At 67.5% G+C, this 55,163-nt stretch carries 58 protein-coding genes; 41 read left to right on the top strand and 17 right to left on the bottom strand.

Going from position 1 to position 55,163, the window contains the following annotated elements; all coding sequences use genetic code 11:
* Together M529_RS38055 and M529_RS38050 are read right to left on the bottom strand one after the other, a co-directional pair.
* Nucleotides 1–895: TolC family protein (locus M529_RS38055; RefSeq protein WP_161626357.1), on the bottom strand; the 895-nt coding region annotated here is incomplete at its 3' end.
* Nucleotides 896–1,185: 290 nt separating this feature from the next.
* Complete coding sequence (locus M529_RS38050; RefSeq protein WP_021318531.1) at nucleotides 1,186–1,539, bottom strand: ArsR/SmtB family transcription factor; 354 nt, start codon at nucleotides 1,537–1,539, stop codon at nucleotides 1,186–1,188.
* A 288-nt stretch (nucleotides 1,540–1,827) separates the two neighbouring features.
* Between M529_RS38050 and M529_RS38045 the strand changes: the two genes are divergently transcribed.
* The 4 genes from M529_RS38045 (at nucleotide 1,828) to M529_RS49270 (ending at nucleotide 5,243) form a co-directional block, all read left to right on the top strand.
* Nucleotides 1,828–2,967 (top strand): site-specific DNA-methyltransferase, encoded by a 1,140-nt coding sequence (locus M529_RS38045; protein ID WP_021318530.1) that lies wholly within the window; start codon nucleotides 1,828–1,830, stop codon nucleotides 2,965–2,967.
* Nucleotides 2,968–3,169: 202 nt separating this feature from the next.
* Nucleotides 3,170–4,291, top strand: coding sequence for a dihydropteroate synthase (gene folP / locus M529_RS38040; protein WP_021318529.1), 1,122 nt, complete (start codon nucleotides 3,170–3,172; stop codon nucleotides 4,289–4,291).
* Between the two features lie 275 nt (nucleotides 4,292–4,566).
* Nucleotides 4,567–5,022, top strand: coding sequence for a hypothetical protein (locus tag M529_RS49275; protein ID WP_152522606.1), 456 nt, complete (start codon nucleotides 4,567–4,569; stop codon nucleotides 5,020–5,022).
* A complete protein-coding gene (locus tag M529_RS49270; RefSeq protein WP_161626356.1) occupies nucleotides 5,004–5,243 on the top strand; it encodes a hypothetical protein in 240 nt (79 codons plus the stop codon). Before M529_RS49275 ends, M529_RS49270 begins: the two co-directional genes overlap by 19 nt.
* 729 nt (nucleotides 5,244–5,972) lie before the next feature.
* On the opposite strand, the gene M529_RS38025 is transcribed toward M529_RS49270, so the two are convergent.
* Nucleotides 5,973–6,602 carry a hypothetical protein gene (locus M529_RS38025; protein ID WP_021318526.1) on the bottom strand — a complete coding sequence of 210 codons (630 nt, stop codon included), beginning with the start codon at nucleotides 6,600–6,602 and terminating at the stop codon, nucleotides 5,973–5,975.
* 66 nt (nucleotides 6,603–6,668) lie between these two features.
* Complete coding sequence (locus M529_RS38020; RefSeq protein ID WP_021318525.1) at nucleotides 6,669–8,111, bottom strand: sigma-54-dependent transcriptional regulator; 1,443 nt, start codon at nucleotides 8,109–8,111, stop codon at nucleotides 6,669–6,671.
* A gap of 150 nt (nucleotides 8,112–8,261) precedes the next feature.
* Here M529_RS38020 and M529_RS38015 point away from each other — a divergent pair, with 150 nt between their 5' ends.
* From M529_RS38015 to M529_RS38000, 4 genes are all read left to right on the top strand, one after another.
* Nucleotides 8,262–8,387, top strand: a complete 126-nt coding sequence (locus tag M529_RS38015) for an aa3-type cytochrome c oxidase subunit IV (protein ID WP_021318524.1) — start codon at nucleotides 8,262–8,264, stop codon at nucleotides 8,385–8,387.
* Nucleotides 8,327–8,647: a hypothetical protein gene (locus M529_RS49755; RefSeq protein ID WP_021318523.1), complete on the top strand. Its 321-nt coding sequence runs from the start codon at nucleotides 8,327–8,329 to the stop codon at nucleotides 8,645–8,647. Before M529_RS38015 ends, M529_RS49755 begins: the two co-directional genes overlap by 61 nt.
* A complete protein-coding gene (locus M529_RS38005; protein WP_021318522.1) occupies nucleotides 8,644–9,249 on the top strand; it encodes a hypothetical protein in 606 nt (201 codons plus the stop codon). Before M529_RS49755 ends, M529_RS38005 begins: the two co-directional genes overlap by 4 nt.
* A gap of 71 nt (nucleotides 9,250–9,320) precedes the next feature.
* Nucleotides 9,321–10,010: an aspartate/glutamate racemase family protein gene (locus M529_RS38000; RefSeq protein ID WP_021318521.1), complete on the top strand. Its 690-nt coding sequence runs from the start codon at nucleotides 9,321–9,323 to the stop codon at nucleotides 10,008–10,010.
* Nucleotides 10,011–10,023: 13 nt separating this feature from the next.
* Here the strand turns inward: M529_RS38000 and M529_RS37995 are convergent, their stop codons facing one another.
* The 8 genes from M529_RS37995 to M529_RS37960 all read right to left on the bottom strand — a co-directional run bounded on the left by M529_RS37995 (nucleotide 10,024) and on the right by M529_RS37960 (nucleotide 17,700).
* A complete protein-coding gene (locus M529_RS37995; RefSeq protein ID WP_021318520.1) occupies nucleotides 10,024–10,443 on the bottom strand; it encodes a DUF2147 domain-containing protein in 420 nt (139 codons plus the stop codon).
* A gap of 138 nt (nucleotides 10,444–10,581) precedes the next feature.
* Entirely contained in the window at nucleotides 10,582–11,574 is a 993-nt protein-coding gene (locus M529_RS37990) for a type II secretion system F family protein (RefSeq protein WP_021318519.1), read from the bottom strand.
* Nucleotides 11,575–11,592: 18 nt separating this feature from the next.
* Nucleotides 11,593–12,591: a type II secretion system F family protein gene (locus tag M529_RS37985; RefSeq protein ID WP_021318518.1), complete on the bottom strand. Its 999-nt coding sequence runs from the start codon at nucleotides 12,589–12,591 to the stop codon at nucleotides 11,593–11,595.
* Nucleotides 12,592–12,651: 60 nt separating this feature from the next.
* On the bottom strand, nucleotides 12,652–13,932 hold the full coding sequence (locus M529_RS37980) for a nucleotide-binding protein (RefSeq protein WP_021318517.1): 1,281 nt from the start codon (nucleotides 13,930–13,932) through the stop codon (nucleotides 12,652–12,654).
* 1 nt (nucleotide 13,933) lies between these two features.
* Nucleotides 13,934–14,596 carry a CpaD family pilus assembly protein gene (locus M529_RS37975; RefSeq protein WP_021318516.1) on the bottom strand — a complete coding sequence of 221 codons (663 nt, stop codon included), beginning with the start codon at nucleotides 14,594–14,596 and terminating at the stop codon, nucleotides 13,934–13,936.
* A 16-nt stretch (nucleotides 14,597–14,612) separates the two neighbouring features.
* Nucleotides 14,613–16,163, bottom strand: a complete 1,551-nt coding sequence (locus M529_RS37970; RefSeq protein ID WP_021318515.1) for a type II and III secretion system protein family protein — start codon at nucleotides 16,161–16,163, stop codon at nucleotides 14,613–14,615.
* A 1-nt stretch (nucleotide 16,164) separates the two neighbouring features.
* A complete protein-coding gene (gene cpaB, locus M529_RS37965) occupies nucleotides 16,165–17,175 on the bottom strand; it encodes a Flp pilus assembly protein CpaB (RefSeq protein WP_021318514.1) in 1,011 nt (336 codons plus the stop codon).
* A gap of 51 nt (nucleotides 17,176–17,226) precedes the next feature.
* A complete protein-coding gene (locus M529_RS37960; RefSeq protein ID WP_021318513.1) occupies nucleotides 17,227–17,700 on the bottom strand; it encodes an A24 family peptidase in 474 nt (157 codons plus the stop codon).
* A 48-nt stretch (nucleotides 17,701–17,748) separates the two neighbouring features.
* On the opposite strand from M529_RS37960, the gene M529_RS37955 reads away from it, so the two are divergent.
* The 4 genes from M529_RS37955 to M529_RS37945 are packed head-to-tail and all read left to right on the top strand — an operon-like array spanning nucleotide 17,749 to nucleotide 21,068.
* A complete protein-coding gene (locus tag M529_RS37955) occupies nucleotides 17,749–18,705 on the top strand; it encodes an alpha/beta fold hydrolase (protein WP_021318512.1) in 957 nt (318 codons plus the stop codon).
* A complete protein-coding gene (locus M529_RS37950; protein ID WP_021318511.1) occupies nucleotides 18,702–19,805 on the top strand; it encodes an NAD(P)/FAD-dependent oxidoreductase in 1,104 nt (367 codons plus the stop codon). The genes M529_RS37955 and M529_RS37950 overlap by 4 nt, the downstream gene beginning before the upstream one ends.
* Nucleotides 19,806–19,826: 21 nt before the next feature.
* Nucleotides 19,827–20,003 (top strand): YegP family protein, encoded by a 177-nt coding sequence (locus tag M529_RS48440; protein ID WP_021318510.1) that lies wholly within the window; start codon nucleotides 19,827–19,829, stop codon nucleotides 20,001–20,003.
* Between the two features lie 60 nt (nucleotides 20,004–20,063).
* On the top strand, nucleotides 20,064–21,068 hold the full coding sequence (locus tag M529_RS37945) for an alpha/beta hydrolase (RefSeq protein WP_021318509.1): 1,005 nt from the start codon (nucleotides 20,064–20,066) through the stop codon (nucleotides 21,066–21,068).
* Nucleotide 21,069: 1 nt separating this feature from the next.
* Here the strand turns inward: M529_RS37945 and rnhA are convergent, their stop codons facing one another.
* From rnhA to ispH, 3 genes are read right to left on the bottom strand one after another with little or no spacing between them, the layout of a single operon-like run.
* Nucleotides 21,070–21,516 carry a ribonuclease HI gene (gene rnhA / locus M529_RS37940; protein ID WP_021318508.1) on the bottom strand — a complete coding sequence of 149 codons (447 nt, stop codon included), beginning with the start codon at nucleotides 21,514–21,516 and terminating at the stop codon, nucleotides 21,070–21,072.
* Nucleotides 21,513–22,490, bottom strand: coding sequence for a homoserine kinase (gene thrB / locus M529_RS37935; RefSeq protein ID WP_021318507.1), 978 nt, complete (start codon nucleotides 22,488–22,490; stop codon nucleotides 21,513–21,515). The genes rnhA and thrB overlap by 4 nt, the downstream gene beginning before the upstream one ends.
* A gap of 3 nt (nucleotides 22,491–22,493) precedes the next feature.
* A complete protein-coding gene (gene ispH, locus M529_RS37930) occupies nucleotides 22,494–23,456 on the bottom strand; it encodes a 4-hydroxy-3-methylbut-2-enyl diphosphate reductase (RefSeq protein WP_021318506.1) in 963 nt (320 codons plus the stop codon).
* A gap of 188 nt (nucleotides 23,457–23,644) precedes the next feature.
* On the opposite strand from ispH, the gene M529_RS37925 reads away from it, so the two are divergent.
* From M529_RS37925 to tatC, 9 genes are all read left to right on the top strand, one after another.
* Nucleotides 23,645–24,253 carry a hypothetical protein gene (locus tag M529_RS37925; protein ID WP_031295073.1) on the top strand — a complete coding sequence of 203 codons (609 nt, stop codon included), beginning with the start codon at nucleotides 23,645–23,647 and terminating at the stop codon, nucleotides 24,251–24,253.
* Nucleotides 24,254–24,415: 162 nt separating this feature from the next.
* Nucleotides 24,416–26,143: an arginine--tRNA ligase gene (argS, locus tag M529_RS37920; protein ID WP_021318504.1), complete on the top strand. Its 1,728-nt coding sequence runs from the start codon at nucleotides 24,416–24,418 to the stop codon at nucleotides 26,141–26,143.
* 21 nt (nucleotides 26,144–26,164) lie between these two features.
* Nucleotides 26,165–26,893 carry an SPOR domain-containing protein gene (locus M529_RS37915; protein WP_031295072.1) on the top strand — a complete coding sequence of 243 codons (729 nt, stop codon included), beginning with the start codon at nucleotides 26,165–26,167 and terminating at the stop codon, nucleotides 26,891–26,893.
* 41 nt (nucleotides 26,894–26,934) lie between these two features.
* On the top strand, nucleotides 26,935–27,948 hold the full coding sequence (gene nagZ / locus M529_RS37910) for a beta-N-acetylhexosaminidase (protein WP_021318502.1): 1,014 nt from the start codon (nucleotides 26,935–26,937) through the stop codon (nucleotides 27,946–27,948).
* 14 nt (nucleotides 27,949–27,962) lie between these two features.
* Nucleotides 27,963–28,745 (top strand): segregation and condensation protein A, encoded by a 783-nt coding sequence (locus tag M529_RS37905; protein ID WP_021318501.1) that lies wholly within the window; start codon nucleotides 27,963–27,965, stop codon nucleotides 28,743–28,745.
* Nucleotides 28,742–29,335 (top strand): SMC-Scp complex subunit ScpB, encoded by a 594-nt coding sequence (gene scpB, locus M529_RS37900; protein ID WP_021318500.1) that lies wholly within the window; start codon nucleotides 28,742–28,744, stop codon nucleotides 29,333–29,335. Before M529_RS37905 ends, scpB begins: the two co-directional genes overlap by 4 nt.
* 28 nt (nucleotides 29,336–29,363) lie before the next feature.
* The gene (locus tag M529_RS37895; protein ID WP_021318499.1) at nucleotides 29,364–29,597 is read left to right on the top strand and encodes a twin-arginine translocase TatA/TatE family subunit; all 234 of its coding nucleotides are present in this window, start codon (nucleotides 29,364–29,366) and stop codon (nucleotides 29,595–29,597) included.
* A gap of 37 nt (nucleotides 29,598–29,634) precedes the next feature.
* Nucleotides 29,635–30,093 (top strand): Sec-independent protein translocase protein TatB, encoded by a 459-nt coding sequence (gene tatB / locus M529_RS37890; RefSeq protein ID WP_021318498.1) that lies wholly within the window; start codon nucleotides 29,635–29,637, stop codon nucleotides 30,091–30,093.
* On the top strand, nucleotides 30,090–30,860 hold the full coding sequence (gene tatC / locus M529_RS37885) for a twin-arginine translocase subunit TatC (RefSeq protein ID WP_021318497.1): 771 nt from the start codon (nucleotides 30,090–30,092) through the stop codon (nucleotides 30,858–30,860). The genes tatB and tatC overlap by 4 nt, the downstream gene beginning before the upstream one ends.
* Before the next feature lie 44 nt (nucleotides 30,861–30,904).
* Here the strand turns inward: tatC and M529_RS37880 are convergent, their stop codons facing one another.
* Both M529_RS37880 and M529_RS37875 read right to left on the bottom strand, forming a co-directional pair.
* The gene (locus M529_RS37880; protein WP_021318496.1) at nucleotides 30,905–31,033 is read right to left on the bottom strand and encodes an entericidin A/B family lipoprotein; all 129 of its coding nucleotides are present in this window, start codon (nucleotides 31,031–31,033) and stop codon (nucleotides 30,905–30,907) included.
* Between the two features lie 355 nt (nucleotides 31,034–31,388).
* Complete coding sequence (locus M529_RS37875) at nucleotides 31,389–32,324, bottom strand: cell wall hydrolase (protein ID WP_021318495.1); 936 nt, start codon at nucleotides 32,322–32,324, stop codon at nucleotides 31,389–31,391.
* Nucleotides 32,325–32,513: 189 nt separating this feature from the next.
* Here M529_RS37875 and M529_RS37870 point away from each other — a divergent pair, with 189 nt between their 5' ends.
* The 20 genes from M529_RS37870 to M529_RS37775 all read left to right on the top strand — a co-directional run.
* Nucleotides 32,514–33,509 (top strand): cysteine synthase A, encoded by a 996-nt coding sequence (locus M529_RS37870; RefSeq protein WP_021318494.1) that lies wholly within the window; start codon nucleotides 32,514–32,516, stop codon nucleotides 33,507–33,509.
* A 44-nt stretch (nucleotides 33,510–33,553) separates the two neighbouring features.
* Entirely contained in the window at nucleotides 33,554–33,856 is a 303-nt protein-coding gene (locus tag M529_RS37865; protein WP_031295071.1) for a hypothetical protein, read from the top strand.
* A 31-nt stretch (nucleotides 33,857–33,887) separates the two neighbouring features.
* On the top strand, nucleotides 33,888–35,138 hold the full coding sequence (locus M529_RS37860; protein WP_021318492.1) for a Gldg family protein: 1,251 nt from the start codon (nucleotides 33,888–33,890) through the stop codon (nucleotides 35,136–35,138).
* Between the two features lie 183 nt (nucleotides 35,139–35,321).
* Nucleotides 35,322–35,819, top strand: a complete 498-nt coding sequence (locus M529_RS37855; RefSeq protein WP_021318491.1) for a division/cell wall cluster transcriptional repressor MraZ — start codon at nucleotides 35,322–35,324, stop codon at nucleotides 35,817–35,819.
* Nucleotides 35,816–36,769 (top strand): 16S rRNA (cytosine(1402)-N(4))-methyltransferase RsmH, encoded by a 954-nt coding sequence (gene rsmH, locus M529_RS37850; protein ID WP_021318490.1) that lies wholly within the window; start codon nucleotides 35,816–35,818, stop codon nucleotides 36,767–36,769. Before M529_RS37855 ends, rsmH begins: the two co-directional genes overlap by 4 nt.
* A complete protein-coding gene (locus tag M529_RS37845) occupies nucleotides 36,766–37,416 on the top strand; it encodes a hypothetical protein (protein WP_021318489.1) in 651 nt (216 codons plus the stop codon). The genes rsmH and M529_RS37845 overlap by 4 nt, the downstream gene beginning before the upstream one ends.
* Nucleotides 37,416–39,119, top strand: a complete 1,704-nt coding sequence (locus M529_RS37840; RefSeq protein ID WP_021318488.1) for a peptidoglycan D,D-transpeptidase FtsI family protein — start codon at nucleotides 37,416–37,418, stop codon at nucleotides 39,117–39,119. Before M529_RS37845 ends, M529_RS37840 begins: the two co-directional genes overlap by 1 nt.
* On the top strand, nucleotides 39,119–40,573 hold the full coding sequence (locus tag M529_RS37835; protein WP_021318487.1) for a UDP-N-acetylmuramoyl-L-alanyl-D-glutamate--2,6-diaminopimelate ligase: 1,455 nt from the start codon (nucleotides 39,119–39,121) through the stop codon (nucleotides 40,571–40,573). The genes M529_RS37840 and M529_RS37835 overlap by 1 nt, the downstream gene beginning before the upstream one ends.
* 160 nt (nucleotides 40,574–40,733) lie before the next feature.
* On the top strand, nucleotides 40,734–42,125 hold the full coding sequence (locus M529_RS37830; RefSeq protein WP_021318485.1) for a UDP-N-acetylmuramoyl-tripeptide--D-alanyl-D-alanine ligase: 1,392 nt from the start codon (nucleotides 40,734–40,736) through the stop codon (nucleotides 42,123–42,125).
* Nucleotides 42,125–43,198, top strand: a complete 1,074-nt coding sequence (gene mraY / locus M529_RS37825; protein WP_021318484.1) for a phospho-N-acetylmuramoyl-pentapeptide-transferase — start codon at nucleotides 42,125–42,127, stop codon at nucleotides 43,196–43,198. Before M529_RS37830 ends, mraY begins: the two co-directional genes overlap by 1 nt.
* A gap of 4 nt (nucleotides 43,199–43,202) precedes the next feature.
* On the top strand, nucleotides 43,203–44,603 hold the full coding sequence (gene murD, locus M529_RS37820) for a UDP-N-acetylmuramoyl-L-alanine--D-glutamate ligase (RefSeq protein WP_021318483.1): 1,401 nt from the start codon (nucleotides 43,203–43,205) through the stop codon (nucleotides 44,601–44,603).
* A complete protein-coding gene (gene ftsW, locus M529_RS37815; protein ID WP_021318482.1) occupies nucleotides 44,600–45,808 on the top strand; it encodes a putative lipid II flippase FtsW in 1,209 nt (402 codons plus the stop codon). The genes murD and ftsW overlap by 4 nt, the downstream gene beginning before the upstream one ends.
* Nucleotides 45,805–46,971 (top strand): undecaprenyldiphospho-muramoylpentapeptide beta-N-acetylglucosaminyltransferase, encoded by a 1,167-nt coding sequence (murG, locus tag M529_RS37810; RefSeq protein ID WP_021318481.1) that lies wholly within the window; start codon nucleotides 45,805–45,807, stop codon nucleotides 46,969–46,971. The genes ftsW and murG overlap by 4 nt, the downstream gene beginning before the upstream one ends.
* Nucleotides 46,972–47,119: 148 nt before the next feature.
* Nucleotides 47,120–48,547, top strand: coding sequence for a UDP-N-acetylmuramate--L-alanine ligase (murC, locus tag M529_RS37805; protein WP_021318480.1), 1,428 nt, complete (start codon nucleotides 47,120–47,122; stop codon nucleotides 48,545–48,547).
* Nucleotides 48,548–48,579: 32 nt separating this feature from the next.
* The gene (gene murB, locus M529_RS37800; RefSeq protein WP_031295069.1) at nucleotides 48,580–49,461 is read left to right on the top strand and encodes a UDP-N-acetylmuramate dehydrogenase; all 882 of its coding nucleotides are present in this window, start codon (nucleotides 48,580–48,582) and stop codon (nucleotides 49,459–49,461) included.
* 70 nt (nucleotides 49,462–49,531) lie between these two features.
* Nucleotides 49,532–50,476: a D-alanine--D-alanine ligase gene (locus M529_RS37795; RefSeq protein WP_021318478.1), complete on the top strand. Its 945-nt coding sequence runs from the start codon at nucleotides 49,532–49,534 to the stop codon at nucleotides 50,474–50,476.
* Nucleotides 50,469–51,413, top strand: a complete 945-nt coding sequence (locus M529_RS37790; RefSeq protein ID WP_021318477.1) for a cell division protein FtsQ/DivIB — start codon at nucleotides 50,469–50,471, stop codon at nucleotides 51,411–51,413. Before M529_RS37795 ends, M529_RS37790 begins: the two co-directional genes overlap by 8 nt.
* Nucleotides 51,414–51,416: 3 nt before the next feature.
* Complete coding sequence (gene ftsA, locus M529_RS37785; protein WP_021318476.1) at nucleotides 51,417–52,703, top strand: cell division protein FtsA; 1,287 nt, start codon at nucleotides 51,417–51,419, stop codon at nucleotides 52,701–52,703.
* A 105-nt stretch (nucleotides 52,704–52,808) separates the two neighbouring features.
* Nucleotides 52,809–54,251: a cell division protein FtsZ gene (gene ftsZ, locus M529_RS37780; RefSeq protein ID WP_021318475.1), complete on the top strand. Its 1,443-nt coding sequence runs from the start codon at nucleotides 52,809–52,811 to the stop codon at nucleotides 54,249–54,251.
* Nucleotides 54,252–54,358: 107 nt separating this feature from the next.
* Nucleotides 54,359–55,163: tetratricopeptide repeat protein (locus M529_RS37775; RefSeq protein ID WP_021318474.1), on the top strand; the 805-nt coding region annotated here is incomplete at its 3' end.

Here is a 55,163-nt window from a genome sequence, read left to right as displayed (position 1 = left end):
CCCCCGCGGCGATGGTCGGCAGCCGCTCCGACCGGGCGGCGCGGGAATCCTGCCGGGCGGCGCGGGCTTCGGCGTCGGCGCGCAGCACGGGCGGCGATCGCAGCACCAGCAGCTCCAGCGCCTCCTCGCTGTCCACCTCGGCGGCGGGCAGCGGCACGCGGCCCAGCGAGGCGGGCGCGTCATGCCCGGTCAGCGCGCGATATTGCGCCTCGGCCCCGGCCCGGTCGCGGCGGAAGCCGGCGAGGCGGGTCTGGACCGTGGCGATCGAACTCTCGATCCGAGGCAGATCGCCGCGCGCGGAAAAGCCCTGCTCGATCCGCCGTTCCAGCCCGGCGCGCAGCCGGCTCTGCCGTTCGATATATTCGACTGCCGCCTGCTCCATCAGCCGCTGGGCCAGGATCGAATACCAGGCGGTGATGGTTCTCAGCGCGATATCCTGCCCATAGCCCATGGTGGTGGACCGGGCGGCATCGACCCGCGCATTGCCCGCGCCGATGCGGCTCGACGCCGCGCCGAAGTCCAGCAGCCGCTGCCGCACCGAAGCGGTCGCGTCGGTGCGCCCTTCGGGCCGCGAGCGCTCGATGATGTTGCCGGGATCGTTGGAAAAGTTGCGGGCCAGCGATCGATTGGCATCGACCGTCAGGTCGACGGTAGGGAACAGCGCTGATCGCGCCTGGGTTCGCGCCGCCAGCGCCTCGCGCTCGCTGGCGCGGGCCTCGTCGATCAGGGCGTTGTTCTGGACCGCCGCTTCGATTTCCGCCCGGAACAGGTCATGCGAACCGACCGGCCCGGCGAGCGCCAGCAGCGGGTCGTCCGTCGCGGGCGCGGTGAAGGGATGCGGGTTGGGCGGTACGACCAGGCCGGTCTGCGCGTCCGCGCTCCACGGGCACGCCATGGCCAGCGCCATGGCAATGGCGCGAAGGCAGCAACCGTTCCTGCGTGTCCTGGCAATCGATAAAAGCACAGTGCCCCAAACCGCGCAGAGTTCCCCCGACTCGCCCTAATGCTGCCCGCGAGCAGGATTATGCCAAGTCATTGGCTCGACATGCCTTATAATCGACTACAGCGCAACTTGCGCTGCGGTAAGCGGAAAGATGACGGAAATGATCCGGCGGCGTTCTACATGGGCCATTTCTGGGCGACACTTTCCGCCCCGGCGGCAACAGTTCGCGCAATCAGGCCCGATCAGCGGGCGGAAGCATCGTCTCCCAGTCCCTCCAGCGCCGTGAATCGCTGCGACCACAGCGCGCCATAGACCGCCATCCACTGCACGACCGGCGCCAGTCCCTTGGCGCGCGCCGCATAATAGGTCTCGCGCCCCGCGCGGCGCGCCGTCACCAGCCGGGCGCGGCGCAACTTGCCCAGGTGGCGCGACACCATCGGTTGCGACACGCCCGACACCGCCGTCAGCGCGTGGACGCTCTGCTCTCCCTCGCGCACCAGATATTCCAGCAGCGCGCGGCGCGTCCCATCCGACAGCGCCTTGAAAAGTGGGTCGCACTGCTCGGCCGTGCTGGCGGACTTTAACCGTTTTGACATGCGATTGTCATAATCGGCCGGTTATCGACGGGTCAAGCGCCGGGCCGTTTCGGCGTCCGGAAAGCGCGTTAACCAAAAAAAGCCGCATCCCGCCTCGGCTGAGTCTTTTCCGCCACACCACCTGATATGGAGTCCGGCGCCCCGCGGGGGACTCAATATGTCGTGCCTTCCCGATTCGTTCCGGTCCGCGTTAACCATTTTCCGAGCAATATCTGCTAAGCCGCTGATCTTGACGGGGGACTCCCGAGGACTCATCGCTGGGCCTCAGAACCGAAGGGGGTTGAATCAATGGGTGTCATGGAACGCGTCGCGTCGCGGCGGAAGAAGGCGGTTGCGCCGGTCGAAACCGGGGCGGCCACCATTCCCGTCGACAGCCTGCTGCGCGGCGACTGCATCGCGCAGATGGCGGCGCTGCCGGACGCGTGCATCGACATGATCTTCGCCGACCCGCCCTATAATCTCCAGCTCGGCGGCGACCTGTTCCGGCCGGAGGGCGGCCGGGTCGATGCGGTCGACAATGACTGGGACAAGTTCGACACGCTCGGCGCCTATGACCGCTTCACCAAGGCCTGGCTGACGCAGGCGCGCCGCATTCTGAAGCCCAACGGCACCATCTGGGTGATCGGCAGCTATCATAATATCTTCCGCGTCGGCGCCGCGCTGCAGGACGAAGGCTTCTGGATCCTCAACGACATCATCTGGCGCAAGGCGAACCCGATGCCCAATTTCAAGGGCACGCGCTTCACCAACGCGCATGAGACGCTGATCTGGGCCAGCCAGGGCGAGGACGCCCGCTACACCTTCAACTACAAGGCGATGAAGACGCTGAACGACGAGCTGCAGATGCGCTCGGACTGGGTGCTCCCCATCTGCGGCGGGCAGGAGCGGCTGAAGCGCAACGGCACGAAGGCGCATCCGACGCAGAAGCCCGAGGCGCTGCTCTACCGCGTGCTGCTGGCCTGCACGAAGCCCGGCGACGTGGTGCTCGATCCCTTCTTCGGCACCGGCACCACCGGCGCCGTCGCCAAGCGCCTCGGCCGCCGCTGGATCGGCATCGAGCGTGAGGAAAGCTATATCGAGGTCGCGCTGGAGCGGATCGCCGACGCGCTGCCGCTCGACGAATCCGCGCTCACCATCATGCAGAGCGCCAAGTCGCAGCCCAAGGTCGCCTTCGGCACGCTGGTGGAAACCGGCTATTGCCAGCCCGGCACGGTGCTGACCGACCTCAAGCGTCGCTGGCAGGCCGTGGTCCGGGCGGACGGATCGCTGGCGGTGGGCACCGACAGCGGCTCCATCCACAAGATGGGCGCCACCCTCCAGGGCGCGCCCAGCTGCAACGGCTGGACCTTCTGGCATCTCGACGCGGGCGAGGGCCTCAAACCCATCGACACCCTGCGCCAGACCTATCTGCTCGCGAACGAACCATAAGGATGCCCGGTCTTCGGACATCAACCTGCCTTCGTCATCCCAGCGAAAGCTGGGATCCCGCTTCTTCTTGCCCCGCGTGAGAAAAGGAAAAGAGAGATCCCGGCTTTCGCCGGGATGACGGATGATGGCAGCGGACAGGCATCGCGTTATCCGTCTGCACAAGACACGCTCGCCTCACCATCCGCCCTGCCAAGGATCGCCGATGCTGCCTCCCATCCCCGCCGACGCCCGGCTCTACCTCACGCCCACCTGGTTCGTGCCCTCGCCGATCGGCCTGCCGGACGGATCGGCGGCGCGGATGGGCAACGGCCTCCTCTGGTTCCAGGCCTATGGGCTGACGGCGTTGCGGGGCCGGGACCGGGTGGCGCGGGCGACGGTGCCGGTCGCCGACTTCGCCGGTGCGATCGCGACCCTGCCTGAACCCTTGGCGGAGCGGGCGCTGCGCCTCGCCGCCAACATCTCCGCCCAGCGCCCGCCGCTCGCCCTGCGCGACCGCACGATCCGCTTCGACGCGCCGCAGGTGATGGCGATCCTCAACGTCACGCCGGACAGTTTCTCCGACGGCGGCCGGCATAGCGACGATCCGCAGGCGGCCGCCGACGCGGGCTTCGCCATGGCGGCGGCGGGGGCGGCGCTGGTCGATGTCGGCGGCGAATCCACCCGGCCCAGGGCGGCGAAGGTCTGGGAAGGGGATGAGATCGCGCGGGTCGTGCCGGTGATCGAACGGCTCGCGGCGGCCGGCGTGCCGGTCTCCATCGACACCCGCAAGGCCGCGGTGATGGAGGCGGCGCTGGCCGCTGGCGCCGCCATCGTCAACGACGTCAGCGCGCTGCGGCACGATCCCCGGTCGCTGGAGGTCGTCGCGGCGGCGGGCTGCCCCGTGATCCTGATGCACGCGCCCTCGGCCGGCGACGATCCGCACGACAATTCCGCAGGCTATGGCGACGTCGTGGCCGACGTGTTCGACCATCTGGAATCGCGCATCGCCGCCTGCCTCGCGGCAGGCATCGCGCGGGATAAAATCATGGTCGATCCGGGCCTCGGCTTCGGCAAGGGGCTCGCCGACAATCTCGCGCTGGTGAACGGCCTCGCGACCTTCCAGGGGCTGGGCGTGCCGCTGCTCTTCGCGGGCAGCCGCAAGCGGCTGATCGGCGCCCTCTCGAACGAGGCGCCGGCCGCCGACCGCCTCGGCGGCTCGATCGCGCTCGCCTTCCGCGCCGCCCAGCTCGGCGCCCAGATGGTCCGCGTCCACGACGTCCGCGAAAGCCTCCAGGCCCTCCACCTCTGGCGCGGCATGGCGGATGCGGGGCTGAGCGCGGTTTAGGGGGAGGGGTTTCGACCGAAGGCAGACATGGAGGTAACCGTCACCCCGGACTTGATCCGGGGTCCCACTGCCCTTTTCCACGGCGCGGCCGAAAAGAAAGCGGGATCCCGGGTCAAGCCAGGGATGACGGAAAAGAAATGGCATCAATCGACCATTTTTCGTCGCTCCGTCAGATGATTCTGATCTCTTAAACCGGCCGCTTATGCCGATGGCAAGGTGAAGGCTGAAAGACGAAATCTGATGGAAAGCCGTCATTCGCCTGCTACCATACCCACATGGAAGAAGCAGTCGGATCATGGCAGCAAGAAGGACGCATTAGCCTTTGGCGCTACCGCAAAGCGCCGAAGATGTATCACGGTTGGCACTTCACAGCAGATCAAGAAGGCTGCGCAAGCCTAATCGAACTGTTTAACATTCTGTCGAGTGCGACCGGCCCTGCTCATCGAACTATCTCACTAACTGATCCCCAAGATGTGGAAGCAGATCGCATCTTCGGCAATCACGACTTCCGGCTCGATGTTCCCGCCAAACTCCGCCTTGCCAACGACCTTGATGAAAGCGGCTCCATTGGCCTTGCCGCTGATGCTTTTGTCATGCCGCTCAGATCAGAAGATATAACCAATTTCTTAGATGCGGTGAGAGAAATATCTGTTGATCACGCTGACTTCGGCGTGAGCTTTGGCAACAACGACACCATTATCAAGTTCTGGTGGTGGCCGAAGAAGCGCTAGGGGCCGAATGTCCGCAAAGGACGATTTTACTGCGCAAGGTCAGCTATCGCCGGTCATATGCCCAAAAGCCGCCAGTCCGCTTCCCACCCTTGATCGCCGTTCACTGGGCCGATCGACGCCAAACCTTCCCGTTAGCGGTCGGTCCGCTCCTGGGCGGGAAAGCTGACCGGCAGGACGCGACCCATTTTTTTGCCATTCTGATCCGTTTTGCCGCCGCCTGAAAGAAGACATTGATGCAGAAGGCGCAATCGCTCTAAACAAAAGCGATGTAGCAGTGAGGGCAGCCTGCCAGATGAATTTGGCTTGGATTATTTTTGGAGTCTCCATCTATCACTTTGCGGCGATCAACGGGCTGTCTCTTATATCAGGCCGATACAGCAACATCGGGCTTCTTAATGATAACTCCCTTTTGCTGGGTAGGGCGCATGTCATTGGTGTCAGCCTTGCAATCCTAGCTATAGGGGCCTTCTACTGGTCGCTGCGAACCGAGTATCTCGCTCTAGCTATAACACTTGGCACCGGACTTATGATCGCAGACCTCCTGTGCATTTTCAGAATGTTACGCCGATAGCGGCCTGTCCGCTAACCACCCTTCTTTGCCTTCCTGGCCGCTCGCTCCCGTCAGCGCAACTGCGACGTCGCACTGCGCATCCATCCTTCCAATGTAGGATTTCCCATGGTCTACCATGGCGATGGAATCGCGTCCCTCCGCCCGCCAACGCCATGCCCCGCATCCGCCGCCCGGCCGCTTTTCCGATACAAGGCTGTCGCCTGACTGTCGCGTCACTGTAGCGTCGCTGTTACCCACCTGTCGCGCCTGTGGCGCGTCGGTGTCGCCTCTCTGTCGCGTTGCTGTCGCCTCGCAGGGACTTTTGCGCCATTTTTCGCCGAAAGAACCCGACGACGGTGTGAACTTCGCTCCAGCCCGCTGCTGTCGCGTCGAAACGCTGTTACTGGCCCGCCGCCGCCGTGGCGTTCGCCGCTTCGGCCGCGCCGCCTTCGGGCGTCTGCGCCTTTGGCGCGAAGATCTTCAGGCTGTCGAGCACCTTCTCGGCGATCGCCTGATATTGCTCGCTCAGCATCTCGGGATAGACGAAGGTCGCGGTCACGATCGACCCGTCGGGCTGCTTCAGCAGGCGGATGGCCACATTATTGCCCTCGCCGTCGTTTGCGGTGCCGCGATATTCATTGTCGCCGATGAAGTCGCCGTCCACGCCCTCGGACCCGCTGCTCACCGCCTCGACGATCTGCTGCAGCGTCTGGTCATTGTCGTTCTTCTGCCAGAAGACGCGCACGTCCGCGCCGGCGCCGGGATCCTGATAGACCACGCCGTCCGCCGTGCTGGCCGCGCCGTCCTTCGTCCAGCCCTCGGGGAAGGTGACCGAAAAGCCCCGCTCGATGTTCACATAGTTGCGGCTTTCCGCTTCCTCGGCCTTCTGGCTCTCCAGCGCATTGGCGGCGGCGGCGTTGGCGGCGGCGGCCAGTTCCTCCTGGCTCGGCATGTCCCCCACCGGCTCGGCGCGGCCGCAGGCGGCCAGCAGCAGGACGGAAAGGACGGCGGCGAGGGGAGCTGTCTTCATACCCCCTCCCAAAGCATAGCCGGGCCGACATTTCAACGTCGCAGCGGCATAGCCCCGGCGGGGCGGTCAGGCAGCGCTCTCGATCCCCAGTTCGGCGAGCTTGCGGTAGAGCGTGGATCGGCCGATGCCCAGCCGCCGCGCGACCTCCGTCATGCGTCCGCGATAATGGCCGATGGCGAGGCGAATGACGTCCGCCTCGATCTCCGCGAGCTGGCGGACATGACCGTCGCCCTCGAACAGGGTGATGCCCGCGCCCTCCTGATGCGCCTGGCGGCTGCCCGGCTCGGTGCGCTGCGGCCCGCCGCCGCCCGCCATCACCTGCGCGGCGATCTGCGGAAAATCCTGCGGCGTCAGCGCGTCGCCTTCGCACAGCACGGCGGCGCGGAACAGCGCGTTCTGCAGCTGGCGGACATTGCCCGGCCAATCGTGCCGCAGCAGCAGCGCCAGCGCGTCGTCGGTCAGGCCCAGGCTGCGCAGCCCCGGCTGTCCGGCGATCCGCGCCAGCAGGTGGCGGCAGAGCGCGGGAATGTCCCCCATCCGCTCGCGCAGCGGCGGCACGGTCAGCTGCACCACGTTGAGGCGGTAGTAGAGATCCTCGCGGAAACGTCCGGCCTCCACTTCCTCGATCAGCCGCTTGTTGGTGGCGGCGATCACCCGGACGTCGACATGCACGGGCAGGCGCGCGCCGATCGGCTGCACTTCCCCGTCCTGCAGCACGCGCAGCAGCTTCACCTGCGCGTCGAAGGGCATCTCGCTCACCTCGTCGAGGAAGAGCGTGCCCATGTCGGCGCTCAGGAACTTGCCGACATGGCGCTCGAACGCGCCGGTGAAGGCGCCGCGCTCATGGCCGAACAGCTCCGATTCGACGAGGTTGGCGGGGATGGCGCCGCAATTGACCGTCACCATCGCCTGCTTGTGGCGCGGCGACGCGGCGTGGATGGCACGCGCGATCACGTCCTTGCCGACGCCGCTCTCGCCCTCGATCAGCACGGGTACCCGCGCGCGCGCCGCCTTCGCCGCGATGGCGAGTGCGGCGCGGAACTGCGGCGCGGAACCCACGACATCCTCGAAGGAAAGGGGGGCCGTGATCTTCTCGGTCAGCGGGCGCAGTTCGCCGCGCGGATCGTCGTCGGCCAGCGTCGCGTTGAGCGCGGCGAGCAGTCGCTCGGGCGCGATCGGCTTGGACAGATAGTCGGTCGCCCCGGCGCGCATCGCCTCCACCGCGACGGCGACATTGTTGTGCGCCGTCAGCACCAATATGGGCAGGGCAGGGCGCCGCGCGCGCAGTTCCCGGATCAGGCCGGACGGTTCGTAATCGGGGCTCCACTGGTCGAGCAGCACGGCGTCGAGCCGCATCCCGTCCTGCGTGCCGAGCGTCGCGATCGCGGTCTCGCCGTCAGGGGCGAACACCGTGCGCCAGCCCGCCCGGGCGGCGAGCGCCGCGACCAGCCGTCGCTGCGCCGGCTCGTCGTCGATCAGCAGCAGCATGGGAATGCCGTCGCGCGCCATGGAACCCCTTCTCTTTCTCTCGGACGGGCAGGGTAGCGGGCAGCGGTAAAGGCGCTCTTAACCGCGGTGATTTTCTTGGGCGTCTCGGGTTGAGGGGGAGCGGCCAAGGCGATAAGAGAGCGCCATCGAGCCGTAACGAGGGGACAGGACATGGCGTCCGAAGACAATATGAAGAGCGCGACCCAGACCTATGAGGGCTTCGTGGGCCTGATGAAATGGGGCACGATCGCCTCGGTCGCGGTCGCCGCGCTGGTCGTGCTTCTGATCGCGAGCTGACCTTCCCGGACTTTCCCTTCGAACTGGCGCTGCTGCTGCCGGCGCTGCTGGGCTTCGCGCTCGTCCGGCCGGGCGGCGGGCGGCTTGCTTTGCTGTCCGCTTTGGGCAGCCTGACGCTGGTCGGCGCCCTGATCGCCGCGGCCGAGGCGGGAAGCATGGCTGCCCGCTATCTCGGCCTCGCCGCCGTGCTGCTCGGATCGCTGGGCGCGGTGGTTGGCTTTGGCCTTGCCGCACGGCTTGATGACGAGCCGGAGGCATGACCCCGCTCTCTCCCGTTGCTGCGCTGGGCTGGCTGCTGGCGGGTGCGCTGGTCCTGCTGGCGCTGCGGCTGCGTGAAGGCAGGGCGGCGCTCGCCGGCCTTTTCGGGGTCGCTCTGGCGAGCGGCGCCACCCTCTATGTCCAGGACGTGGTCAGCCTGCCGGAGATCCTCGGCGCCGGCCTCATCGGCCTGTCCCTTGGCTATCTGCTGCTGCGCGAACGGCACCGGCCGGCGGCGGCGCGGCTGCTGCTGCCGCTCGTGCCCGCGCTCGCCGGGATGACGGCGCTGCTGGCGGCGACGATCGCCCTGCTCAATCCCAATGGCTTCGGCCTGCTGGACGAAGGTCTGCGGATCGGATCGGGCGCGCGTGCGATCCTGTCCGCGGCCCTGCTGTGCGGCGGCGCCGGCATCGCCACAGCCCTGTTCGCCTCCGGCCGCTGGCGGGCGCTGCTGCCCCTCCTTTCGGGCGGCGCGTCCGTGGCGCTGGGCCTGCTGTTCGCCCAGGCGCCGCTCGTCGCGCTGGGGGCTCTGGTGGCGGGGGCAGCGTTGCGACTTGGGGTCAGCCGCCCGCAGGACGCTTGTCCGCCCGCCGATCTTCCGTAAGAAGGAAGGGCAGGGGCCATTCCGGGCATCACGCCCTATCCATTCCATCGCCTCGCTGAAACGGGAGTTGCATGCGCAAGCTAGGTCTGATCGGTGGTCTCAGCTGGACGTCCACCGCCCGCTATTATGAGATCATCAATCAGGCGATCCATCGCGCGAAGGGCGGCCAGCACAGTGCCCCGCTGGTGATCGAAAGCCTCGACTTCGCCACTGTCGCGCGCTGTGCGACGCAAGACGACTGGGACTGCGCCTCCGGCCCCGTCGTCGGCGCGGCGATGCGGCTGGAGCAGGCGGGGGCGGAGGCGCTGCTGATCTGCGCCAACTCGATCCATCGCATCTACGACCGGGCGCAGGATGCCGTCGGCATCCCTATCATCCACATTGCCGAAACGGTGGGGCAGAAGATGAAGGCCGACGGCATCGAGAAAGCGGCGCTGATCGGCACGCGCAACGTCATGACCGAGAAATTCTACCGCCAGCGGCTGGTCGCCCATGGCGTGTCCCTGCTGCCGCCGGACCTGGAACTGGCCGACCGGGTCGACCGCATCGTCTATGATGAGCTGACCGTAGGCAAGGTCAGCCGTGAATCCGAGCGGTACATGAAATCGGAACTGACGGATATCGCCAAGGAAGACGTGCAGGCGGTGGTGCTCGCCACCACCGAGCTGGAACTGATCGTCGACGTGAAGGCCAATGTCCTTCCGATCTACGACTCCACCTCGATCCATGCGAAGGCGGGGGTCGACTTCATCCTGGGATGACGACGGCCCCGGTTCAGCGCACCGGGGTCCAGATCTGGGTCTTGCAGAAGATCGAGATGCAGCCCTGCACCTTCAACGTGCCGTCTTCGTTGCGGCTGACCTTGCTGGCGTAGCTCTTGCCGCTTTCGGGATCGTAGATCTTCCCCTTCCACTGCGATCCCGCGTCCTCGAAGCCCGACAGCAGCGGCAGGCCGACTAGCGGCCGGCTGCGGAGCGCCGGGTCCGGATTCTTGTAATCGTTTTGTGGGCGACCGGGCGTCGGCTTCACGATCCGTTCGATCCGGCCGCACATCGCCTTGCCGCACGGGGCGATGGCGACGATCGCCTTCCCTTCGATCGTGGCCCAGCGGCCGGCGATGGGATGTGCGGCCTGCGCAGTGGCGGGCAGGGCCAAGGCGGCGACGATGATGGGCGCGGTGCGCTTGAACGACATGGGGCGACCTCTCCTTATGGGCTTTGGATAAGGGGAAAATAGGCGGCTGAAGCGCCGCACGCCATAGCAGAATTGGCGGATTTGCCAGCAGGACGAGGGGACGCTACGGCAAGCGTACCCTCGCCCCGCAAGGTTTTTTCAGAAGGCGGTGCTGATCGAGCAGGCCGCCGGACCCAGGATGACGACGAACAGCGTCGGCAGGATGAAAAGGATCAGCGGCACGGTCATGATCGCCGGCAGGCGCGCGGCCTTCTCCTCGGCGCGCATCATGCGCTCGTGCCGGAACTCGGCGGACAGGACGCGTAGCGCGGAAGCGAGCGGGGTACCGTATTTCTCGGTCTGGATCATGGTCGTGACCACGCCCTTGACCGCATCCAGCTTCACGCGGGTCGCAAGATTCTCGAAAGCCATGCGCCGCTCGGTGAGGAAGCTCAGCTCGATCGCGGTCAGCTGGAATTCGTCGCCCAGCTCGGGATAGGCCTTGCCCAGCTCGCGCGCCACCCGGTTGAAGGCGGCATCGACCGTCAGGCCCGCCTCGGCGCAGATCACCAGCAGGTCGAGCGCGTCGGGCAGCCCCTTGCGGATCGCGGCCGAGCGCTTCTGGATCTTGTTGTCGATATAGATGTCCGGCGCCTTGTAGGCGAGCAGCAGCGTGATGGCGAAGGCGAAGAAGCGCTTCACCGGCCCCCATTCAGGCTCGATACCGACCCCGTAGAGCAGGATCGCGGCAAGACCGCCGATCACGATCGGCAGGATCATGCGGCCGAAGATCACGGCGACAGCCAGGTCCTTCGATCGGATGCCGGCCTGCGCAAGGCGGATCTGCGCATCCTTGAGCTGGTCGTCCTGCAGCACCTTCAGGCTGGACAGGAAGGACCGCATCTGGTCGGTCGTCTGGTTCTTGCGGACCAGCTTCGCCCGGCGCTTGGCGGTGGAGGCGGTGATGCCCGCCTTGAGCTGTTCGCGCCGTTCGTTCAGCGCCTTGACCCGCTTCGCCATAGGATCGCGCACGGTCATCACTGCATATAGCGCGAACAGCACGGCGAGTGTCGCCAGCGCGGCGAGCAGCGTGCCCAGGTCGGTCGCCGTCAGTCCGAAGAGCGTGCCGGCAGGAGAAGGTGTCGTTTCCATATCCTGTTTTCCTGCCGGTCAGATCTCGAAATTGACCATCTGAGCCATGATGTACGCGCCGATGCCCATCCAGCACATGCCACCCAGTCCCACGACCTGCATCGTCGACAGGCCGAACAAACCGACCGGATCGGGGGTGAAGAAGGGCTTCATATAGTTGAAGTTGATGTAGCAGATCATGCCGAAGACGAGGAAAGGCAGGACGCCGATGATATAGGCCGATGCCTTGGATTCCGACGACATGGCACGGATCTTGAGCTTCATCTGCGCGCGCTGGCGCAGCACCGTCGCCAGGTTGGACAGTGTTTCGGCCAGGTTGCCGCCGGTTTCGCGCTGGATTGACAGGGTGATGGTGAAGAACTGGAATTCCGGCGTGCCCAGGCGGTCCGCGGTCTCCTGCAGCGCCTGTTCCATGCTCTTGCCGATCTTGATGCGCTCGGTCACCAGCTTGAACTCCTCGCCCACCGGGCCGGGAATCTCGCTCGACACGACACCCAGGGTCTCGGCGATGGGCAGGCCGGAGCGCAGGCCGCGGGTCAGCAACTCCAGCGCGTCGGGGAACTTCGCGTTGAACTGGTTCACCCGCTTGTTGATGAGCTTGCCGAGCCACCAGTGCGGCAGGCCGAGGCTCGCCGCCAGGCCGACCATGATCGCCATGAGCATCGGAAAGCCGCGCAACTCCAGAAAGCCGACGATCAGCAGGAAGATCACCGCGCTCGCCGTCATATACTGGCTGAGCGTCCACTTCTTCCCTGTCATCCGCAGGCGCTTGGTCAGCAGCTCCGGATTGGGGATCAGCGAAACGAGCATCTTCATCTCGGTGCCGGTGGCCCGGTTCGAGATCGCCTTGCGCATCCGCGCTTCCATTATCGCTTCTGCGGATTCGCTGTGCCGGCCGCGAATGCTGGCGACACGGCGCTTGCGCGCCTTGTCGGCGGAGGGACCGGCAAAGGCCATGACCAGCAGACCCAGCAGGGTCGCCAGCAGCGCCGTCATCAGGATGATATTGACGTCCATATGCCTGCCTGTTCCGTTCCGGGGACGCGCATCCCCTGTCAGTCCATTTCGTGTCGTCGTTTAGAGGACCGCCGCCTTGTCCTTGCGGCGCGTGGGCAGCTTGCTCTTGAGATCGCCGATCTTGCCGAGCAGGGAATCGCCCTTGCCACGCGCCGGCCGCGGCGTTTCGTCGTCGTCCGCCGCCGCGCCCATCACGGCGTCCAGCAGCGCGATGCAGGAGGCCCCGACCTTGCTGCTCTTCGCGGTCTCGGCCAGCGTCTTGCCCAGCTTCGCCGCCTGCGCGCTGATGCGCAGGTCGAACGGAACGATGACGTCCACCTTGCGCTCGATCGACTGTTCGAAATCCTTGCGGCTGATCTCCGGCGCGCCCGGATGGACGCGGTTCGCGACCACCAGCACGCGCGACTGCGGTGCGTTGGTCTTCAGCCAGGACAGGATCCGGATCGTGTCGCGGGCCGCGGCCAGGGTCAATTCGGTCACCACGACGGCGATGTTGGCGTCCGTCATCAGGTGCGGGTGCTGGATCAGCATGTTGCGGGGCAGGTCGATGACGCTGCATTCGAAGGCGAGGCGGAACTCCTCCAGCAACTGGTAGAAGGCGCCGCCGTCGGTCATCATCGGCTGGCTGATCGGCGCTTCGGCCGACAGGATCGCCAATGTGTCGCTGGCCCGCACCATCGCGCGCTCGATGAACAGGCCGTCGATGCGGCTGGGATTTTCGATCGCGTCGGTCAGGCCACGGCCGGGCTCCAGGTCCATCGCCAGCGCGTTGGTGCCGAAATGGACGTCGAGGTCGAGCAGCGCGGTCGGCCGCTTCTTCTTCTCGCTCAGCAGCCAGGCGAGCGACGTCGCGATGCTCGACGCGCCGACACCGCCGCGCGTGCCGATCACCGCCACGGTGCAGTGCGGCCGCTCCGGCGCTGTCTCGCGCGGCGCCAGGAACACCGCTTGCGCCTGCGTCAGCGCGTCGCGCAGCTGGTCAGCGCCGAAGGGCTTCAGCAGATAGTCCTGGATGCCGCTGGCGATCAGGTCGCGGTAGAGGCGCACGTCGTTGACCTGGCCGGCGGCGATCACCACCGTGCCGGGCTCGCAGACCTCGGCAAGGCTGTTGATGTCGTTCAGCGGGTCGCCGCTTTCGGACATGTCGACGAACAGGATCTGCGGGGACGCGGTGATCGACAGGCTCTGCACCGCGTTGCGCATGCCGCCCTTGTTCACCTTCTCCGGCGGCCAGCCCATTTCGGACGCGACCGCGCGCAGCAGGTCGAAGCTGTGGTCGTCGCAGACGAAGGCGTGGAAGGTATCGCGCTGCCCGACGCCGGGTTTCCAGGGTGCGTTCATCTTACTGGGCTCCCGCAGTGATTTGCTTGAGGTCGCCAGCGCCGCTGGGCGCCCGGTCGCGATAGGTGGAGATCGCGCGGTTGGAGGTTGCCGTGCGGAGTTCGCTGTCGGTGCCCTGGCCGCGGACAAGATCCTCGGGATTGGCCACCATGGCGGCGAAATTGCTGTTCACGCCGCAACCGAAGTTGGTCGAGGTGCCGAGCTGGCCGTCGCTTTCCGCCTTGTCGCTCCAGTTCGGGCAGCCGGGCACGCTGGCGGTGGCGCGGCGCACGATCAGCCGCACCATGCCTTCCGGCGCGGTGCCGGCGATGGCGGAGCTGTCCTCGGCGACCAGCAGGCCCCGGCGGGCGGCGATGTCCGCGACGCCCTCGCGCAGTTCGGGGCTGTAATAGCCTGCGTCGGTCACGATCGCGACCTGGTCGCCATAGCTGAGGCCGATCGAGGTGAACCAATCGTCCAGCCGCCGCGCCTCGGAAGGCGACAGCCCGCCGCCCGCCTGCACGTCGAACGTGTAGGCGGCGTGGCTGACGACCGGCTGGTGGACCGATTCGACACCGCGATTGGCTGTGCCGTAACAGGCGGCGAGAGGCAGCGTCATCAACGCCAGCGCGCCGAAGCGGACGAAGGCGGCCATGGATTTGCCTGTGGTGGACTGGGCGGTCATGTCTGTCGTCCTTCCGTCAGAAGCTGAAGCCGGGGGTGGCGCCGCCGGACTTGCCCGACCGCCTGCCTTCGTCGCGCGAAGCGACCAGCGGCGTTGCGGCGGAGGCCTGCGGGCCGGGTGCCGGCACCGGGCTGCCCGGCGCGCGCGTCGGTGTGTTCGGCTGCTTGCCGCTGACGCCGTCGTGCATCTGCTGCCCGAAGAAGCCCTGCGCTTCCGTGGCGGCCCGGAAGCCGTCGGTCGGCAGGCGGACGTCGGATGCATTCATCGGCTTCACCAGATAGGGGGTGACGACGATGACCAGCTCGGTCTCGTTGCGCTGGAACTGGCGCGACTTGAACAGGCTGCCCAGGATCGGGATGTTGCCCAGGCCCGGCACCTTGTTGATGCCGTTCGACGTCTCGTTGTTCAGCAGGCCTGCGATCATGAAGGCCTGGCCCGAACCGAGCTCCACGGTCGTCTCCGCCGTCCGGCTCTTGAGCGCGGGCACGGTGGCGCTGACCGAGAAGTCGAGGCTGGAGACGGTGGGGCGGACCCGCAGCGAGATGCGGCCATCGGCCAGCACGGTGGGCGTGAAGGCCAGCTGCACGCCATATTGCTTGAATTCGATGCTGTTGCCCGAGGACGGTCCGTTGTTGACCGTATAGGGATATTCGCCGCCCGCCAGGAAGCTGGCGGTTTCACCCGAAAGGGCGGTCAGGTTCGGCTGCGCCAGCGTGGTGGCGAGGCCTGTGGATTCCGCTAGGTCCAACGCGCCCGCGATATCGATGCCCAGAATGCGAGCGACTCCTCCAAGGCTGTAGCTGCCGTCGACGGGAGAAGTGAAGCTCCATTCCGCAGGCTTAGTGATTAACCCTGTGGTCGGATTTATTTCTGGCTTGGTGTACGAGAAAAAGTTGCGATTGCCTCCACCGACGAAGCCAAGAGTGCCACCGCTTTGATCGACGCTGCCAAAATTGGTGCCGATCTTGTGGCCGATGTCGCGGGCGACTTCTGCGATCTTCACCTGCAGCATGACCTGTAGCGGCGTCGCCATGCGCAGGCGGCTGACCACGGTCACCTCCTTGCCGACGAAGGCCTGGGTCAGGCGCTCGGCCTCGGCCGCATCCTCGGGGGCCTGGATGGTGCCGGTCAGCAGCACCATGCCGTTCATCTTGTTGACCGCGATGTTCGCGCCCGGCATCGCCAGCCGCAGCATGTCGTCGATGCTGGTCAGGTTGTTACCGACGCGCACCGTGCCGGAAAACAGCACCTTGCCGTTGGTCGCGGTGACGAAGACGGTGGTTTCACCAGCCTTCTTCGCGATCAGGTAGAGCTGGTTCTGCGACCGGACATGCACGTCGACCACGTCGGGATTGGCGATCACCACGTCCGACATCTTGGACGGCAGGTTGATGACCTTGCTGCCGCCCACCGACAACAGGATCGCATTGTCCTGCATCGGGGAAGGGGCGGCGTTGAGCGCCGTGGTCGGCGCTGCGGCTGCGGCGAACGCCAGGCCGAGCGCGATGGCGGGGACCGCAAGCGGCCGCGCCGCCGGAACCCGGGCGAGCATGTGGAAAGCCTTCATCTCATTTCCCCCCGACCGGAACTTCGGTCACACTGGTGCCGCGCGCGACGCGGATGGTCGGCCCCTTGAAGGCCACCGTTCCGGCAGGCGCGCCATTCGCCGCGATGGCGGGCGGCAATCCGGCATCGGCCTTTGCCGGCACGCTGCTGCGCTGGTAACGCGACACGTCCGCGCCGGTGGAATAGGTGCTGCCGCGATCGACCGGGCGGGCGGCGAGCTTGGTGATGATCGCCTTTTCCGCCTTGGGATCGGCGCCGTCGGGCAGGTCCACATCGGTGCCCGCGATGGCGGCGTCGAGATCGGATGCGTTGTCCGCGATCGAACGCAGCGACATGGACAGCGACCCGATGGTCTGGGCGACCGCGATCTTCTCCGCGATCTTGGGCGTCACTTCCAGGGTGACGTTGGAATAGGTCTGGACCACCGGCTTGCCGTCCTCTCCCATCGCATCCATGCGCTGGTCGGTGGCGAGCACGCGCAGGTTGCGCAGGATGGTTTCGGATACCTTGAGCGGCTCGCCATCGCCGCCGCCCGTGACGCTCTGCGTCAGGACCAGGTCGATGCGGTCGCCCGGGAACACGAAGCCCGCGACAGATGTCTGGGCCGACACCGGCACGGTGACGGCGCGCATGCCCGGCCCGAGCGCGGCGGCGAGGAAGCCCCGGTCGCCGGGCTTGACGAGCGAACCCTGCGTCAGCGGCTGCCCGGCCGAAATGGCGTTGCGCACGACGCTGCCCGCCAGCTTGGCGGGGTCGGCCTGGCCCTTCAGATAATAGGCGGCTTCGATCAGATCCTTGGGCCAGGGCTGGAAGCGGAAGCTCTCCGCGTCGAGGATGGTCCCGACCGGCAGCGCCTTGGTCGCCACTAGCACATGGGGCTGGTCTGCTTCCGGCATCGCGGCGGCGTTGACCTGCGGCGCGCTCGATGTGCTAAACATGCTGCGCGCGAGCAGGGCGGTCGTGACCGCTATGATCAGCGCCCCCATCAGCAGCACGATCTTCTTTGCATCCATGACGAAATTCGCCTCCCTCAAATGGGTGCTCTGCCCCCAGGGCCCCACTCATCACGCAAATTGGTTAAGATATCGTTCGCCAAGCACCCACAGCGCGGCCAGCGAAATGGCGACGCCATAAGGGATTTCGGGCTGTCCGGTCCGGTGGCGCAGCCGGTGGTACGCGACGGTCGCCAGCGTCACCACGCCGCCCAGCACCGCCATCAGCACCAGCAGCGACAGTACGGCCTGCCAGGGGAACCAGAGCGCGAGCGCCCCCAGCAGCTTGACGTCGCCGCCGCCCATCCAGCCCAGCGCGAACAGCGCCGCGAAAAGGCCGAACACGGCAAGGCCGACGAGCAGTTGCACCGCCATGTCCGGCCAGAGCGGCAGGCCGCAGGCGAGCCACCAGAGCGGCGCCAGCGCCGCGATCGTGAGATTGAGCCGGTTGGAGATGATGCGCGCGCGCAGGTCGGTGATCGCCGCCACGATCAGCAGCGCGCTCAGGGCGCCTGTCAGCGCCAGCCTGAAATATTCCCCCGACATGGGGCAAGGCACTAGACCGCATGGCTTACCAAACCGTAACCATGCCCCATGGATTCGCCCGCTTTCGTCGCTCCGGCCTTCGATCGCCGTGCCTGGCCGGAGGGCGGGCGGCTCGATTATTGGCACGCGGGCGACGGCTGGCCGCTGCGCCGCTATCGCCTGGGGCCGGGGACGCGCGGCCGCATGCTCGTGCTTGGCGGGCGCGGCGACATGATCGAGAAATATCTGGAGGTGATCCACCACTGGGCGGGACGCGGCTGGGCGGTGACCAGCTTCGACTGGCGCGGGCAGGGGGGATCGGGCCGCCTCACCGACGATCCGCTGTGTGGGCATATTGCCGATTTCGGACAGTGGATCGCCGACCTGAAGGCGCTGGCAACGGACTGGCGGGCGGAAGGGGCTGGGCCGGCGGTGCTGCTGGGGCACAGCATGGGCGGGCACCTGCTGCTGCGGGCGCTGGCCGAAGGGCTGCCGCTGCCCGATGCCGCAGTTGCAGTCGCGCCGATGCTGGGCCTGCGCAGCTGGCCGCTGCCGCTGCGGCTGGCGGAGGGGATGGCCGGGCTGATGTGCCGCCTCGGACGCGGCACGCGGCAGGCATGGACCCAGAAGGAAACATCGGAACGGCAGCGACGCATCCGCCAGCTGCGCCTGACCCACGATCCGGAGCGCTATGCCGACGAACTGTGGTGGCGCGACCACAGCCGCGACGTCGCGATCGGCCCGCCGAGCTGGGATTGGGTGCGCGAGGCACTGGCCTCCACCCGCGCGCTGGAGGAGAAGGGCGATCTGGCGCGGATCGCCATGCCGCTGCTGATCCTGGCGACGCAGGCGGACGAACTGGTTTCCACAGCCGCCATCCGCCGCATCGCCGCGCGCCTGCCCGACGCCCGCCTGCACGTCTACGGCAAGGAAGCCGCGCACGAGATTCTGCGCGAGCTTGACCCGGTGCGGCTCGACGCGCTGGCCCGGATCGACGCCTTTCTGGACGAGGTCGCGCCGCGATGAACCGACCGGACGTCGTGATCGTCGGCGGCGGCATTGCCGGCGCCAGCCTGGGGTCGCTGCTGGCGGAGCAGGCGAGCGTCCTCATCCTGGAGATGGAGAACCGCCCCGGCTATCACGCCACCGGCCGTTCGGTCGCCTTCTGGGAAGAGACCTATGGCGGCCCGGCGATCCAGCCGCTCACCACGGCTTCCGGGCCGCTGCTCGGCGCGCCCGATCCGGATTTCCACGACGGGTCCTTCCTGTCGCCGCGGCGGACGCTGCACATCGGCCGGGCGGAGGATGAAGAGGCGCGCGACCGGCTGGTTGCCTCCTTCGCCGGCAAGGTCGACCTGCGCGCCGTGGACCCGCGCGCGATCGTTCCCGGCCTGCGGCCCGACTGGGTGCTGGGCGTGTTGGAAGCGAGTTGCCAGGACATCGACGTCGCGGCGCTGCACCAGGCGTGCCTGCGCCGCTTCCGCAGGCTGGGCGGGGAAGTGCGGACATCGACGCGCCTGCTCGCCGCGCAGCGGGCGGGGGGCGCGTGGCGGCTCGAGACGAGCGACGGGCCGGTCGAATGCGGTACGATCGTCAATGCGGCAGGGGCCTGGGCCGATCAGGTCGCACAGGCTTGCGGCGCGGCACCGGTCGCGATCACGCCGATGCGGCGTACCGTGGTGCAATTGCGCGTGCCTTCGCTGCCCTCGCCGGATCTTCCCCTGGTCATGGACCTGCGCGAGCGCTTCTATTTCAAGCCCGAGGGCGCTGGCCGTCTGTGGCTGACGCCGCATGACGAGGAACCGTCGCCTCCCTGCGATGCCGCGCCGGAGGAACTGGCGGTCGCGCAGGCCATCGCGCGCTTCGAAAGCGCGGTCGACTGGCCGATCGCGGCGGTCGAGCATCGCTGGGCGGGGCTGCGCAGCTTCGCGCCGGATCGAGTGCCCGTCTTCGGCTTCGATCCCGATGTGCCGGGCTTCTTCTGGTTCGCGGGACAGGGCGGTTTCGGCATCCAGACCGCGCCCGCCGCTGCCTTGCTGGGCCGCGCGCTTTTCGCTGGTGAGGGCCTGCCGAAGGAGATTGCGGGCCTCGATGTGCAAGCCTATGGTCCGGCACGATTTCGTTAACGCAACAAGCGGAGAGCGGAGATGGCGCACAAGTTCGTGATCGAGAAGAACAAGGCCGGCGAGTTCGTGGCCAAGTTCAAATATAACAGCGAGATCATTTTCTGGACCGAAGGCTATAAGTCCAAGGCCGGCGCGCAGAACGCCATCGATTCCATCCTGAAGAACGGTCCCGGCGCTCCCGTCGAAGAGGCGGAATAATGTCGCTGGCCCGAACGGGTTGCGCTTGCATATAGAAACGACAATGCGAAGGGGGTTAGGATGACGATGAGGCGGCGTGACGTGCTGGCGCTGGGCGGCATGGGTCTTGCGGCGCTGGCCATGCCGGCCTGGGCGCAGCAAGCCCCGGATCCCGACTGGTTCCACCTGCTCGATCCCGAACTGCGCGAAGCCGCCCGCTCGATCCTGCGCGAAGGCGCCTCCCGGCGCCAGCCGCCGCCGCCGCCGGTGCCCCAAGGGGTGACGGAGCATCATGTGCCGGGCATGGATGGCGCGCCGCCGGTGCGCGTCTTCGTCATCAACGCGGGGCGGGAAGGCGCCAAGCCGCGCGGCGGCATCCTGCATATCCACGGCGGCGGCTTCGTGGGCGGCAATGTGCTTTCGGGCCTTGCCGGCCTCAAGGCGCGCGCAGAAAAGCTCGGTTGCGTCATCGTCACGGTGGATTACCGGCTGGCCCCTGCCACCCGCTTTCCCGGCTCGCTGGAGGACAATTACGCCGCGCTCAAATGGATGCACGGCAATGCCGGGATGCTGGGTGTCGATCCCCGCCGCATTATCGTGATGGGCGAAAGCGCGGGCGGCGGCCATGCCGCGATGCTGGCGATCGCCGCGCGCGACCGGCGGGAGGTGCCGGTCGCTTTCCAGGCGCTGGTCTATCCCATGCTCGACGATCGTACCGGCAGCAGCCGCATGCCGCCGCCGCAGGTGGGCAAGCTGATCTGGACAGAGGCGCAGAACCGCAACGGCTGGAGTGCGCTGCTTGGCCAGCCGGCGGGTGAGGCGCAGGTGCCCTACGGATCGGTGCCGGCGCGCGTGCAGAATCTGCGCGGCCTCCCGCCCGCCTTCATCGTGGTGGGAACGCTCGACCTCTTCGTCGAGGAGGATGTGGACTATGCCCGCCGGCTCGTCGCAGCGGGCGTGCCGACGGAAATGCTGCTCGTGAACGGCGGCTTCCACGCGTCGGAAGCGATCGTGCCGCAGGCGGCGAGCTCGATCCGCTTCAACACCGCGCTCGAAGGAGCGCTGGTTCGCGCCCTGGCGGGATAGGTCAGGCGCGGAAGGATTCGGCTGCCGCGCAGGCCAGCCGGTCGGCCCGCTCGTTTTCGGGATGGCCGGCGTGGCCCTTCACCCATTGCCACGTCACCTGATGGCGGGCGGCGGCCTTGACCAGCGCCTGCCACAGCTCGGCATTCTTGACCGGCTTGCGGTCGGCCGTCCTCCAGCCGTTCTTCTGCCAGCCGAACACCCATTTCGTGATGCCGTCCATCACATATTTGCTGTCGGTGTAAAGGGTCACCCGGCAGGGCTTCTTGAGCGTGTCGAGCGCTTCCACCGCCGCCATCATCTCCATCCGGTTGTTGGTGGTCAGCGGCTCGCCGCCGGAGATTTCCTTCTCCTGCATGCCGAAGCGCAGCACCGCGCCCCAACCGCCGGGACCGGGATTGCCCTTGCACGCGCCGTCGGTGAAGATGTCGACCTGGGGGAGGTCGCTCATGCGCCCAGCAGCTCCGCCGGGTCGGCCTTCGCATAGAAGTCGAGCCGCCGCAGGAAGGCGAGCGGGTCCTTGCGGGTCACCAGCGCGTCGGCCGGCGTGTTGATCCAGTCATAGGCCCGCGTCAGCAGGAAGCGCAGCGCCGACCCCCGGCAGAGCACGGGGAAGGCGGCGCGCTCCTCTGGCGACAGTCCATGCGCCGCCTCATAGCCCGCACCGAGCGCCGCGGCGCGCTCGGCGAAGAAAGCGCCGCCGTCATGGCTGAAGCACCAGGCGCTGTGCGTGACCGCCAGATCATAGGCGCGGATGTCGGTGCAGCTGAAATAGAAGTCGATGAGGCCCGTCACCTCCTCGCCCAGCATCAGCACATTGTCGGGGAACAGGTCGGCGTGGATCACGCTGCGGGGCAGGTCCCCAGGCCAGTGGGTGTCGAGGAACGCCAGTTCCTCGGCGACACGGCGGCCAAGGCCCGGCGCGATCGTGTCGAAATCATCCCCGCATTTCGCCGCCAGCCCATGCCAGCCCGGCAGGTCCAGCGCGTTGCGCCGGCTGCCGGCAAAGCCCTCGGCGGCCCGGTGCAGCGCGCCCAGCGCCTCGCCCGCCGCGCGCGCCTGGCCCGGCGTCGGCTCGGTCACGGAAATGCCCGTCAGGAACTCGATCAGGCAGGCAGGCCGCCCGGCCAGCTGCTGCAGCCGCTTCCCTTCGCGGTCGGCGATGAAGCGCGGCACCTTGCACCCGCGCGCGCCCAGATGGTCGAGCAGGTCCATGAAGAAGGGCAGGTCGCCCTCGTCCACCCGCTTCTCGTACAGCGTCAGGATATAGCGGTGGCCGCTTCCATCGGGTCCGGTGGTCTCCAGCAGATAATTGCTGTTCTCCACCCCCTCGGCAATCCCCTTGGCGGACACGAGCCGCCCGGCGTCGTAACGGGTCAGGAAAGCGTCGATCTCCTCGGCGGGCACATGGGTATAGACCGCCATCGGTCAGGTGACCTCCAGCCCGCGTGGCAGCTTGAAGGCGATGGTTTCGCGCGCGGTCTCGACCTGCTCCTCGGTGACGGCGAAGCGGCCGGCCAGATGGTCGATCACCTCACGCACCAGGATTTCAGGCGCGGAGGCCCCGGCGGTGACGCCCACCGTGGAGGCGCCCTCCAGCCAGGCGAAGTCGATTTCGGCCGCCCGCTGGATCAGCCGGGCGGGCGTGCCCTCGCGCTCCGCCACCTCGACCAGCCGCAGCGAGTTGGAACTGTTGGGCGCGCCGATCACCAGCAGCAGGTCGCAACGCTGCGCGATCGCCTTGACCGCCGCCTGTCGATTGGATGTGGCGTAGCAGATGTCCTCGCCCTTGGGCGCGGCGATCCCGGGGAAGCGGCGCTGCAGCGCTCCCACGATCTCTGCGGTGTCGTCGACCGACAGCGTCGTCTGCGTCAGGAAGGCGAGGTTTTCCGGATCGGCCGGCGTGAAGCTCTCGGCATCCTCGACCGTCTCGATCAGGGTGATGCTGCCGTCGGGCACCTGGCCCAGCGTGCCGATCACCTCCGGATGCCCCTTATGGCCGATGAACAGGATGTGGCGACCGGCTTCCACCTGCCGCTCCGCCTGACGATGGACCTTGCTCACGAGCGGGCAGGTGGCGTCGAGATAATCGAGCCCGCGCTCCTCCGCCCTCGCCGGGACGAGCTTGGGCACGCCGTGGGCGGAAAAGACCACCGGCACGCCGTCCGGCACCTGGTCCAGTTCCTCGACGAAGACCGCGCCCTTGGCCTTCAGGCTGTCGACCACATATTTGTTGTGGACGATCTCGTGCCGGACATAGACCGGTGCGCCATATTTCTCGATGGCCTTCTCCACGATCACGATGGCGCGATCGACCCCGGCGCAGAAGCCGCGCGGCGCGGCGATCAGCAGGTGGAGCGGGCGGAGGGGCGATGCGGCATCGGTCGTCATGCCTGCCGCTTAGGACAATGCGGGCGTGGGGGGAAGAGGCGAGCGGGCCTGGCCGGAACGGGAGGTCGCGAACCCTCCTCTTTCGGTTGCGTGGGGGGCGGGGGATGGATAAGGAAGCCGGACGCCTGTGCCAGGGGGCCAAGCAAGGAAAGCTGTCTGTGAACTTTTCTCGTATCGCGCTGACCGGAATGATCGCTCTCGCCCTGGCCGGGTGCTCGCGTCGCGGGGAAATCGACCCCACGGGCGGCATCGTTTCGGTGCGGTCGGCCTGCCCGACTGCCGCGATCCCGGCCTTCACGGGCGACGTCACGCTGTTCAACCCGCCGCAGAGCAGGGACGCTGCCGCGATCGACGTGGTCGCCAACATGACCGACCTGCGGTCGACCTGCACCGATGGCGAGCAGTTCTATACGGAGGCGACCTTCACCGTGAACGCCCGCCGTACCGACGCGAGCGCCGCGCGACAGGTGACGCTGCCTTATTTCTCGGTCGTGGCGCGCGGCGGCACCGCCGTGGTCGCCAAGCGCGTGGGCCAGGTCGTGCTGGACTTCGCGCCGGGCCAGTACCGCGCCAGCGCGACCGCCAAGGCGGGCTCCTATGTCAGCAAGTCGGCCGCCACACTGCCGGCGGACATCCAGCAGAAGATCACCGGGCGCCGGAAGGCAGGCGACGCGGATGCCGCGATCGATCCCTTCGCCCAGCCCGACGTCCGCGCGGCGCTGCAGCGAACCAGCTTCGAGCTGCTCGTGGGTTTCAACCTGACCCAGGATCAGCTCCAGTATAACGCCACGCGCTGAGGCTCGCTCGACTTTCATTTTCCCGTTCGTGCTGAGTAGGGACTGAGCGAAGTCGAAGGCCCGTATCGAAGCATCTGTATCACTCATGTCCTTCGATACGCCATTTCGACTTCGTTCAATGGCTACTCAGGACGAACGGATATTGTGATGCAGGATCGTTGAATGTCCCTTTACACCCGTTTCACCGCTCATCTGAACGCCGTGCTCGACGCGCTGGAGGCCGAGGGCGCGCTGCCCGCCGGCCTCGCCCGCAAGTCCGTGACGGTGGAGCCGCCGCGCGATCCTTCGCATGGCGACCTCGCCACCAATGCCGCGATGGTGCTTGCCAAGCCCGCCGGCACCAATCCGCGCGCCCTTGCCGAGCAGATCGTCGGAAAGCTGCGCGCGCTTGCCGAGGTGGAGAGCGCGGACATCGCCGGTCCCGGCTTCATCAACCTGCGCCTCACCGACGCCACCTGGCGTGCGGAGCTGGATGCGATCCATGCCGGGGGCGAAGCCTATGGACGGTCGTCCAGCGGCGCGGGCGTCACCGTCAATGTCGAATATGTCTCGGCCAACCCGACCGGGCCGATGCACATGGGCCATTGCCGGGGCGCGGTGGTGGGCGATGCCCTCGCCACCTTGCTGGAGGCGATCGGGCACCGGGTCATTCGCGAATATTATATCAACGACGCCGGCGGGCAGGTCGACGTGCTCGCCCGCTCGGCGCATCTGCGCTACCGCGAGGCGCTGGGCGAGGATGTCGGCGCGATCCCCGAGGGGCTCTATCCCGGCGACTATCTGGTGCCGGTGGGGCAGGCGCTCGCCGCCGAATATGGCGACCGCTATGTCGGCGCGCCCGAACAGGAGTGGCTCGCGACCTTCCGCGCCTTCGCCGTCGCGCGGATGATGGACATGATCCGCGCCGACCTCGCGCTGCTCGGCATCCATCACGACGTCTTCTCGTCGGAGGCGGAGTTGCAGGCGGCAGGCAAGCCCGAAGCGGCCGAGGCCTGGCTGCGCGCCCACGACCTCGTCTATGACGGCGTGCTCGAGGCTCCGAAGGGCGAGACGCCGGAGGATTGGGAGCCGGTCGAGCTGCCGCTGTTCCGTTCCACCAAGTTCGGCGACGACCAGGACCGCCCGATCAGGAAGTCGAACGGGTCGTGGACCTATTTCGGCGCCGACATGGCCTATCATTTCCAGAAGGCGCAGAACGCCGACCAGCTGATCGACATCTGGGGCGCCGACCATGCCGGCACGGTCAAGCGCATCCAGGCGGCGGTCGCCGCGCTGACCGAAGGGCGCGCGCGGTTCGACGTGAAGCTGATCCAGATGGTACGCCTGCTGCGCGACGGCGAGCCGGTGAAGATGTCGAAGCGCGCGGGCAATTTCGTCACCCTGGCCGATGTCGTGCGCGAAGTGGGCAAGGATGTCGTGCGCTTCACCATGCTGACCCGCAAGGCGGACGCGCAGATGGATTTCGACTTCGCCAAGGTGGTGGAGGCGTCGAAGGACAACCCTGTCTTCTACGTCCAGTACGCCCATGCGCGCATTTCCTCGCTCGGCCGGCGCGCGGAAGAGGCCGGGATCGCGCTCCCGCAGCCTGACCTGTCCCTTCTTGGGACTCAGGAGCTGGAGCTGGTGAAGCTCGCGGCGCAGTTCCCCCGCGTGGTGGAGGGAGCGGCCCAGGCGCGGGAGCCGCACAGAATCGCCTTCTATCTCAATGATCTGGCTTCGGCCTTCCATGGTTGGTGGAATCTCGGTAACGATAATCCCCGCGCGCGCGTCATCCTGGCGGACGATCCGGCCGTGACGTCGGCCCGCCTTTCCTTGAGCCGGGGAATCGGGCAGATCATTCGCAATGGTCTCGCCCTGATGGGGGTCGCGGCCCTCACCGAGATGCAGTGATTGCCAGCGGAGATGAATGCGATGAGCGACTATGGGCGGGGGCGCCTCGGCTTCGACGATGACGAGAAGCTGCCTTGGCTCGAACCGGCTGTGGACGGCCAGGATGAGGAGCGGGTGTCGCCGCTCAAGCTGCTCGGCCTCATCCTGCTCGGCCTGATCCTGATCGGCGCGGTGGTCGCGGGCGTGTGGCTGGTGCAGAATCGCAATGCCGCCGGGCCGGATGGCGAGGGCCAACTGATCGCCGCGCCCCAGGGCGACTACAAGATCGCCGCCAGCGATGCCGACGCCAGGAAATTCGCCGGCGAAGGCGACGCCAGCTACGCCGCGAGCGAGGGCGTGCTCCGCGACGGCCGCATCGACCCCAGCCGCGTACCCGAAGCGCCGATCGCCAAGACCGCGCCCGGTCCCTCCGACGCGAACCGGCCGCCGCTCGCAGCCCGTCCCGCGCAATCGGTGACGGCCCGGGTGGAGGACGAGACGAGGGCGACGCCCGCCGCCTCCGCCGGACGGCCGCTCGGTACCGGGGCGATGATCCAGCTTGGCGCCTATGGCAGCCAATCGGGGGCGCGCGACGCCTGGGCGCGCCTGTCGAAGCGCTTCGCCTATCTCGCCCCGCTGTCCATGTCGGTGGAACCGGCCGATGTCGGTGGCAGCACCCTCTACCGCCTGCGCGCCACCGCCGGTTCCCAGGCAGGCACCCTCTGCGGCCGGCTGAAGGTTGCAGGCGAAAGCTGCATCGTGGTGAACTAGCCCATTCGACAGCGTTCCCCTCACGCGCTAGCATTCCACTCATGAAACCCGTGATCTTCGGTCTCTCCGGTCCTGCCATCACCCCGGACGAGCGGGCCTTCTTCGGCGAGGCGGAACCGGCCGGCTACATCCTCTTCGGCCGCAACGTCGTCGACAAGGCGCAGCTGCGTGCGCTGACCGATGACCTGCGCGCGCTGCATGGCCGCGACGACCTGCTGGTCATGATCGACCAGGAAGGCGGCCGCGTGGCGCGGATGAAGGCGCCGGTCTGGCCCGAATTTCCCCCTGGCGCCGTCTTCGACCGCCTTTACGACATCGCCCCGTCCAGCGCGATCGCCGCGGCGCGCGCCAATGCGCGGGCGATCGCCGCGACCCTGTCCGAAGCGGGCATCACCGTCGATGCCTTGCCGCTGCTCGACGTGCGGCAGGAGGGGGCGAGCGACATCATGGGAGACCGCACGCTGGGCGCCGAGCCGATGCGCGTCGCCGCCCTCGGTCGTGCGGTGCTGTCGGGCCTTGCCTCGGGCGGCGTGGTCGGCATCGTCAAGCATATGCCGGGGCACGGCCGCGCCTTGGTCGACAGCCATCTGGACCTGCCGGTGGTCGATGCGGACGAAACAACGCTGGAAACCGATCTCGCCCCTTTCCGTACCCTGAAGGACGCGCCGATCGGCATGACGGCGCATGTCGTCTACACGGCCTGGGACGCGCACCGCCCCGCCAGCCTGTCCCCCGTCGTCATCGGAGACATCATTCGCGACCGGATCGGCTTTGACGGTCTGCTGATGTCCGACGATCTGGACATGAAGGCGCTTAAAGGGTCGATTCCCGATCTTGCGGCGGCGACCGTCGCGGCGGGATGCGACCTGGCGCTCAACTGCTGGGGGCGGATGGACGACATGGTCGGCATCGCCGACGTCCTGCCGGACATAAGCGCGCAATCCCGCGCGCGGCTGGACCGGGCGATGGCCTCGGTCGAGCGGCCCGGCGACGGTACGCCGCTGAAAGAGCTGCTGGCGACCCGCGACGCGCTGCTGGCGCTGGTTCCGGCCTGATCGGCGGCGCGCGCATGGACGACCTGTTCATCGCGCCGACGCCGCCCCGCGCGGACGTGCTGACCGTCAGCTTCGAAAGCTGGGAAGGGCCGCTCGACCTGCTGCTGGCGCTCGCCCGCACGCAGAAGGTCGATCTGCGCGAAATCTCCATCCTGGCCCTGGTCGAGCAATATCTCGCCTATATCGAGGGCGCGCGGAAGCTTAAGCTGGAACTGGCGGCCGACTATCTGGTGATGGCGGCCTGGCTCGCCTACCTCAAATCCGCGCTGCTGCTGCCGAAGGAGGCCCAGCCCGAGCCGAGCCCAGAGGAACTCGCACTGCGCCTCCAGCTCCGGCTCCAGCGGCTCCATGCGATGCGCGAATCGGGTGCCCGGCTGATGGCGCGCGACCGGATCGGCCGCGACGTGTTCGTCCGCGAAAAGCCCGAAGGGCTGCGCCTTGTGCGCAGGGCGCGGTGGGACGCCAGCCTCTATGACCTCATCCAGGCCTATGGCCAGATCCGCGCGCGCACCCAGCCGGTGGTCCACATGGTCGCGGTGCGTCCGGTGATGACCTTGGACGAGGCGATCCAGCGGGTCGGATCGCTGGTCGGCGCGGCGCTCGACTGGACCGCGCTGGAGGCCTTCCTGCCCGAGGGGCGCGACGGGCCGATGGCGCGATCGGCGCTGGCGAGCAGCTTCGTCGCCGCGCTGGAACTGGCGAAGCAGGGCAGGGTGGAGATCCGGCAGGAGGGGATATTCGAACCCATCTTCCTGCGCGCATCGCTGCCGGAGGAACAGGCGGAGCGACTGCTGTGAACGAGGAACCGGACGATTTCCTGCGCGCTGTCGAGGCCGCCCTGTTCGTGGCCGAACAGCCGCTGACCCCCGCCGAACTGAGGCTGCACGTCGGGGAAGCCGGCGACCTCGACGCGGCGCTCGCGACGCTGGCCGACCATTATGCCGGCCGCGGCGTCAACCTGGTGGAACGTGGCGGCCGCTGGCATTTCCAGACCGCCGCCGACCTCGCCCATATCCTGCGCCGGGAAAAGGACGAGACGCGCAAGCTCTCCCGCGCGGCGATGGAGACGTTGGCGATCATCGCCTATCACGAGCCCGTCAGCCGCGCGGAGATCGAGGCGATTCGCGGCGTCCAGGTGGCGAAGGGGACGCTCGACGTGCTGATGGAGGCGGGCTGGGTCCGCCCCGCCGGGCGGAGGGAGGTTCCGGGCCGCCCGCTGATCTATGCGACGACCGTAGAGTTTCTGTCACATTTCGGCCTTAGCAGCCGCCGCGACCTGCCGGGCATCGACGACCTTCGGGCGGCGGGCCTGCTGGACCCGGTGGATTTGGCGCTGGAGGGTCTCGGGGCCCAATCCGTTGTGGAAAATGATGACGAAGAGGCCTAGATAGGTCTCCTTTCGGGAGTAAGTTGTAATGGGTTCCTTTTCGCTGATGCACTGGGTGATCGTGCTCCTGGTGGTCATGCTGCTCTTCGGGGGCGGCCGCATCTCCGGGCTGATGGGTGACGTCGCCAAGGGCATCAAGAGCTTCAAGAAGGGCATGGCCGAGGATGACGACATCGCGCCGGCCAAGCCCGCGACGCGGATCGAAGGGCATCGCGTGCCCGAGCAGGACACGGTGAAGACCGAAGAACAGACCAAGGCCTGAGGGTCGGCGCCAAGGCACTCTCTCAGGTAAGGCTGGCATGTTCGATATCGGTTCGTCCGAGCTTCTGTTGATCGTGATCGTCGCGGTGGTCGTGATCGGCCCCAAGGACCTGCCGCGCGCGCTCTACAAGGTGGGACAGATCGTGGGCAAGGCGCGCGGCATGGCGCGCCATTTCCGTTCCGGCATCGACGCCATGGTGCGGGAGGTCGAGCTTGAGGAGCTCGAGAAGAAATGGGCCGAACAGAACCGGCGCATCATGGAGGAGCACCCCCCCGAGACGGCGGCGCCTGCGATGACGCCGCTGCCCGCCCCGGCCGAAGGCGCGGCGGCTGAAGAGAGCCCTGTCTTCGTCGCGCAATCCGCTCCCGTCGAAACGCCGCCCTTCGTTGCGCAGTCGGCGCCGCAGCCCGCCGCGCTCCCCGAAGCGCCGGTGGACAGGCCGCCCTATCTCGCCGATGCCCCGGCCGAGCCGAAGAAGGGCGACGCGGCGGCATGAAGGATATCGACGACAGCAAGGCCCCCTTGCTCGATCACCTGATTGAGCTGCGCGGACGGCTGCTCAAATGCGTCTGGGCGCTGCTCCTGACCGGGGCGATCTGCTTCTATTTTTCCGACAAGTTGTTCGCGATACTGGTGTATCCGCTCAAGGAGGCGTTCGGCGACGGCGGCGGGCGGCTCGTCTATACCAAGCTCTACGAAGCCTTTTTCGTCCAGGTGAAGATCGCGCTGTTCGGCGCCTTCTTCCTGTCCTTCCCGATCATCGCCAACCAGCTCTGGGCCTTCGTCGCGCCGGGTCTCTACGCGAAGGAGAAGAAGGCGCTGCTGCCCTTCATCCTCATGACGCCGGTGCTGTTCACCATGGGCGCCAGCCTCGCCTATTTCGTGGTGATGCCGACGGCGTTCCACTTCTTCCTGGAATTCCAGGGGAATTCCAGCGGCCTGTCGGTCGAGGCGCTGCCCAGCGCGGATGCCTACCTCACGCTGGTGATGCAGTTCGTGCTTGCCTTCGGCATCAGCTTCCTGATGCCGGTGCTGCTGATGCTGCTGAACCGCGCGGGCTTCGTGACGCGTGCGCAGCTCATCGGACTGCGCCGCTACATGGTCGTGGCCGCCTTCGTCCTTGCCGCGGTGCTGACGCCGCCTGACGTGGTCTCGCAGCTCATGCTCGCGATCCCGCTGCTGTTGCTCTACGAGATCACGATCATCGCGATCTGGTTCACTGATCGCCGGCAGGCGAAACAGGAAAGCGAAGCGGCGGCCTGACGACCGGCCGCCCGCTGGTTTTCTGTATCGGGGAAATGCGGCTCTCAGTCCGCGGCGTCTTCCACGGCCTTGCCAGCGCTCTGGACGTCGCGTCCGGCGCCTTCCACGGTGTTGCAGGCCGCCGTCAGCAGCGAGCCGGTGAGCAACAGCGCAACCAGAATCTTCTTGGTCATGGAATCTCTCCTTCCAAAAGCGGGACCGGTGCTCCAGCAGCCGGCGGTGAGACAGAAACCCGCTTTGCACGGAAGCGTTCCGCAAGCAGAACGTCTTTTATTTCAGGAGGTTGTGCCCAAAAATTCTGAGCCCGGAACGCGTCGGGGGGGGGAGATGCGTTCCGGGCTCATTGTTTTGTGGATAGCAAGAGCGGGGGGCAAAAGATTTGCTATCCGAAATGCAGAACACGTGAAGTCGCGATCCGGTTCCGCTGGTTCCGGAAAAAATGTGATCTTTTATATCACTATTTTCCAATGGCTTGGATAGTTTCTCGAAGGTTTACCACAAAAAAATTCGGTCGCGGGGGAAACGTTGTCAGACCAGCGGCCTGCCGCTGTTCCGATATTCCGGCCTGATGGTGGATTCGGGCAGTTCCTGCTCGACCCGCGGCGGCGCGGGAAGGATCGAGGGAGAGGCGGGCAGGAATGGCCGGACCTGCGGGACGGGCGAGGGCAGGGGCGTCGAAGGGAGGGGCTGCGCCGTCCAGACACGCGGGGCCGGAACCGACTGGGTCTCGCGCCCGGAATAGGCGCCCCGGAACGCCGCCGGCGTACCGTTGAAGCCCAGGTTGCGATAGAAGATGTGCGCCCCGATCACCGCCACCGGTTGCAGCGTGCCCGACCAGTCGGGGCGCACCGCCAGCGTGTGGTAATGGGTGGCGAGGCCGACGGGCTTGTAGACGTCCCCCGCCAGCGCGCGTTCGGCGACGCGGCGCGCCCGCGCCCAGGCCGCGGCGCTGGGCAGGCGCGCCATTGCGCCATCGCAGCTGAAGGTGAACTGGCACCGTGCGTCGGTCCGTTCCGACCCCTGGTACACGACGCCGCAGACGCTGTTGGGCCAGAGCGGGCTGCGCACCCGGTTCAGCACCACCTGCGCCACCGCCCGCTGCCCGTCGTCCGGTTCATTCGCCGCTTCGTAATAGATGGCGGAGGTCAGGCAGTTGAGCGCGCGATAGCTGTCGAGCGCGGTCATCCCGCGGATGGCGGCGGCTGGCGCGGCTTCCACCTCGTCCAGTCCCATGACATGCTCGCTCTGCACCGTCAGCGCACCCGGCACCGGATCGAAGGCGCCCTGCGCGAAGAAGAATGCGGATCCGGGAAAGTTCGCGGATGAATCTTCGGCGGGATCATAGGGCAGGCGCGACCCGTCGAGCATGTCGAGTGGCGCCGCGGTGATGAGACGCGGGACAGTGAGCGCAAGCAGGCCCAGCAACACGATGCCGGCGCGCGTTCCTTTCCTGTCCAGTCGCATCTTCGTCCCTTGCCCGGCGATAAGGCGCCTTGCTTACAGGGGATTCCTTTCCACTTCCTCCCCGGATTCGGGCATGTGCCGCGACGGGACGTTAACCACGGCGCGGGTTAACAGGGCAAAACCGGGGCTTTTGCCCCGCCTGCATTCCTTTGCTTGGCAAGGCCGTGGCGGCTCCGCTATGCCGTGGCGATGCTCGTCCAGAATGATAGCCTAGCCCTTATCGGCAACACGCCGCTCGTTCGCCTTGCCGGTCCTTCTCGGGAAACCGGCTGCGACATCTACGCCAAGTGCGAATTCGCCAACCCCGGCGCGTCGGTGAAGGACCGCGCGGCCCTGTTCATCGTCAACGACGCGGAGGAAAAGGGGCTGCTCCAGCCCGGCGGCACCATCGTCGAAGGAACGGCGGGCAATACCGGCATCGGCCTGGCGCTGGTCGCCAATGCCAAGGGATACAAGACGATCATCGTCATGCCCGAGACGCAGAGCCGCGAGAAGATGGACACGCTACGCGCGCTGGGAGCCGAGCTGGTGACGGTGCCGGCCGCCGCCTATTCCAACCCCGGCCACTTCGTCCACACCAGCCGCCGCATCGCGGAGGAGACGGAAAACGCGATCTGGGCCAACCAGTTCGATAACATCGCCAACCGCAAGGCCCATATCGTCGGCACCGCCGAGGAAATCTGGACCCAGATGGACGGGCAGGTCGACGGCTTCACCTGCGCGGCGGGCACCGGCGGGACGATCGCGGGCGTGGGGCTGGGCCTCAAGGCGCATGACGAGGGCATCACCATCGCGCTGACCGATCCCCATGGCGCCGCGCTCTACAATTATTATGCCCATGGCGAGTTGAAGGCCGAAGGCTCCTCGGTCGCCGAAGGGATCGGACAGGGCCGCATCACCGCCAATCTCGAAGGCGCGCCGATCGACACCCAGTTCCGCATCTCCGACGAGGAAGGGCTGCTCTGGGTCCGTCGCCTGCTGGCGGAAGAAGGGCTGTGCCTGGGCCTGTCGTCCGGCATCAACGTCGCCGGCGCGGTGGCGCTGGCGCGGGAACTGGGGCCGGGCAAGCGGATCGTCACCATTCTGTGCGACACCGGATTCCGCTATCTTTCGACGCTCTACAACCGCGCCTGGCTCGAATCGAAGGGCTTGACGGTGTTCCCCTGGCTCGCGCAATATAAGTGAAACCTGCCGACAAGGGTCGCGGCGGGGGAGAACAGAGCACATTCATGGCTGAACAGTCCCGCCGAGAGGAAGGGTTGCAGCGTGTCCAGATCGGTCTCACCGGCTTGGCCGGCGTGGTGCTGCTCGTCGGCCTGGCGAACATCGTGATCGACAAGGCGAGGGTCGCCGATCCGACCGTGCCGCCTCCCACCGTGCCGACGCTGGATGCCAATGCCCTCGTGTCCCCCAGGGATCCGCTGGCGGAACTCGGCGTGCAGCCCGCGCCGGAACAGGTGCCGATCGTGCCCGACCTGCAGCCCGATCCCAAGCTGCGCAAGCCGATGGATCGCGAGCCGGCGTCGCAATAGGTTTCGGCGCAGGCCTTTTGGCGCTCCTGTCATGAAGGTCGCCTTCCTCCGCTTTCTTGCGGCCTGCCTCGGCACCCTGCTGGTCCTGTTCGCGGGACTGGCGCTGCTGCTGCGCACGGGGCAGGTCGATCCGCTCGACTGGGCGTGGCCGGCCGTTCCGCTGCTCGCGCTGGTCGGCTGGCTTGCGTCGCGGGGTGGCGGACACGGTCATGCCAGGGCGCATGCGATCTGGGTCGGGCTGGGAACGGTTCTCTCGATTCTTCTCCTGTGCCGCATCGCCGCCGCGCGGCCGCCCGCGCTTTCCCTCTCGCTGCTGCTCGCCGTTTCCGCCGCGCTCGGCCTCTGTGGCGGCCTTCTGCTGCGCCGCAGCCGGATCGGCGCCATCGCTCTGATCGCCGCGGCGCTGCTGGTGCCACTCGCGGGCCGTCCACCAGCCGTTCCGATGGCGCCGCAACGCCCTTCTCTGGCCGTTCTCACCGCTCTGCCGCTGTTCTGGCGGGAAGGCGGGCAGGGCCTTGCCGCGCCGGCCGATGCGCCCATCGTTACCGTCCTCCGCCAGCATTTCGACCTGCGCCCGTTCGACACGCCGCTCTCGCCAGAACTGGCGAAGGCCCGGCTGCTGCTGATCGCGCAGCCCCGCGCGATGCAGCCCGGCGAACTGGTCGCGATCGATCGCTGGCTGCGCGACGGCGGTCGCGCCCTGATCCTCGCCGACCCGCTGTTGCGTTGGCCCTCGCCGCTCGCACCGGGGGACAGGCGCCGCGCGCCCGCCGTCAGCCTGCTCGGTCCGCTGCTCGCGCATTGGGGCGTGCGGCTGGAAAACACCGCGACTCTTGACGAGGACCGGCATTTGCTGCCCGATGGCCGCCTCATGACGCTCCTCGCCGCCTCGCATTTCATCGCCACCGCGCCGGCCTGCGGCACGGAAGCGCGTGGGCTGGTCGCGCGATGCCGGCTGGGGCGGGGGCAAGCCGTGCTGGTCGCCGATGCCGACCTGATCGACGACCGGCTGTGGCTGGCCGACCCCTCCCGCCCGCTCGATCCTTCCGCATGGAGCGCCGACACGCCCGCATTGGTCGCCGGATGGCTGGGCGCCGAGCTGCACGGCGATCGCCGCTGGGTGCTTTCCGGGGCGCAGCTGGTCTTGGCCGTGCGCTGGGCGGCGGTGGCGGGGATTTTCTGGGCGGCCATGGGCGCGATCCTCTTTTCCCTGCGGAGAGGCCGATTCCTGCCCGGTGCCGATCCCGGCCGAAGGCGACGAAAAACGGCAAAAGGGGCTTAGTGACCAGAACAAAACAGGATTTCCCCGCTTTTCCCAAAATTCTCCTTCCCATGACTTGCGGCTCTTGGTATCTGATCAGCCATAGGGGTTGATCAGGCTTGGCGTATTTCTACGCCGGATCGTATTGTGCGACCCGGCGAGCGACGGCCTGTGCCCCCGGAAGATCGGGCGAACAGGGTCATCGTGTCGGAAGCCATTCTCTATACGGGCAACGCGTTCAGCGTCGCGGACGGCAAGGGCCGTTTCGTGCTGCCCCTGGAGATGCGCCGTCAGGTGAAGCTGTCCTCCAGCGGCGAAACCACCCTCTATCTCTCGGTCCACGGCGGCAACCCCTGCGCCACGGGCTTCGGCGAATCGCACATGCGCTTCCTGTTCAACGAGGTGGAGGAACTGGACCGGGAGGCGCGCGCGGCGGGGCGCGACTATAACAAGGACCTGGAGCTGGAGCGGCGGCTGGGCACGATCGAACCCGTCAATTTCGACGAGGGCGGTCGCTTCGCGATGCATCCCGACATCAAGGACGAATATCACATCACCGATGCCGTCTTCTTCTACGGCGTCGGCCGCTACATCCAGATCTGGAAGCCCGAGACGCTGGTCGACAGCCCCGACCGGCCGGAGCTGATCCGCAACAAGGTCCGCCGCTGGCTCGACCAGCGCGCGGCGGGAGGCGGCAAGTGAGCGCCGCACCCCACATTCCCGTCCTTCTCGACGAAGTGCTCGACGCCCTCGCCATCAGCCCCGGCGAGGTCCATGTCGACGGCACCTTCGGCGCGGGCGGCTATTCGTCGGCCATGGCCGGACGCGGCGCGCGCGTCTTCGCCTTCGACCGCGATCCTGACGCGATCCGCGAAGGGCAGGCGTTCGCCGACGAAAAGGGCATCACCCTGATCGAAGGCGAATTTTCTCGCATGGAGGCGTTGCTCGCCGAACGGGGCATCGCGCGGGTCTCGGGTATCACGCTCGACATCGGCGTGTCCTCGATGCAGCTCGACCGGCCGGAGCGCGGCTTTTCCTTCCAGGCGGACGGGCCGCTCGGCATGACGATGAGCCAGGCGGGCATGAGCGCCGCCGATTTCCTCAACACCGCCCCGGAACAGGAGATCGCCGACGTCCTCTACCGATATGGCGAGGAGCCGCGCTCGCGCCGCGTCGCCCGCGCCATTGTGGACGCGCGCCCGCTCGAACGCACCGGCCAGCTCGCCGCCGTGGTGCGCCGCGCGCTCGGCCACAAGCCGCACGACAAGAAGGACCCCGCGACCCGCACCTTCCAGGCGATCCGCATCCATGTGAACCGCGAACTGGAGGAGCTGGAGCGCGGGCTGGAAGCGGCCGAGCATCTGCTGGAGGAGGGCGGTCGCCTGGCCGTCGTCACCTTCCACAGTCTGGAGGACCGCATCGTCAAGCAGTTCCTGCGCAATCGCAGCGGCGGCGACGCCGGCGGTTCGCGCCACATGCCGCAGCGTCAGGCGGCAGCCGTCCCGACCTTCGAGCGTCCCGCCAAGGCGGTGCGCCCCGGCTCGGCGGAGCTGGCACGCAACCCCCGCGCCCGGTCCGCCACCCTGCGCAGCGCGGTGCGCACCGCGGCGCCCGTTTCCCTTTCCCCCGCTAGCCGGAGTGCACGGTCATGATCGCCGTCAAGAGGTTGCAGAGCCTGATCTGGATCCTCCTCGTCGCTTTGGGCGGGCTGGGGGCCTATCTGGTGTCGCTCAAGGTCGCGACCGAGCGCAACGAGCTGATGCGCGTCCGGCTCCAGATCGCCCGGGCACAGGGCGACATCCGCTATCTGGAAACCGAGTTCAGCGCCCGCGCCAGCATGCGCCAGCTCGAACGCTGGAACCAGGAAGACTTCATGTATGCGACGCCCAGCGCGCAGCAATATCTCGCGGGTGAGCAGGCGCTGGCGCATCTCGACGGGGTGCAGCCCAACGGCCCCGATTATGTCGCGCCGCCGGTGATGGTCGCCATGGTCGATACCCCGGCCGACCTCCCCTCCGCGCCGCAGCCCGCGCCCGCCAGCCCGGCGGCGACCCAAATCCGGAGCGACATCGCCGTGATCCGCGAGGCGCACGCGGCCGACAATGTGGAGAAACTCGCCAAGTCCGCGCCGCGCACTCCCGCGCAGAAGGCCAGGGACGACGCCGACGTGACGAAGCCCAACCCGGTCGCCCGCAAGGCGGAGCGGATGGCGATGCTGGACGCCAAGCTGCTGGATGACCGCACCCTGGGCGATCTGACCGCGAAGGCGGCGCGCGAAAGCAGGAAGGAGCGGCGCTGATGGCTACCATCATCGTCCAGCCTGGCGGGGCACGCGCCGGGCGGCAACGGGTCAACCTGACGGCGATGGCGCATAATCGCCTGATGCTTCTCCTGATCCTGTTCCTGGGGATCACTCTTGTCCTGATCGGCCGGCTCGCTTGGGTCGGCTTTTTTGCCGACAGCGGCCGGGGTGGCGATGGGCTCGGCGGCTTCGTGCCTGCGCGCGCCGACATTGTCGACCGCAACGGGGTGCCGCTCGCCCGGACGATGGACGCCTATTCGGTTGCCGTTCGCCCCTCCCGGCTGATCGGCGATCCGGCTGAGCTGGCGCGCAAGCTGCACGAGATTTTCCCGGACGAATCGGAAGCCGCCTTTCACAAGAAGCTGACCGGCAAGGGCTGGGCCTATCTGCGCCGCCGCGCGCTGCCTGAACAGGTGGCGGCGGTGAACGCGCTGGGCGAGATCGGCATCGAGTTCCCGCGCGAGCCCGAGCGACTCTATCCGCAGCGGACGCTCGCGGCCCATATCCTCGGCTTTGCGCCCAACAGCGACGGCGTGGGCGGCATGGGGGTGGAGGCGGCCTTCAACGATCGCCTGATCGACCCGGCGCTGCGCGGCCAGCCCTTCGCCATGTCCATCGACAGCCGGGTGCAGGGCGCTCTGGAAAGCGAGCTTTATACCCAGCTGGTGCAGACCCGCGCGAAGGGCGCGGCCGGCATCATCCTCGACGCCAACACCGGCGAGGTGATCGCCATGGCCTCGATCCCGGTCTTCGATCCCAACAAGCTGCAGAACTACGCCGGCAAGCGCTGCAGCGAATCGCCGCTCTGCAACCATATGGTACAGGCCCGCTACGAGCTTGGCTCGGCGTTCAAGCCGCTGTCGATCGCCGCGGCGATGGATGCGGGCGTGGTGACGTCGATGAGCAAGCTCTACGATGCGACCGCGCCGATCGCCATCGCCGGCTTCCGCATCAAGGACGACCATCCGCTGGGCCGCTGGCTCAACGTGCCGGAAACGCTGGTGCACAGTTCCAACATCGCCACCGCGCGGATCGCGGACGAGATGGGCGCCGAACCGCTCCAGCACCTGTTCCGCGAACTTCAGTTCGACCAGCGCGCGCCGATCGAACTCAAGGAACGGGCGAAGGGCATCTGGCCGTCCAACTGGGGCCGCATCACCACCATGACCGTTTCCTACGGCCACGGCATCGCGGTGACGCCGCTGCACCTCGCCAGCGCTTATGCTGCGCTGGTCAATGGCGGCATCTATCACCCCGCCACCCTGCGCAAGTTGAAGCCTGAGGAAGTGCCGGAGGGGCACCGAGTCTTCTCCGTCGCCACCAGCGCGCGGATGCGCCAGCTGTTGCGGATGATCGTTGCGGCGGGTACAGGGCGCAACGCCGACGCCAAGGGATATCGGGTGGGCGGCAAGACGGGTTCCGCCGAAAAGCCCCAGGAAGGGCGCTATAACAAGAATTCCAACGTGACGACTTTTGCCTCCGCCTTTCCGATGGACAATCCTCGCTACGTCGTGGTCGCGATCATGGACGAAGCGACCGGGCTCTACGGCCTGCGTACCGCCGCCTTTACCGCCGCCCCGGTGGTGAAGCGCGTGATCGAGCGCACCGGGCCGATGCTGGGCGTCATGCCGGACGAGCGGCGCGACGTCGATATTTCCGACCTCATGCCGTTGCTGCACGGCAATACGGAGAAGGAATGATGCGCCTCGGGTCGCTGATCGAGGGACTGGACGCCACGGTCCTGGGGGAGGCCGGCAGCAATGCCGGCCTCGACTCGTCCGTCACCGGCTTCGCCATCGACAACCGGAAGGTCGCGCCGGGCACCGTCTTCGGCGCCTTCCAGGGGCTGCGCGTCAATGGCGAGGATTTCATCGCCGATGCCGTTCGCGCCGGCGCCGTCGCCGTGGTCGCCCGGCCGGAGGCGAAGGTCGAAGGCGCGATCCATCTTGCCCACCCCAATCCGCGCCGCCTCTTCGCACTGCTCGCCGCGCGCTATTTCGCGCCCTTCCCGGACGTGACCGTCGCCGTCACCGGCACCAACGGCAAGACCAGCACGGTGGAACTGACCCGCCAGCTCTGGCGCATGCTGGGGCACAAGTCCGCCTCCATCGGCACGCTCGGCGTCACCACCTCGGTCGACCAGGTGTCGACCGGCCTCACCACGCCCGACATCGTCACTTTCCTTTCCAACATGTCGGGCCTGCGGCGCGAGGGCATCACCCATGCCGCGTTCGAGGCGTCGAGCCACGGCCTGGCCCAGTACCGGACGGAGGGGCTGCCGGTCGCGGCCGCCGCCTTCACCAACCTGTCGCGCGACCATCTCGACTATCATGGCGACATGGACAGCTATTTCGACGCCAAGATGCGGCTGTTCGACGAGGTCGTGGTGCCCGATGGCGCGGCCGTTGTCTGGGCCGACGACGCATGGTCCCCGAAGGTTATCGAGCGCGTTTCGAAGCGGGGGCTTCGACTGCTGAGCGTCGGGGTGCAGGGGCAGGCATTGCGCCTCGCCAACCGCACCCCGACCCAGTTGGGACAGACGCTGGAGATCGAGGCGGAAGGCAAGAGCTTCAAGGTCAACCTGCCGCTCATCGGCGCCTATCAGGCCGCCAATGCGCTCACCGCCGCGGGGCTCGTGGTCGCGGGCGGCGAAAGCGTGGCGCGCGTGCTGGAAATGCTCGGCCGGGTTCAGCCGGTGCGTGGCCGGCTGGAGCGTGCCGTCATCAGCCGGGCGGGCGCGCCGGTCTATGTCGACTATGCCCACACGCCCGACGGCCTGCGCGCGGCGATCGAGGCGCTGCGCCCGCATACGAAGGGCCGGCTGATCGCGCTGTTCGGCGCGGGCGGCGACCGTGACGCGGGCAAGCGGCCGCAGATGGGCAAGGTCGCGGCGGAACTCGCGGACCATGTCATCGTCACCGACGACAATCCCCGCTCGGAGGAGCCCTCCGCCATCCGCGCCGCCGTCATGGCGGGCGCGCCCGACGCGCAGGAGATCGGCGGCCGCCGCGCCGCCATCGCCTCCGCCATCGCCATGGCGGGTGCCGACGACATCGTGCTGCTGGCAGGCAAGGGGCATGAGCAGGGCCAGATCATCGGCGACCGCGTGCTGCCCTTCGACGACGTCACCGTGGCGCGGGAGTGCGCGGGTTGAACAGAACGATGTCCTTGACCCCGTTCGGGCTGAGCCTGTCGAAGCCCTGTTCTTCCTTTCTGAAGAAAAGTGCGGCCCCCTTCGACGCCGCCTGCGGCGTCGCTCAGGACAGGCTTCGACAAGCTCAGGGCGAACGGCTGTTTTTCCCGAGGGAGGGGGCATGACCGACCTCTGGACCTCCGGAGAGATCGCCCAAGCCACGGGCGGCGCCGCATCGGCGCCGTTCGCCGTTTCGGGTGTCGCCTTCGACAGCCGCGAGGTGGCGGCGGGCGACCTGTTCGTCGCGATGAAGGGCGACAGCACCGACGGCCACAGGTTCGTCGACAAGGCTTTCGCGCAGGGTGCGGCGGGCGCGATCGTCAGCGATCCGGTGGATCATCCCCATGTGCTGATGCAGGACAGCGCCGCCGCGCTGGAGGCGCTTGGCCGCGCCGCGCGCGCGCGGATGCAGGGCAAGGTGATCGGCGTCACCGGATCGGTCGGCAAGACCGGCACCAAGGAGGCGCTGTTCCAGGCGCTCGACCGAGCCGAGCCGGGACAGGCGCATCGCTCGCTCAAAAGCTACAACAACCATGTCGGCGTACCGCTCAGCCTGGCGCGCATGCCGCGCGATTGCGCCTTCGGCATCTTCGAAATGGGCATGAACCATGCAGGCGAGCTGGCGGCGCTCACCCGGCAGGTGCGTCCCCATGTCGCGATCGTCACCGCCATTGCGCCGGCGCATATCGAATTTTTCGGCACCGAAGAGAAGATCGCCGAGGCGAAGGCGGAGATTTTCGAGGGGCTGGAGCCGGGCGGGACGGCCATTATCCCCTATGACAGTCCCCATGTCGCGACGCTCTACGGCAAGGCGGAGCGCCATGCCGCGCGCATCCTGACCTTCGGCCGCAGCCCCGAGGCGGATGTTCATGCCCGTGAGGCGGTTCCCACCGACACGGGTGGCACGCTGGTAACGGCGAAGCTGCCGGGTGCGGAGCTTTGCTTCACCGTCGCCGCACCGGGCGACCATTGGGTGTCCAATGCGCTTGCCGTGCTCGCCGCGGTGGAGGCGGTGGGCGGTGACTTGGCCGTTGCCGGACTCGCGCTCGCCGAAATGCCTGGCCTTCCGGGGCGGGGCGAACGGCGGCGCCTGTCGGTCGAGGGCGGCGACGTGCTGCTGATCGACGAGAGCTACAACGCCAACCCTCTCAGCATGGCCGCGACCCTCACCCAGCTGGGCCGCGAGAAGGCGGAGCGCCGCATCGCGGTGCTGGGCGGCATGCGCGAACTGGGCAGCCGCAGCGCGGAACTGCACGCCGGTCTCGCCGAACCGATCGCCGGGGCCCATGTCGACCGCGTCCTGCTGGTGGGGCAGGAAATGGCGCCGCTGGCAGAGGTGCTGGCGGGCAGCGTGCCCTTCGACCATGTGCCGGACGCCGCTGCCGCGACCGGCCTCCTTCAATCCGACATGCGCGCGGGCGACGCGATCCTGGTCAAGGGGTCCAACGGCATCGGGCTGTCCCGCCTGGTCGCCGCCCTGGCCGACGCCGCCCGCGACGGAGATAGTGACTGATGCTCTACTGGCTGGCCCAGCAACTGGATTTCGCGGGCGTCCTCAACCTGATCCGCTATCTCAGCTTCCGCGCGGGGGCGGCGATCGCGACCGCGCTGTTCATCGGCCTGCTCATCGGCCCGCGCTTCATCGGCTGGCTGCGCGTGCGCCAGGGCAAGGGGCAACCGATCCGCGACGACGGGCCGCAGAGCCATCTCGCCAAGCGCGGCACCCCCACCATGGGCGGCCTGATGATCCTGACCGCGATGGTCGGATCGGTGCTGCTGTGGATGGACCTGTCCTCCATCTATGTCTGGGCGTGCCTGTTCGTGACCCTGGGCTTCGGCGCGATCGGCTTCCTCGACGATTATGACAAGGTGACCAAGGCCAGCCACAAGGGGCTGTCCGGCAAGGTCCGCCTGCTCTTCGAATTCCTGATCGCGGGCCTCGCCGCCTGGATGATCGTGCACCAGCACGGCAACACCGCGCTCTACGTGCCGTTCTACAATGGCCCGGCGATCGAGCTCGGGCCCTTCTACTTCCTCTTCGCTGCCTTCGTGATCGTGGCCTTCGGCAATGCGGTGAACCTGACCGACGGGCTGGACGGGCTCGCCACCATGCCCGTCATCATCGCCTGCCTCGCCTTCATGGCGATCGTCTATCTGGTCGGCCGCGCCGACTTCGCCGCCTATCTCGGCATCCCGCATGTGCCGGGCGCGGGCAACCTCACCATATTGTGCGGCGCGATCATCGGCGCGGGGCTCGCCTTCCTCTGGTTCAACGCGCCGCCGGCCGCCGTCTTCATGGGCGACACCGGCAGCCTGGCGCTGGGCGGCACGATCGGCGTCATCGCCGTCACCGCCCATCATGAGATCGTGCTGGGCGTCATCGGCGGCCTGTTCGTGGTGGAGGCGATGAGCGTCATCATCCAGGTCTTCTTCTACAAGCGGACCGGCAAGCGCGTCTTCAAGATGGCGCCGATCCACCATCATTTCGAGCAGCTGGGCTGGTCCGAGCCGACGGTCGTGATCCGTTTCTGGATCATCGCCTTCGTGCTGGCGCTGGCCGGCCTCGCCACCTTGAAGCTGAGGTAAGCGGATGATCGTCTCGAGCGTCTTTGCCGGCAAGACCTACGCGGTGCTGGGCCTCGCGCGCTCGGGGCTGACGGTCGTCGACACGCTCGTCGCGAGCGGCGCCCGCGTGGTCGCCTGGGACAATCGCGAAGAGGCGCGCGCCGCCGTCGCCGGCAAGGCGGAACTGGCCGACCCGCTGGACATCGACCTCTCCGGCTTCGACGGCGTGGTCGTCTCGCCCGGCGTCCCGCTCAATCGCCACCCGATCGCGATGCAGGCGAAGCTGGCGGGCGTGCCCGTCATCGGCGACATCGAGCTGTTCGCGCTCGCCCGCCCGACCCTGCCGCCGCACAAGGTCGTCGGCATCACCGGCACCAACGGCAAGTCGACCACCACCGCGCTCGTCCACCACATCGTCGAGCAGGCCGGCATCCCCACCCGCATGGGCGGCAATATCGGCCTGCCGATCCTGGGTCAGGAGCCCTTGCCCGAAGGCGGCGTCTATGTGCTGGAGCTGTCCAGCTACCAGATCGACCTGACCCGCAGCCTCGACTGCGATGTCGCGGTGCTGCTCAACATCACGCCGGATCATCTCGACCGCTATGACGGGTTCGAGGGCTATGTCGCGTCGAAGGCGCGCCTGTTCGCGATGCAGTCGGCAGGCCATGTCGCGGTGATCGCCACCGAGGACGAACCCAGCCGGTCGATCGCCCACAACCTTCGTCATCCCGGCGAAAGCCGGAATCCCGCTTCTTCTGTCGCGCCGGAAGAAAGGGGAGAAGCCAGCCTGCGCTGGCATGACGTGAAGGAAGTGACGGCGGCTGACATCGATCCCGCTGCGCAATCGGGCTGGCCTTCCCTGCAAGGCCCGCACAATGCCCAGAACGCCGCCGTCGCCATCGCCGTCGCCCAGGCCCTCGGCATCGACGAGAGCATCACTGTCGCCGCCCTCGCCAGCTACGCCTCACTCCCCCACCGGATGCAGGCCGTGGCCACCCGCAACGGCGTCCTCTACGTCAACGACAGCAAGGCGACCAACCCCGCCTCCACCGCGCCGGCGCTCGCCGCCTGGCCGCCGGTCGACGGCCGGCCCCGCATCCACTGGATCGTCGGCGGCCTCGCCAAGACCGACAATCTCGACGAATGCGCCCCGCATTTCGGCAATGTCGCCCATGCCTATACCATTGGCGAGGCGGGCCATATGTTCGCCGACCTGCTGCGCCCCCATATGGCGGTCGACGATTCCGAGATGCTATCGGCGGCCGTCCGCCGCGCCGCGCGCGTGGCGCAGCCGGGCGATATCGTGCTGCTGTCCCCCGCCTGCGCCAGCTTCGACCAGTTCCGCGACTTCGAGGCCCGGGGAGACGCCTTCGCGGCTGCCGTTGCGGCATTGGACAATGGGACCGAAGCGGAGGCAGGGCAATGAGCAGGTTCAGGCCGGCCGAACTGGTCAGGGGCTTCAAGGGGCGCACCGTCCCGCGCGAACGCACCGCGCTCGCCATCTGGTTCTGGGAGATCGATCGCATTCTCCTCTCGCTGATCGTCGCGCTGATGGCGATCGGCCTCGTCGCGGTCGCCGCCGCCTCGCCCGTCGCGGCGATCGACCGGTCGACCAGCACGGTCACCGTCAACCCGCTGATCTATTTCTACCGCCAACTCATGTGGGTGGGGCTCGGCCTGCCGGTGATGCTCGTCATCTCCATGCTCCCCCGCACCCAGGCGCGGCGGCTGGCGTCCTTCCTCTGCATCTTCTTCTTCGTCATGCTGCTGTTCGTGCCGCTGCTCGGCAGCACGGTGAACGGCGCGCGGCGCTGGATCGACCTGCCCGGCTTCCGTTTCCAGCCCTCGGAATTCCTAAAGCCCGTCTATGTCGTGACCCTCGCCTGGCTGCTGTCGCTGCGGTCGAAGGACATGACATTGCCGGTCATCCCCTTCACCGGCGCGCTGACGCTGCTGATCGCCGCCATCCTGATGCGCCAGCCCGATTTCGGCCAGACCGTGATCTTCCTCGCCTGCTGGGCCTGCCTGCTGCTGCTGTCGGGCGTGCCGATGCGCTGGATCGCCCTGCTGGGTGGCGCCGGCCTCGCCGGCCTCGTCGCGGTCTATATGTTCTATGAAAACGGGCGGCAGCGGATCAACGACTTCCTCGGCATCGGCGTCCAGCTCGACACCGGCCCGGACCAGACCGACCTGGCCTATCGCACCATCGCCCATGGCGGCTTCACCGGCATGGGGCCGGGCGGCGGCCAGAACAAGTTCCGCCTGCCCGAAGCGCATACCGACTATATCTTCTCCGTGATCGGGGAGGAATTCGGCCTGCTCGCCTGCATCGCCATCGCACTCGTCTATCTCGCCATCGTCGTGCGCGTGCTGCTGCGCCTGCTGGACGAGGAGGATAATTTCACCATCCTCGCCGCTGCCGGCCTCACCACCCAGTTCGGGCTCCAGGCGATCATCAACATGGGCGTCAATGCCCAGATATTTCCGTCGAAGGGCATGACGCTGCCCTTTATCAGCTATGGCGGCTCCTCTATGCTTGCCCTTTGCATCGGGGTCGGCCTGCTGCTCGCCTTCACGCGGCGCAATCCCTTCATGGGCCGGCATACCGTGGTGAAATGGAGCGGTCGATGAGCATTTCCCGTCACTTCGTCCTCGCCGCCGGCGGGACGGGCGGCCACATGATACCCGCGCACGCCGTGGCGGAGGAGCTGATGGCGCGCGGCCATCATGTCGCCCTCGTCACCGACGAGCGCGGCGCCAAGATCCCCGGCATCTTCGACAAGGCGCAGGTCCACGTCCTGCCCGCCGGCCGGATGACCAAGGACCCCCGCACCTGGCCCGGTGCGCTCAAGGCGATCCTCGCCGGTCGCGCCATGGCGCGCCGCCTCAACGAGACCTTCCGGCCGACCGCTGTGGTGGGCTTCGGCGGCTATCCCGCCATGCCCGCGCTGCTCGGCGCGCTGGCCGACGGCATCCCGACCGCGATTCATGAACAGAATGCGGTGCTGGGCCGGGTCAACCGGCTGCTGGCAGGGCGGGTGAACGCCATCGCCACCGCCTATCCGCTGGTGGAGCGGCTGAAGGACAAATATGCGTCCAAGGTCCACCTGATCGGCAATCCCGTGCGCGAGGAGGTGAAGGCCCTGCGCGACGAGGAGTTTCCGGCACTGACCGACGAGAGCGTGTTCCGCGTGCTCGTGATCGGCGGCAGCCAGGGCGCGAGCATCCTGTCCTCGGTCGTGCCCGATGGCCTCGGCCTCCTGCCGCTCAGCCTGCGCCGCCGCCTCCAGGTGACGCAGCAGTGCCGGGCGGAGGATATCGAGCGCGTCCGCCGGCTCTATGCCGAGCAGGAGATTCCCGCCGACCTCGCCACCTATTTCAACGACGTGCCGGAAAAGCTCGGCTGGTCGCATCTGGTGATCGCCCGCGCGGGCGCCTCCACCCTTGCGGAACTGACCTGCGCCGGCCGCCCGGCGATCCTGGTGCCGCTGCCCAGCGCGATGGACGACCACCAGACCGCCAACGCCCGCGAAATGACCGAGGCCGGTGGCGCCCGCACCATCCCGCAGGCGCGCTTCACCGCCGTCGAGCTCGCCAAGCAGATGCAGAAGATGGCGATGGAGCCCGGCGCGCTTCAGAACGCGGCGAAGCGCGCCCGCTCCTGCGGCCGCCCGGACGCCGCCCGCGACATGGCCGACCTGCTCGAAAGCATAGGCCCGGCGCCGATCGTCAACGATCCCGTCCGCACCGGTCCCACACCCACCACCCTCAACCTGCAGGGGGTGCCGGCGTGAGCCTCGCTTCCTTCCTTCACCCCATCTCTCGCCGTCATCCCAGCGAAAGCTGGGATCCCGCTTCTTCTTCCTGCGCCGTGGCTCAAGGCAAAAGAGATGCCAGCGTTCGCTGGCATGACGGTATTTTGGACGCTTTGGAGATTAACGCATGAAGGGTGTCGGCACCGACATCGGCACGATCCATTTCATCGGCATCGGCGGCATCGGCATGTCCGGCATCGCCGAGGTGATGCACAATCTGGGCTATAGCGTGCAGGGCTCCGACGTGGCCGAAGGCTATGTCGTGGAAGGGCTGCGCAAGAAGGGCATCCGGGTGATGATCGGCCACAAGGCCGAAAATCTGGGCGATGCCGCCGTGGTCGTCACCTCCACCGCGATCAAGCGCGGCAATCCGGAGGTCGAGCTGGCGCTGGAAAACCGCATCCCCGTCATCCGCCGGGCGGAGATGCTGGCGGAACTGATGCGCCTCAAATCGACCGTCGCCGTCGCCGGCACGCACGGCAAGACCACGACCACCTCGATGGTCGCGGCGCTGCTTGACGCGGGCGGGGTGGATCCGACCGTCATCAACGGCGGCATCATCAACAGCTACGGCTCCAACGCACGCCTCGGCAACAGCGACTGGATGGTGGTGGAAGCCGATGAAAGCGACGGCAGCTTCCTGCGCCTGGACGGCACGCTGGCGGTCGTCACCAATATCGACCCGGAGCATCTCGACCATTACGGCTCCTTCGACAAGGTGAAGGACGCCTTCGTCGAATTCGTCGGCAATGTCCCCTTCTACGGCGCGGCGATGCTCTGCCTCGACCATCCGGAGGTGCAGGCCATCCTGCCGCGCGTGCAGGATCGCCGCATCGTCACCTATGGCTTCTCGGCGCAGGCCGACATCCGGGGCGAGAATGTGCAGTCCATCCCCGGCGGCAACCGCTTCGACGTCCAGATCCGCGAGCGCGACGGATCGACTCGCCGGATCGAGGGGATCGAGCTGCCCATGCCCGGCCGCCACAATGTGCTGAACGCCATGGCCGCGATCGGCGTCGCGCTGCAGATGGGCATCGGCGACGCGATCATCCGCACCGGCTTCGCCAAGTTCGGCGGGGTGAAGCGCCGCTTCACCAAGGTCGGCGAGATTGCGGTGGCTGGCGGGACGGCGACGGTCATCGACGATTATGGCCACCATCCGGTCGAGATCCGCGCCGTGCTCGCCGCCGCACGTGAGGGGGCGAAGGGCCGCGTCATCGCCGTGGTCCAGCCGCACCGCTTCACCCGCTTGCACGACCTGATGGACGAGTTCCAGCAGGCCTTCAACGACGCCGACATCGTCTATGCCGCCCCAGTCTATCCGGCGGGCGAACAGCCGATCGAGGGCGTCGACAGCGCCGCGCTGGTCGCCGGGCTCAAGCGCCGCGGCCATCGCGCCGCCGCGACGGTGGAAGGCGCCGACGCGCTCGCCGTCGCCATCGCCGCCGACGTCCAGGCCGACGACATGATCATCTGCCTCGGCGCGGGCGACATCACGAAATGGGCCGCCGGCCTCGCCGATGCGGTCGCGGCAAAGGCGAAGGAGGCGGCGTGAGCGCATCGGCGCCCTCTCTCGACCAGGCGGCAATGCCCCCCGTGCGGGGCAGGCTCACCGCGCAAGTGCCGCTGGCGCCGCTCGTCTGGTTCAAGAGCGGCGGCGCGGCGCAGTGGCTGTTTGAGCCCAAGGATGCTGACGACCTCGCCGATTTCCTGAAGGGCCTCGATCCCACGATTCCGGTCATGGCGCTCGGCCTCGGGTCCAACCTCATCGTCCGCGACGGCGGTGTGCCGGGCGTGGTCGTGCGCCTCGGCAAGCCCTTCGCCACGGTGGAGGCGGTCGACGCGACGACGCTACGCTGCGGCGGCGGCGCCTCGGGCATCCTCGTCTCCTCGACGGCGCGCGACAAGGGCATCGCCGGGCTCGAATTCCTGCGTTCCATCCCCGGCACGGTCGGCGGCTTCGTGCGGATGAACGGCGGCGCCTATGGCCGCGAGACCTGCGACATATTGCTCGAATGCGATGTGGTCCTCCGCTCGGGCGAGCGGGTGACGCTGTCCAATGCCGACCTCGGCTACACCTATCGCCACAGCAGCCTGCCCGACGGCGCGGTGGTAGTGAGCGCGGTCTTTCGCGGCATCCCCGGCGATCCCGCCGCGATCCAGGCGGAAATGGACCGCATCGCCGCCGCGCGCGAGGAAAGCCAGCCGCTGCGCAGCAAGACCGGCGGCTCCACCTTCAAGAACCCGGAAGGGCACAAGGCATGGCAGCTGGTCGATCAGGCCGGCTGTCGGGGGCTCGCCATGGGCGGAGCACAAGTATCTGAAAAACATACGAATTTCCTGCTCAACTTGGGTGACGCCACCAGCGCCGACATCGAAGGGCTGGGCGAGGAGGTCCGCCGCCGCGTCAAGGCGACCAGCGGCATCGACCTCGAATGGGAAATCCAGCGCGTAGGAAAACCGGCATGATCCACCCCCTCCCGCGCACCGCGTTTTACTCTACGGGTCGCTCTACGCCTTCGTGCAGGAAGGACGCCCGATGAGCCGCGGTCCCTGGCATGTCGTCGTCCTGATGGGCGGCTGGTCGGCGGAGCGCTCCGTCTCGCTCTCCAGCGGCGAAGGCGTCGCCAAGGCGCTGGAATCGCGCGGCCATCGGGTCACCCGCATCGACATGGACCGCGACGTCGCGCTACGCCTTGCCGAGGTGAAGGCCGACGTCGTCTTCAACGCCCTCCACGGCGTCCCGGGCGAGGACGGCACGGTGCAGGGGATGATGGACCTGATGGGCCTCACCTACACCCATTCGGGCCTTGCGACCTCCGTCATCGCGATCGACAAGCAGCTCACCAAGCAGGCGCTGGTGCCCCACGGCATCCCCATGCCCGGCGGCCAGGTGGTGCGCAGCGACAGCCTGTTTCAGGGCGACCCGCTGCCGCGCCCCTATGTCGTCAAGCCGGTGAACGAGGGCAGCTCGGTCGGCGTCGCCATCGTCACCGCCGACGGCAATTACGGCAATCCCATCGGCCGCGATGTCGAAGGGCCATGGCAGCATTTCGAGGAACTGCTGGCAGAACCCTATATCCGGGGCCGCGAGCTCACCACCGCCGTGCTGGGCGAGGAGGCGCTGCTGGTGACGGAGCTGCGTCCCAAGAGCGGCTTCTATGATTTCGACGCCAAATATACGGACGGCATGACCGACCATATCTGCCCGGCCGACGTGCCGGACGATATCGCGCAGGCCTGCAAGGCGATCGCGCTCCGGGCGCACCGGCTGCTCGGCTGCCGGGGTGCGTCGCGCGCCGATTTCCGCTGGGACGACGAACAGGGCGTCGAAGGGCTCTTCCTGCTGGAGGTCAACACCCAGCCGGGCATGACGCCCTTGAGCCTCGTACCCGAGCAGGCCGCGAAGCTGGGCGTCGACTATGCGGAACTGGTCGAGAGGATCGTCGAGGACGCGCTGAGGGGGAAGGCGGAACATGGCTGAGGCACGGATAAGGCGCGGCGGCACCGCGCGGCTGACCAGCAACACGGGGCCGCGCCCCAAGGCGAAGGCCAATGGCAAGCAGCTCAAGCGCACCTCCTGGATCGACCGCCTCATCGAGGCGCTCCCTGTCAGCGAAGCGACGCTCCAGCGCCTTGCAAGCTGGGCGATCGTCGGCATCGCGCTGGCGATCGTCACGGGCATCGCCTTGATCTTCGGCGTCCCCGACATGCTTCGTCATGGTGCCTCGGACCTTGCCGCCCGCGCCGGTTTCGAAGTCGAAAAGGTCGAGGTGCGCGGCGTCGAGCGGATGGACGAGATGCCGGTCTACAATATCGCGCTCGGCCAGGTTGACCGTTCCATGCTCTCGCTCGACCTGCCTCGGGTCCGCAGCGAGATGCTGAAGCTCGGCTGGGTCAAGGATGCGCGCATTTCCCGTCGCCTGCCCGACACGCTGGTGGTCGACATCGTCGAGCGCGATCCCGTCGCCGTGTGGCAGCATGAGGGCAGGCTGCACCTGATCGACGTGTCCGGCGTCGTGCTGCAGCAGGTGTCGGCTAGCGCCATGCCGGATCTGCCGCTGGTCGTCGGTCCCAACGCCAACCGCCAGACCGCCGGGCTCAACCGGCTGATGGAGAACGCCCCGGCGCTCAAGCCTATGCTGGCGGGCGCGACCTGGGTCGGGAACCGCCGCTGGGACCTGCGCTTCCAGTCGGGTGAGACGCTGTCGCTGCCCGAAGGCGACACGCAGTCCGCCGCCGCGCTGGTGAACTTTGCCCGGATGGACGGCGTCAACCGGCTTCTGGGCCGTGGTATCGTCCGGTTCGACATGCGCGATCCGGATCGTTTCGTCCTGCGCCTGCCGCGGGGCCAGGCGGAGGACAAGCCGGTGAAGCCGGACGAGAGCGCGAGCGCGCCCGCCCAAGGCGAGGAAGGGTAAGCCATGGCACAGCCCAAGGTCGAGAAGCTCATCACCGCGATCGACATTGGTTCGTGGAAGGTGTCCGCGCTGATCGCGGGCCGCACCGACACGGGCGAACTGGCGATCCTGGGCACCGGCCAGCGCGAGAGCAGGGGGGTGCGACGCGGCTTCATTGCCGACATGGAGCGGACCGAACTGGCCGTGCGGGAGACGGTGGAACAGGCCGAGCGCGTGGCCGGCACCAATATCGAGGACGTCTGGGTCAGCTTTTCGGGCGGCAGTCTGGTCAGCGATGTCGTCACCGTCGAGCGCGACATGGGCGGCTATCGCGTCGAGCAGCCGGATATCGACGACCTGCTCGCGACCGGCCAGCAGGGCATCGATCCCGATGGCCGGGTGGTGCTCCACGCACAGCCGACCTGCTTCACCATCAATGGTCGCGTGCCGGTCAAGAAGCCGCTGGGCATGCATGCCGACCTGCTGGGCGTCGACATCCATGTGGTCCTGGCGGACGGCGCGCCGCTCGCCAATCTCGACCTGTGCGTGCGTGGCGCCTATCTCAACGTCAACTCGATCGTGGCTTCGCCTATCGCCACCGGTCTGGCCTGCCTGTCGGAGGAAGAGCGCGACCTGGGCGTCGCGCTGGTGGAGCTGGGTGCGGGCGTCACCAACGTCTCACTTTACGCCGGGGGGATGCTGGTGGGGCTGCATTCGATCCCGATCGGTGCATCCGACATCACCGACGACATCGCCTCGGCCTTCGGCATCCGCCGCAGCCAGGCGGAGCGGATCAAATGCTTCTACGGCTCGGCGATGCAGAACCGCCGCGATTTCCGGGAAATGATCGAGATCGCCTCGCCCCATGGCGAGGCGCTGGTCGCGGGCCAGAGCGCCGGTCCCAATGCGGAAGGCGGCAAGATTACCCGCGCCGCGCTGGTCGGCGTCATCTGCGAGCGGCTGAACCAGCTGATGGCGGAGGTGAACACCGCGCTTGCGGGCATGGGCTTCAACAGCCCCACCGGGCGGCAGGTCGTGCTGACCGGCGGCGGCGCGGAAATGAAGGGCATCGCCGACTATGCGCAGGGGGCGCTGGGCCGCGCGGTCAGGATCGGACGGCCCCGCGGTCTTGCCGCTCTGCCTGAAGCGCATAGCGGCCCGGCCTTCGCGACGCTGGCTGGACTGGCCCTTTATGGCGCCACGAACCCGGTTGATCTCAGGACCATGGCGCCGGCGCCCCAGACTGTGCACCGTCTGGGCGCCCCGCAATGGTGGCAGCGCATGGTGCGTGCGATGCGCACGAATTATTGATCGAATCTCGACTGAACGAAAATAGGTGGTGAAATACTCTATTTTCTGGTGTTAACATTTGATGACGGTGTTGCTTTCCAAGAGGGAAGCTGAGGGAGCAGTAGTATGAGCATTGAGATCAGCCCGCCCCATGTGGACGAACTGAAGCCGCGGATCGCGGTAATCGGCGTCGGCGGTGCGGGCGGCAATGCGATCGCGAACATGATCGCGGCCTCGGTCGAGGGCGTGGACTTCATCGTAGCCAATACCGATGCGCAGGCACTTAATGCGTCGCCGGCCGAGCGTCGCATCCAGCTCGGGCCGCAGATCACGGAGGGCCTGGGCGCTGGTTCGCGGCCTGAAATCGGCAAGGCTGCCGCCGAGGAGACCATCGCTTCCGTCGACCAGGCGCTGGAAGGCGCGCATATGTGCTTCATCGCCGCCGGCATGGGCGGCGGCACCGGCACCGGCGCCGCTCCCGTCATCGCCAAGGCCGCGCGCGACAAGGGCATCCTGACCGTCGGTGTCGTGACCAAGCCCTTCACCTTCGAGGGCAGCCGGCGCATGCGCTCCGCCGAAGCCGGCATCGAGGAGCTGCAGAAGCATGTCGATACCCTCATCGTCATCCCGAACCAGAACCTGTTCCTGATCGCGAACCCCAACACCACCTTCAAGGAAGCCTTCCAGATGGGGGACGAGGTGCTGCAGCAGGGTGTGCGCGGCATCACCGACCTGATGGTCATGCCCGGCCTCATCAACCTCGACTTCGCCGACGTGCGGTCGGTGATGGGCGAAATGGGCAAGGCGATGATGGGCACCGGCGAGGCGGAAGGCGACGGCCGTGCGCTCCAGGCGGCGGAAAAGGCGATCGCCAACCCGTTGCTCGACGGTGTGTCCATGCGCGGCGCCAAGGGCGTGATCGTGTCGATCGTCGGCGGCGACGACATGCGTCTGATGGAAGTGGACGAGGCTGCGAACCATATCCGCGAACTGGTCGATCCGGACGCGAACATCATCTGGGGCTCGGCCTTCAACGACAATCTCAACGGCAAGATCCGGGTATCGGTGGTCGCCACCGGCATCGATAGTGAGGTGGGTGGCAACGCGGCGCCGCTGACCCAGCCCTTCAGCTTCGCCAATCGTCCGTCCGTGTCGGTGCCGACGGCCGCCGCGCCCAAGCCGGCTCCCGCTGCTCAGCCTGCGCCGGTCGCTGCGCCCGAGCCGGAGCCCGAGACGCTGGAACTGGACGTGCCGGAAGCGCCTGCGCCCGCGCCCATCCCGGCACCGCGCACCGAGAAGCCGGAAGCCGCCCCCTTTGCATCCCCCCGGCCGTCGGCGGTTTTCGCCGACGAGGACGGCTCGCAGGACGAGTTGCTGCTGGGCGCTGACAGCGCCCAGCCGGCTCCCGCAGCGCCCGAACCGGCGCCCGCGCCGCGCGTCGCCACAGGCGGCACGCTGTTCGAGCGCATGGCAGGACTGACCCGGGGCGCCGACAAGGCGGCGGCGCCGGACGATGCGACGCCGGGCGTGGATATTCCGCGCTTCCTCAACCGGCAGAGCAACCAGTAGGACTGCAAAGCGCGCTCGGGGCGTGCCGCCGCCCCTGGCGGGCGGTCCGGCGCACTGGCTTTCGCCATCAATTTCCCATTCATGGCGGGATCGGTTAAGGGATCGGCGTGAAATATCTCCCTTTCCGGATTCTTGCAGGCCTGGTGATTGCCGGCCCCGCCCATGCCCAATATGACCAGGCCCAGCTGGTGCGTCCTGCGGAGGCGGCCGATCTCAATGGCCATCTCGCGCGGCTGGCCACCAATCCCCGCGATGTCGCGGCGCTGATCGGCGCGGGCGAGGCGGCGCTGGCCCTGAACGATCCCCGCGCCGCTGCCGGCTTCTTCGCGCGTGCCGATGCGATCGAAAGCGGCAACGGTCGTATCAAGGCCGGGCTGGCCAGGGTGATGCTGCAGATGCAGAACCCGGCCGAGGCGCTGCGGCTGTTCGACCAGGCGACGCGCCTCGGCTATCCGGACAAGGGCTTCCTGTCCGACCGTGCTCTGGCCCGTGACCTGACGGGCGATCAGGCCGGCGCCCAGCGCGACTATCAGGCGGCGCTCAAGGCGAGCCCGGACGACCCGGAGATCCTGCGTCGCTATGCTGCTTCCCTCGGCATTTCCGGGCAGGTCGATGCGGCCGAAAAGGTGCTGGAGCCCCTGCTTTACAAGAGCGACCGGGCTGCTTGGCGGTATCGCGCCTTCATCCTGGCGATGAACAACCGGCAAACGGAAGCGAAGAAGATCGCGGACCAGACCATGCCGGTGCAGCTAGCCACCGCCATCACCCCCTATATGCAGAAGATGCCCTATCTGACGGCGGCGCAGAAGGCTGCCGCGGTTCATTTCGGGCATTTCCCCACCACCGTGGGCGCGCGGATCGCTGCCGTCACGCCCACGCCGCCAGTGTCCACCGGTGCGCCACCGCCCGCAC

The sequence above is a fragment of the Sphingobium ummariense RL-3 genome, from assembly GCF_000447205.1.
GTDB classification, from domain to species: domain Bacteria; phylum Pseudomonadota; class Alphaproteobacteria; order Sphingomonadales; family Sphingomonadaceae; genus Sphingobium; species Sphingobium ummariense.
This window is presented reverse-complemented; position numbering and strand designations above follow the sequence as displayed.

Bases quoted from the DNA above. Each gene is read 5' to 3' on its own strand.
- M529_RS37980 (WP_021318517.1), bottom strand. From the start codon at position 13,932: ATGAACGCACCCTGGAAACCCGGCGTCGGGCAGCGCGATACCTTCCAC.
- folP (WP_021318529.1), top strand. From the start codon at position 3,170: ATGCTGCCTCCCATCCCCGCCGACGCCCGGCTCTACCTCACGCCCACC.
- ftsA (WP_021318476.1), top strand. From the start codon at position 51,417: ATGGCACAGCCCAAGGTCGAGAAGCTCATCACCGCGATCGACATTGGT.
- M529_RS38025 (WP_021318526.1), bottom strand. From the start codon at position 6,602: ATGAAGACAGCTCCCCTCGCCGCCGTCCTTTCCGTCCTGCTGCTGGCC.
- M529_RS37950 (WP_021318511.1), top strand. From the start codon at position 18,702: ATGAACCGACCGGACGTCGTGATCGTCGGCGGCGGCATTGCCGGCGCC.
- ftsZ (WP_021318475.1), top strand. From the start codon at position 52,809: ATGAGCATTGAGATCAGCCCGCCCCATGTGGACGAACTGAAGCCGCGG.
- argS (WP_021318504.1), top strand. From the start codon at position 24,416: ATGTCCCTTTACACCCGTTTCACCGCTCATCTGAACGCCGTGCTCGAC.
- M529_RS37790 (WP_021318477.1), top strand. From the start codon at position 50,469: ATGGCTGAGGCACGGATAAGGCGCGGCGGCACCGCGCGGCTGACCAGC.
- M529_RS37895 (WP_021318499.1), top strand. From the start codon at position 29,364: ATGGGTTCCTTTTCGCTGATGCACTGGGTGATCGTGCTCCTGGTGGTC.
- M529_RS48440 (WP_021318510.1), top strand. From the start codon at position 19,827: ATGGCGCACAAGTTCGTGATCGAGAAGAACAAGGCCGGCGAGTTCGTG.
- M529_RS37880 (WP_021318496.1), bottom strand. From the start codon at position 31,033: ATGACCAAGAAGATTCTGGTTGCGCTGTTGCTCACCGGCTCGCTGCTG.
- M529_RS38000 (WP_021318521.1), top strand. From the start codon at position 9,321: ATGCGCAAGCTAGGTCTGATCGGTGGTCTCAGCTGGACGTCCACCGCC.
- M529_RS37795 (WP_021318478.1), top strand. From the start codon at position 49,532: ATGAGCCGCGGTCCCTGGCATGTCGTCGTCCTGATGGGCGGCTGGTCG.
- M529_RS37870 (WP_021318494.1), top strand. From the start codon at position 32,514: ATGCTCGTCCAGAATGATAGCCTAGCCCTTATCGGCAACACGCCGCTC.
- cpaB (WP_021318514.1), bottom strand. From the start codon at position 17,175: ATGGATGCAAAGAAGATCGTGCTGCTGATGGGGGCGCTGATCATAGCG.
- M529_RS37875 (WP_021318495.1), bottom strand. From the start codon at position 32,324: ATGCGACTGGACAGGAAAGGAACGCGCGCCGGCATCGTGTTGCTGGGC.
- M529_RS38005 (WP_021318522.1), top strand. From the start codon at position 8,644: ATGACCCCGCTCTCTCCCGTTGCTGCGCTGGGCTGGCTGCTGGCGGGT.
- nagZ (WP_021318502.1), top strand. From the start codon at position 26,935: ATGAAACCCGTGATCTTCGGTCTCTCCGGTCCTGCCATCACCCCGGAC.
- M529_RS37830 (WP_021318485.1), top strand. From the start codon at position 40,734: ATGACCGACCTCTGGACCTCCGGAGAGATCGCCCAAGCCACGGGCGGC.
- M529_RS37915 (WP_031295072.1), top strand. From the start codon at position 26,165: ATGAGCGACTATGGGCGGGGGCGCCTCGGCTTCGACGATGACGAGAAG.
- M529_RS37840 (WP_021318488.1), top strand. From the start codon at position 37,416: ATGGCTACCATCATCGTCCAGCCTGGCGGGGCACGCGCCGGGCGGCAA.
- tatB (WP_021318498.1), top strand. From the start codon at position 29,635: ATGTTCGATATCGGTTCGTCCGAGCTTCTGTTGATCGTGATCGTCGCG.
- M529_RS37990 (WP_021318519.1), bottom strand. From the start codon at position 11,574: ATGGAAACGACACCTTCTCCTGCCGGCACGCTCTTCGGACTGACGGCG.
- murG (WP_021318481.1), top strand. From the start codon at position 45,805: ATGAGCATTTCCCGTCACTTCGTCCTCGCCGCCGGCGGGACGGGCGGC.
- M529_RS37905 (WP_021318501.1), top strand. From the start codon at position 27,963: ATGGACGACCTGTTCATCGCGCCGACGCCGCCCCGCGCGGACGTGCTG.
- M529_RS37975 (WP_021318516.1), bottom strand. From the start codon at position 14,596: ATGACCGCCCAGTCCACCACAGGCAAATCCATGGCCGCCTTCGTCCGC.
- M529_RS37955 (WP_021318512.1), top strand. From the start codon at position 17,749: ATGGATTCGCCCGCTTTCGTCGCTCCGGCCTTCGATCGCCGTGCCTGG.
- rnhA (WP_021318508.1), bottom strand. From the start codon at position 21,516: ATGAGCGACCTCCCCCAGGTCGACATCTTCACCGACGGCGCGTGCAAG.
- M529_RS38045 (WP_021318530.1), top strand. From the start codon at position 1,828: ATGGGTGTCATGGAACGCGTCGCGTCGCGGCGGAAGAAGGCGGTTGCG.
- ftsW (WP_021318482.1), top strand. From the start codon at position 44,600: ATGAGCAGGTTCAGGCCGGCCGAACTGGTCAGGGGCTTCAAGGGGCGC.
- M529_RS37995 (WP_021318520.1), bottom strand. From the start codon at position 10,443: ATGTCGTTCAAGCGCACCGCGCCCATCATCGTCGCCGCCTTGGCCCTG.
- M529_RS37925 (WP_031295073.1), top strand. From the start codon at position 23,645: ATGATCGCTCTCGCCCTGGCCGGGTGCTCGCGTCGCGGGGAAATCGAC.
- murB (WP_031295069.1), top strand. From the start codon at position 48,580: ATGCCCCCCGTGCGGGGCAGGCTCACCGCGCAAGTGCCGCTGGCGCCG.
- tatC (WP_021318497.1), top strand. From the start codon at position 30,090: ATGAAGGATATCGACGACAGCAAGGCCCCCTTGCTCGATCACCTGATT.
- M529_RS37865 (WP_031295071.1), top strand. From the start codon at position 33,554: ATGGCTGAACAGTCCCGCCGAGAGGAAGGGTTGCAGCGTGTCCAGATC.
- M529_RS49755 (WP_021318523.1), top strand. From the start codon at position 8,327: ATGGGGCACGATCGCCTCGGTCGCGGTCGCCGCGCTGGTCGTGCTTCT.
- murC (WP_021318480.1), top strand. From the start codon at position 47,120: ATGAAGGGTGTCGGCACCGACATCGGCACGATCCATTTCATCGGCATC.
- M529_RS37960 (WP_021318513.1), bottom strand. From the start codon at position 17,700: ATGTCGGGGGAATATTTCAGGCTGGCGCTGACAGGCGCCCTGAGCGCG.
- M529_RS37985 (WP_021318518.1), bottom strand. From the start codon at position 12,591: ATGGACGTCAATATCATCCTGATGACGGCGCTGCTGGCGACCCTGCTG.
- M529_RS37945 (WP_021318509.1), top strand. From the start codon at position 20,064: ATGACGATGAGGCGGCGTGACGTGCTGGCGCTGGGCGGCATGGGTCTT.
- murD (WP_021318483.1), top strand. From the start codon at position 43,203: ATGATCGTCTCGAGCGTCTTTGCCGGCAAGACCTACGCGGTGCTGGGC.
- M529_RS37970 (WP_021318515.1), bottom strand. From the start codon at position 16,163: ATGAAGGCTTTCCACATGCTCGCCCGGGTTCCGGCGGCGCGGCCGCTT.
- M529_RS38015 (WP_021318524.1), top strand. From the start codon at position 8,262: ATGGCGTCCGAAGACAATATGAAGAGCGCGACCCAGACCTATGAGGGC.
- mraY (WP_021318484.1), top strand. From the start codon at position 42,125: ATGCTCTACTGGCTGGCCCAGCAACTGGATTTCGCGGGCGTCCTCAAC.
- M529_RS49275 (WP_152522606.1), top strand. From the start codon at position 4,567: ATGGAAGAAGCAGTCGGATCATGGCAGCAAGAAGGACGCATTAGCCTT.
- ispH (WP_021318506.1), bottom strand. From the start codon at position 23,456: ATGACGACCGATGCCGCATCGCCCCTCCGCCCGCTCCACCTGCTGATC.
- M529_RS37860 (WP_021318492.1), top strand. From the start codon at position 33,888: ATGAAGGTCGCCTTCCTCCGCTTTCTTGCGGCCTGCCTCGGCACCCTG.
- M529_RS37835 (WP_021318487.1), top strand. From the start codon at position 39,119: ATGCGCCTCGGGTCGCTGATCGAGGGACTGGACGCCACGGTCCTGGGG.
- M529_RS38020 (WP_021318525.1), bottom strand. From the start codon at position 8,111: ATGGCGCGCGACGGCATTCCCATGCTGCTGCTGATCGACGACGAGCCG.
- thrB (WP_021318507.1), bottom strand. From the start codon at position 22,490: ATGGCGGTCTATACCCATGTGCCCGCCGAGGAGATCGACGCTTTCCTG.
- M529_RS37845 (WP_021318489.1), top strand. From the start codon at position 36,766: ATGATCGCCGTCAAGAGGTTGCAGAGCCTGATCTGGATCCTCCTCGTC.
- M529_RS38050 (WP_021318531.1), bottom strand. From the start codon at position 1,539: ATGTCAAAACGGTTAAAGTCCGCCAGCACGGCCGAGCAGTGCGACCCA.